Source organism: Streptomyces rhizoryzae (genome assembly GCF_023155275.1).
Taxonomy (GTDB): Bacteria; Actinomycetota; Actinomycetes; order Streptomycetales; family Streptomycetaceae; genus Streptomyces; species Streptomyces rhizoryzae.
This window is the reverse complement of record NZ_JALMUV010000044.1, coordinates 1-57,671: the sequence shown is the minus strand read 5'-3', so window position 1 is coordinate 57,671 and position 57,671 is coordinate 1. Positions and strand designations below refer to the sequence as shown.

The window sequence follows — 57,671 nt, the reverse complement described above, 5'->3', positions numbered from 1 at the left end:
GCGCGCCGCGGTCGACGCCGCCGCGGTCTGCTGCCGGGCGGTCGCCGGGCGGGGCGGTGCGGCGCGGTACCGGGGCGAGGAGTTCGGAGGCCCGCAGGCCGTGCCGGAAGAGCTGCTCGTCGAAGGCGTCGGCCGCCCCGTACACCGCGCCGTCCGCCCCGTAGGCGGCTTCCTCCGCCCCGTACACCGCTTCCGGTTCCGGCCAGGCGGTGTCCGGGGCGCCGACGGGCAGCCGGAACCACACGGTCTTCATGGCGCGCCGGTAGGTCACGCCCCAGGCTTCGGCGACCGCGCTGATCAGCCGCAGCCCGTTGCCGCCGCCTTCGCAGGCGCCGCTGTCCTCACGGGCTCCGGCCTCCTGGCGGGCCCGGACGGGCTGGGTGGGGTGCCGGTCGGAGACCTCGACCACGAGGCCGGGCCGGGGCGGCTCCGCGGGACCGCGCGCCCCGGGGCCGGCGGGGGCGGGCACTCCGGGGCGGTCCGGGCCGCGGCCCCCGAGAGCGTCCGGGCCGGAACCCTTGAATCCCTCCGGGCCGGTGTCCCCGAAACCCTCCGGGATCGCGTCCGGCAGGCCGCCGGCGGAGTGCGGCACCGGCTCCTCGGCGGGGTCGAGCCGGCAGAGCAGCTCGACGCCGGTGCCGGCGTGCACCACCGCGTTGGTCACCAACTCGCTGACCAGCAGCACCGCTTCGTCCGCCAGCCGGTCGGTGAGCCGGTCGGCGCCGGGCAGCCGCCGCGCGGTCCAGTCCGCGAAGGCGGACCGCACGAAGCGCCGCGCGGCGGCCGCGGCCCGCGGGTCGCCGGGCAGCGTGGTCCGCACCGCGCGGGCGGCGGCCCCCGCAAGCTCGTTCCGTCCGGCCGAAGTTGTCGTCCTCATTGAGCAACTCCCGAGCAGTTCCCCAACGGCGCCGGGTGCGCCAACGCCAGAGTGACAGAACGAGCCCGCACATAAGCAGTGAGTCACGGAAGTGCGTGGTCACAGGGGTCAATTCGGCTGACGCGGCACGGAAGTTGGCCGGCCCGCGGCGGCGCGGGCGGGCAGCGCGAAGCCGCCCGGCCACCCGTCGGGCGAAAAATGGGGGCCGGGCGAGGGCGACGGCCCGGGCGGCCGGCGGAGCCTCCGCTTCCGCCCCGGCCGCCGGCGGCGCCCCGCCGCTACGCCTCCCGCGCCCCGGCGTACATCTCGTCGAGCAGGTCCTTGAACGCCCGCTCCACCACCGGCCGCTTGATCTTGAGGCTGGGGGTGACCTCCCCGTGCTCGATGTCCAGATCGCGCGGCAGCAGCCGGAACTTGCGGATCTGCTGCCAGCGCTGGAGCCCGGCGTTGACCCGCTCGACATAGCCGTCGACCAGCTCGCGGACCTGGTCGGTGGCGACCAGTTCGGCGTACGTGCGGCCGCCCAGGCCGTGCTCCTCGGCCCATGTGAGGAGGGTCGGCTCGTCCAGGGCGATCAGCGCGGTGCAGAAGTTCCGGTTGGCGCCGTGCACCAGCACGTTGGAGACGAACGGGCAGACCGCCTTGAACTGGCCCTCCACCTCGGCCGGTGCGATGTACTTGCCGCCGGAGGTCTTGATCAGGTCCTTCTTGCGGTCGGTGATCCGCAGGTAGCCGTCCGGGGACAGCTCGCCGATGTCGCCGGTGTGGAACCAGCCGTCCTCCTCCAGCACCTCGGCGGTCTTCTCCGGCAGGCCGTGGTAGCCCTGCATGATGCCGGGGCCGCGCAGCAGGATCTCGCCGTCCTCGGCGATCCGCACCTCGGTGCCGGGCAGCGGCTTGCCGACCGTGCCGGTGCGGTACGCCTCGCCGGGGTTGACGAAGCTGGCGGCGCTGGACTCCGTCAGGCCGTAGCCCTCCAGGATGTGGATGCCGGCGCCGGAGAAGAAGTAGCCGATCTCGGGGGCGAGCGCGGCGGAGCCGGAGATGGCGGCGCGCAGCCGGCCGCCGAACGCCTCCCGCAGCTTGGTGTACACCAGCGCGTCGGCGATCTTGTGCTTGGCGGCGAGCGCGAACGGCACCGAGGCGTTGCCGGTGCGCCGGAAGTTGTCCTGGGAGGTCTTGGCGTACTCGCGGGCCACGCCGGCCGCCCACTGGAAGATCTTGTACTTGGCGGCGCCGCCCTCCCGGGCCTTGGCAGCGACCCCGTTGTAGACCTTCTCGAAGATCCGCGGGACGGCCGCCATGTAGGTCGGGCGGACGACCGGCAGATTCTCGATGATCTTGTCGACCCGGCCGTCCACCGCGATCACGTGCCCGAGCGAGACCTGTCCGGCGGTCAGCACCTTCCCGAAGACGTGCGCCAGCGGCAGCCACAGGTACTGCACGTCGTCGACGGTGACCAGGCCCGTGGCCTGGATGGCGCGCGCCATGTACGACCAGCAGTCGTGCGGCAGCCGGACGCCCTTGGGGCGGCCGGTGGTGCCGGAGGTGTAGATCAGCGTCGCCAGCTGGTCGGCACGGAGCGCGGCGACCCGCTCCTTGACGCACTCCGGGTGCTGCTCCAGGTAGGCGGTGCCGCGCTTCTCCAGTTCGGCGAGCGAGAGGACCCAGCCCTCGGGGTCGTCCTCGGCGGGTCTGGCGTCGCCCTCCTCGATGACGACCACGTGCGCGAGGTCGGGGAGTTCGGCGCGTTTCTCGCGGGCCTTGGCGAGCTGGGCGGCGTCCTCCGCGATCAGCACCCGGCTGCCGGAGTCGGCCAGGATGTACGCGGTCTCCTCGGTGTTGGTGGACGGGTAGACGGTGGTGGTGGCGGCGCCGGAGCACAGCACGCCGAGGTCGGCGAGGATCCACTCCACCCGGGTGTTCGCGGCCAGCGCCACCCGCTCCTCGGCCCGCACCCCCAGCGAGATCAGGCCGGCGGCCGTGGCGAAGACCCGCTCCGCGGCATCGGCCCAGGTCAGCACCCGCCAGTCGTCCGGTCCGGTGCCGGTGGCGGGCGGGACGGGGTAGCGGTACGCCTCGTTCCCGGGGGTGGCCGCGACCCGCTCCAGGAAGAGGGTCGCCACCGAGGGCGGCCGGCTTTCGATCAGCTGGTGAGTGTCGGTCACGGCGTCCTCCGGGGCCCGCTTCGTTGCTGGTGACTCGCGAGTAACCTTCGAGGTGATCAGGGTAGAGCCCGTGACGCCGCCGCGTAAGGGGCTGCACCCGACTGGTTCATGATGTGACCCGGGCGATAGATGCACATGGCATCCGCTTGACCCGCCACGGTGACGCCCGGCCGGCCGGAGGCACGGACGGGGGAACGGCGCGGGGCGCCGGTTCCCCGCGGAACCGGCGCCCCACCCCGGCCGGCACCGCTCCGGTCCGGCCCCGCCCTGCTTCCCGACTGCCTCGCTACTGCTTCACTTCACTGCACTTCTTCACTGCTTCACTTCTTCACTGCTTCACTTCTTCGGCTTCGCATCGCCGTCGGAGTCCGAGGACAGCACCGCGATGAAGGCTTCCTGCGGCACCTCCACGCTGCCGACCATCTTCATCCGCTTCTTGCCTTCCTTCTGCTTCTCCAGCAGCTTCCGCTTACGCGAGATGTCACCGCCGTAGCACTTGGCGAGGACGTCCTTGCGGATGGCGCGGACCGTCTCACGCGCGATGACCCGGCTGCCGATGGCGGCCTGGATCGGCACCTCGAAGTTCTGCCGCGGGATCAGCTCGCGCAGCTTGGCGACCAGCCGCACGCCGTAGGCGTACGCCTTGTCCTTGTGGGTGATCGCGGAGAACGCGTCGACCTTGTCGCCGTGCAGCAGGATGTCGACCTTGACCAGGTCGGAGGTCTGCTCGCCGGTGGGCTCGTAGTCGAGCGAGGCGTAGCCGCGGGTCTTGGACTTCAGCTGGTCGAAGAAGTCGAAGACGACCTCGGCGAGCGGGAGGGTGTAGCGGATCTCGACCCGGTCCTCGGAGAGGTAGTCCATGCCCAGCAGCGAGCCGCGGCGGGTCTGGCACAGCTCCATGATCGCGCCGATGAACTCGCTGGGCGCCAGGATCGTGGCCCGCACCACCGGCTCGTGCACCTTGTCGATCTTGCCGGTGGGGAACTCGCTCGGGTTGGTGACGGTGTGCTCGCTGCCGTCCTCCATCTCGACGCGGTAGACCACGTTCGGCGCGGTGGCGATCAGGTCCAGCCCGAACTCGCGCTCCAGCCGCTCCCGGATGACCTCCAGGTGCAGCAGCCCCAGGAAGCCGACGCGGAAGCCGAAGCCCAGCGCCGCCGAGGTCTCCGGCTCGTAGACCAGCGCGGCGTCGTTGAGCTGGAGCTTGTCCAGCGCGTCACGCAGCTCGGGGTAGTCCGAGCCGTCGAGCGGGTACAGGCCGGAGAAGACCATCGGCTTGGGGTCCTTGTAGCCGCCCAGCGGCTCCTCGGCACCCTTGCTGAGCTGGGTGATCGTGTCGCCGACCTTCGACTGCCGGACGTCCTTCACACCGGTGATCAGATAGCCCACCTCGCCGACGGACAGGCCGTCGGCCGGCTTCATCTCCGGCGAGTTCGTCCCGATCTCCAGCAGCTCGTGCGCCGCGCCGGTGGACATCATCTTGATCCGCTCGCGCTTGCTGAGCGTGCCGTCCACGACCTTCACGTACGTCACGACACCGCGGTACGCGTCGTAGACCGAGTCGAAGATCATCGCGCGGGCGGGCGCGTCCTTGACGCCGACCGGCGCCGGCACCTCGCGGACGACCTTGTCCAGCAGCTCGGGCACGCCGACGCCGGTCTTGGCGGAGACCTTCAGGACGTCCTCCGGCTCGCAGCCGACGAGGTTCGCCAGCTCGGCGGCGAACTTCTCGGGCTGCGCGGCCGGCAGGTCGATCTTGTTGAGGACGGGGATGATCGTGAGGTCGTTCTCCATCGCCAGGTAGAGGTTGGCGAGGGTCTGCGCCTCGATGCCCTGGGCCGCGTCGACGAGGAGGATGCACCCCTCGCACGCGGCGAGCGAGCGCGAGACCTCGTACGTGAAGTCGACGTGCCCCGGCGTGTCGATCATGTTCAGGATGTGGGTGGTCCCACTTTTCTCTTCGCCCTCGGACGGCGCCCAGGGCAGCCGGACCGCCTGGGACTTGATCGTGATGCCGCGCTCGCGCTCGATGTCCATGCGGTCGAGGTACTGCGCGCGCATCTGCCGCTGGTCGACGACACCGGTCAGCTGGAGCATCCGGTCGGCGAGCGTCGACTTGCCGTGGTCGATGTGCGCGATGATGCAGAAGTTACGGAGGAGCGCCGGGTCGGTACGGCTCGGCTCCGGCACATTCATAGGGGTCGCGGGCACGCAGGGTCCATTCAGTGAACGCGGGTAGGCGGGACTCGGTCTGGTGAAGTCGTCCTGTGATGTCTCCCCCATCGTCCCATGAGCACGGGAGGTGGGAGGGAAGGGGCGCCGGGGGCCGCATCCCGGCGGCCCGCGGGGCGGGGGCCGGTCCGGGACGGCGCCCGGGCGGCCGCCGGGACCGGGGCAGGGCCGCCGCTCCCCCGGGCCCGGGTCCGGTTTGGGCGGCCGCAAACCCTGCTGGTAGCCTGGTCCACTGCGCTTCGTGCCCTCTCTCGTGCGCGGCGCAACTCGAAACTCCAACGAACCTGAAAAGGCTCTTTCGTGGCGAACATCAAGTCCCAGATGAAGCGGATCAAGACCAACGAGAAGGCTCGTCAGCGCAACAAGGCTGTCAAGTCCTCGCTGAAGACCGCGATCCGTCGCACCCGCGAGGCCATCGAGGCCGGTGACCTGGAGAAGGCCACCGCCGCCCAGGCCCTGGCTGCCAAGAAGCTCGACAAGGCCGTCAGCAAGGGTGTGCTGCACAAGAACAACGCCGCCAACAAGAAGTCGGCGCTGGCCAAGAAGGTCGCCGCCCTCAAGGGCTGACCCTCCCGGCCGCGCTCTTCCGCGGTCACCCTGCCGTCAGGGACGCAAGCGGCCCCTCTCACCGCTCCCTGCCGGTGCACCACAGCGCCGCACGCGGCCTGCGTTCGCCACGCGGGTGCGGCGCACCGGCCCCTCCGCGGCACCCAGCCACCGAGCGGCCACCCATGCGATACGAAGACCCCGCCGTCGCCCCGTTTGGGGCGGGCGGGGTTTTTCGTTGGGGTTTCTGGTCGGGGTTCGCCGTTGGAGGCTGGGGGCTGCGGGGGCGCGGGGCCGCGGGGCTGCGGGGCTGCGGGGCTGCGGGGCTGCGGGGAATTGTTCGGGGTTGCCCAGGTTCGGCCCACTTCGCTCCGGTTGGCGTGGTCAACGCTGCCGGTGCCCCTTCCGGGTGGTGGAGGCCCGCTCTCGGGCTCCGCTCGGCGGAGGGCCGACCCGACCCGGTCCGCTCCGGCCCGGTTACGGTGCCGGAGATGTCCGCTACGCTGCCGCCATGTCCAATACGGGGGACCAGAACACTCCCTTCTCCGCGCCGCAGCCTCCCGGCTACGGGCCGGCGCCCGCACCCGGCTCCGGGGCCGCACCCGGCCCGGCGCCCGGGCCCGCCGCCCAGCCTCCGGTGCCACCGCAGCCGCAGCCCTACGCCCAGCCGAACCCCTACGCCCAGCAGGGCCCGCCGGGGTTCCAGGCCCCGTCACCGGCCCCACCGCCCGCGTCACCGCAAGGACCGGGCGGTTACGGCTATCCGGCCCCGTCCACGCCCGGCGCACCGACCGGCTCGCCCGGCATGCCCGGCGCGGCCTACGGGGCGCCACCCGGCGGCGGTCCCGGTGACGGCGCCGGACGGGGCGTCTCCGGCTGGCTGTGGGCCCTCGGCGGTGCGGTGGCCGCCGCCGCGGTCGGCGGCTCGGTCCTGTTCGCCACCGGTGCCTTCTCCTCGGAGCCCGACCCCGTCCTCAAGGGCTACGCCTACCGCGACGACCTGTGCGCCGCCACCTCCCTCAGCCCCTTCGAGAACGCCCACTACGAGGCGAAGCCGAGCTCCGGCAGCACCACCGGGACCGGTACGGGCTCCTCGGCGCCACCCAACCCCCAGCACAGCGGCGCCCAGCTGAACTCCATGGACTCCATGTGGTGCAACATCACGCTCACCCCGCAGAGCACCGGCACCAGCATCTACCCCACCACCTGGCTCTACACGGCCGCCACCCTGCACAAGAAGGCCGACCCCGCCCCGGAGTTCGCCGATATGTACCGCGCGTACGAGAAGCAGGAAACCTCGGTTCGGTACCGGGTCGAGCCGGTGTCCGGCATCGGTGACGAGGCGTTTCTCGTGAGCCGCACCGACGCCGGCAGCAACAGCGCCTACGTCATCCTCGCCGCCCGCGACGGCTGGCTGACGTACCAGTCGACGTGGACCAGCTACACCGCGGGCAGCAACGCGGCGAAGGCGCCGAGCTCCTCCGAGATCGCCACGATGCTGGAAACCAGCGCGAAGGAAACCCTCCAGCGCCTCAAGAACGGCGGCCGGTGAGGGCCCGGTAAGGGGGGACGTGCGCGGGGCGGCCCGGCGAAGCGCGGTGCCCCGTCTGCCGTGGACGGCGAGGGCGCCGGTGAGGGCGGCCGGGCCGCCCGAGGATTCGGCGGCCTGTCCCGCGCGTCTGCCGACCGGGGCTCAACGGCTCAACCTCCGCCTCCGGCCACCTCTCGCGTATCGGGTGTCGCGTATCGGGTGTCGCCTACCGGCGCGACCGGGCCGCTCTGGCGATCGTCACCACGGCCTTCTCCAAGGCGTAACCGGGGTCGTCCCCGCCGCCCTTGACCCCGGCGTCGGCCTCGGCCACCGCGCGCAGCGCCGCGGCCACACCGTCCGCCGACCAGCCGCGCATCTGCTGCCGCACCCGGTCGATCTTCCACGGCGGCATGCCCAGATCACGCGCGAGGTCGCCGGGCCGGGCGCCGCGCGGGGCGGAGGCGAGCTTGCCGATGGCCCGGACGCCCTGCGCCAGCGCGCTGGTGATCATGACGGGGGCGACGCCCGTCGCGAGCGCCCAGCGCAGCGCCTCCAGCGCCTCGGCGGCCCGGCCCTCGACCGCCCGGTCGGCGACGGTGAAGCTCGACGCCTCGGCCCGGCCGGTGTAGTAGCGCGCGACGACCGCGTCGTCGATGGCACCCTCGACGTCGGCGGCCAGCTGCGCGCAGGCCGAGGCCAGTTCCCGCAGATCGCTGCCGATGGCGTCCACCAGCGCCTGGCAGGCTTCCGGCGTGGCCGAACGGCCCGCCGACCGGAACTCCCCCCGGACGAAGCCCAGCCGGTCAGCCGGCTTGGTCATCTTGGGACACGCCACCTCGCGCGCCCCGGCCTTGCGGGCCGCGTCCAGCAGGCCCTTGCCCTTGGCCCCGCCGGCGTGCAGCAGCACCAGGGTGATCTCCTCGGCGGGCGAGCCGAGGTACGCCTTGACGTCCTTGACGGTGTCCGCGGACAGGTCCTGGGAGGCCCGCACCACCACGACCTTGCGCTCGGCGAAGAGCGAGGGGCTGGTCAGCTCGGCGAGGGTGCCGGGCTGGAGCTGATCGGGGGTGAGGTCCCGCACGTCGGTGTCCGCGTCGGCCGCCCGGGCAGCGGCCACCACCTGCTGCACCGCGCGGTCGAGCAGCAGCTCTTCCTGCCCCACGGCAACCGTGACGGGCGCGAGCGGATCGTCGTTAGCTGTCTTCCTGGCCATCGCGTCCAGCATCCCACGCCCTACTGACAACCCGGCCCGCCCCGGCTCCCGTCTCCGCCCCTGTCCGACAATGGTCCGGTGAACGACACCCACCCCACACGCCACGTCCTCGTCCTGCCCGACCGCGACGCCGCCGAGGAGGTCGCCGAGGCACTGGCCGAGCGCTTCGGCGTCACCGAGGAACCCCAGCTCGTACGGGATGCGCTGGCCGGCGAGGACGACGCCGAGGACGCCCAGTGGCTGGTCGTGGTCGAGGACCCGGACGGCACCTACGACGCCGCCCGTCTGGACTTGCTCGCCGCCGAGTACGACGGCTGGCGCGAGGCCGAGTGACCCCTCGGCCACCGGCGGACGCGAGAACGAGGAGCGGCAGCCCCCGGCGGGCGCGAGACTGAGCGGCGGCTGACCCGGCAGCGGACGCAAGCCAAGGGGCGGCCGGCCCGCCGCCGAGGAGCGGCAGCCCCCGGCGGGCGCGAGGCTGAAGTCCGCAGGGCGTCCCCACCGCCATGGGGCGGCAGGCCGCCGGTCGGCATCGGCCCCGGCAGGGCAGGTGCTCCGCGAAGGGCCGGCGGTCGGCGACCGGCCCGGCGCGGTCAGCCGCCGGCCCCGGACTCCTCCCCGTCGCGGGCGAGGGCGGGCTCCCGTTCCAGCGTGATGCCGAAGTGGGTGCGGTAGGCCGGGAGGACCTCGGCGGCCGCCAGCTCCCGTTCCTCGCGGGCCCCTTGGGTGCCGGTGATCACCAGCGTGCGGCCGGAGAGCGTCACCCGGCCGCCGGGCTCCGTGACCCGCGAGCAGACCAGCGACCGTCTGAAGTGCGACGCGGGCGCCGTCCGCTGCCACCAGCACGCGGCCTCGAAGTCCGAGAGCTGCCGGGGCCGTTGCTCCAGGCGGTACTGGGGCTTCCCGTCCCGGTACACGTCCAGGTCGCCGTCCGGCGCCCCGGCTATCCGGAACACCCCGCCCGGCTCGCGCTGCTCGGCGTCGCTGTCCAGCCGCAGTGGATAGTTGCTGTGCCGCCCGAACCCGACGTCCACCAGCCACGGCCCGGTGGGCGTGCGCACCCGCAGCGCGAGGTGGTCGAACGGGATCCCGAGCCCCTCGGGCCCGAACACCCGCGCCGAGAGCAACTCGACCTCGTAGCCCAGCGCCCGGAGCAGCGCCGCGAACGCGCCGTTGAGCTCGTAGCAGAACCCGCCCCGGCGCGCGCCGACGAGCTTCTCCAGCAGCGGCCGCTCGGCGAGCACGATCTCCTCACCGAGGTGGAGGGAGAGGTTCTCGAACGGCACGGCCTGGAGGTGGCGCAGGTGCAGCTCGCGCAGCGCCTCGGCGTCGGGCACGGCCGGCCGTTCGGCGGCTATCCGCCGCAGATAGGCGTCAGCGGTGGCATCGTCCATCAGTTCCGCGTCCTCTCCGTTCCACGCTCTCTCGCGTGTGCGCACCCCGCGCCGTACTCCGCTCCCCGCGCACTCCGGTCGTTGCGCGGCGGGTCCCTCCCTCCAGGGTCCCGTATGCGCCACGTCACCGTACGGGCCCCCTGACCCCGGCGACGCGCCCCGGGCCCCACCGCGCCCGCGCGGCGCCGGCACCGCGCGGAACCACCGCGTCCGCCGCCCTGGCGCCGGCGCCCGCCGCCCTGGGACCGCCGGCCGCCGACCACCGCGGACAGCTCCCCGGGGCCGCCCACGACCGCCACGGCTCCCTCCGTGTCGGTGCGCAGCACCAGCGCACCCCCGGCCCGCAGCGCGGCGATGGTGCGTCCCGCGGGGTGGCCGTACGGGTTTCCGGCGCCGCAGGAGATGACCGCCAGGCGCGGCGACAGGCGCTGCATCAGCTGCGGGTCCTGGTAGGCGGAGCCGTGGTGCGCCACCTTGAGGACGTCGACACGGGCCAGCTCGGGGTGGGACGCCAACAGGGCCTGCTGGGCGGGTGGTTCGAGGTCGCCGAGCAGCAGGAGGCGGAGGCCGCCCGTCCGGACCAGCAAGGCCACGCTGGCATCGTTGGGTCCGGAAAGCCCACTGCCCTCGCCCGACACCCTCACCGGCCCCCGCACTTCCAGCTGCCCCCGCGCCTGTCGGGACACCGCCCGAGGCCGGTCCCCCGCCACCGTCCGCGGCCGGGCCCCCGCCACCGTCCGCGCCCGGTAGCCCGCCGCCCGCGGCGAACCGCTCCACGAAGCCCCCGCCGCCGCGTTCGGCACGGAGGGCGGGTACGCCCCGTGAGGCGAGTAGGCCCCGGAGGGCGGGAGCGGGGGCGCGTACGGTGCGTCCGGCCAGAGGACCTCCCACGAGAGGTCCCCCAGGTGCCGCCGCTCGCCCGGTGCGGCGCGGAGCACCGGCACCCCGGCCCGCGCCGCCACGCCCTGGACGAACTTCGCCTGGCCGAACGGTTCCGGCAGCGTCGTGGTCTCGATCGCTCCGACCGCACGGCCGCGCAGCGCCCCGGGGAGCCCGTCCACGTGGTCGGCGTGGAAGTGGGTGAGGATCAGGAGCGGGATCCGGTGGACCCCCAGCCCGGTCAGGCACCGGTCGATGGCGTGCGGATCGGGCCCGGTGTCCACCACCAGCGCCGTACCGTCCCCGGCTGCCAGCACCAGCCCGTCCCCCTGCCCCACGTCGCAGGCCACCATCCGCCAGCCCGGTGGCGGCCAGCCGGTCAGCACCCGGGTCAGCGGCGCCGGACGGCACACCGCCAGGACCAGTGCCAGCGCACACAGCACGCACAGCCACCGGCGGCGCAGCAGCCTGCGGCCGGCGGCCAGCAGCACCACGGTGGCGGCGGCGAGCGCCAGCCCGCCCACCCAGCCTCCGGGCCAGCCGACCTCCGCACCCGGCAACTCCGCGCCCCTACGCGCCACCTGGGCGATCCACTCGACCGGCCACCCCGCGCACCACGCCAGCGCCTTGGCCACCGGCATGGCGACCGGTGCCGCGGCCAGTGCCGCGAAGCCGAGGACGGTCGCGGGGGCCACGGCGAGTTCGGCGAGCAGGTTGCAGGGCACCCCGACCAGCCCGACCCGGGCCGCGAGCACCGCGACGACGGGTGCGCAGACCGCCTGGGCGGCGGCTGCCGCGGCGATCACCTCGGCGAGCCGCGGCGGCACCCGGCGCCGTTGCAGGGCGGCGCTCCAGCGGGGCGCGAGCAGCAGCAGCGCACCGGTCGCCAGGACGGAGAGCAGGAAGCCGTAGCGTCGGGCGAGCCAGGGGTCGTGGAGGACCAGGAGCAGCACGGCGGCGGCCAGTGCCGGGAGCAGCGAGCGGCGGCGCCCGGTGCCGATGGCGAGCAGGGTGATCAGGCCGCAGGCGGCCGCGCGCAGCACGCTCGGGTCGGGACGGCACACGACGACGAAGCCGAGCGCGAGCACCCCGCCGACCAGGGCGGTACCGCGGAGGGAGAGCCCCAGGCGCCGCGCCAGGCCCCGGCGTTCGGCGCGTGCGGCCAGGTGCGGTGGGCCGATCAGCACGGCGAGCACGATGGTCAGGTTGCTGCCGGAGACGGCGAGCAGATGCGTCAGGTCGGTGGTGCCGAAGGCATCGTCGAGGTCCTGCGGCAGCCGGGAGGTGTCGCCCACGACGAGGCCGGGCAGCAGCGCCCGGGCGTCCGGCCGCAGCCCGTCGGTCGCCTCGCGGAGCCCGGCGCGCAGGCTTCCGGCGAACCGCTGGAGGGCGTTCGGCGGTGCCACTTCCACGGGCGGCCCCTCGGCGGTCACCCGCAGCACGGCCGCCACCCGGTCCGCCGCCGTCAACGGCGGTGCGGCCCGCGCCACCACCCGGATACGCGTCGACGGCAGCAACGCCCGCCACTCCGGCAGCAGCCCACCCCGCCCCTCGGCACGCACCGCCCCCGCGCCCCTGCCCTCGCCCGGCCGGCCACCGGCCTCCCGGCCCGTCCCCGCGCCCCCTGCCGCATCCGTTCCGCCCGGCTTGCCCACCTCACCCGCCTCACCCGCCTCCGCCGTCCCGCCGCCCTCGTCTCCGGTACGGCGCTGCTGGACGACGGCCAGTACCGGGGTGCTGACGTCGGTGACCGTTCCGTCCGGAGCGGTGACCCGGACCGCGTCCGCGGTGAACACCAGCGCGGGCGGCGTGCGCTGGGAGCCCCGAACCGTGGGCCGGCTGATCCGCGGATCGTCGGTCACCGCCAGCTCCACCGTGAGCCGGGCGTACCGCTGCGCCCAGCCGGGCAGCGGTCCGCGCCGCACGTCCGCGGCGTGCAGCCCGGCGGACGCGGCCCCGGCCGCGGCGCACAGCAGCACCGCCGCCAACGCCACGAGCGCCCCGGTGGAGCGGGCCCCCCACCGCCCGTGCCGACCCCCGGCACGGCCCCCGGCAGCGGTACCCGCGAACGCTCTCGCCCGCCACAGCACCAGCCCCGCGAGCGCCACGGCCCCCGCACAGCCCACGGCCACCGCCTCGCCGGGTGCTCCCGGTCCGACCGCGGCCGCCACCCACGCCGCCAGCGCGGGCCCGACCAGCCGCAGATCGGCGGGCCCGTCCTCCCGGCCACCCACCGCACCGGACGAAGGACCGCCCCGGCCGCCGTCCGCACCGTCCGCCACCCCGCCGACTGCCGGGGCCGCGTCCCGGTGAGCGGCGCTCGCCCCTTCTCCCCCGAGCGCTGTCATGGCGTCACCAACGGGCGCAGGTCGGCGAGCCGGCGATCGCCGATCCCGGGCACCTGGCGGAGCTGGTCCACCGAGGTGAACCCGCCGTGCCGGGTGCGGTATTCGATGATGTGGCGGGCCAGGACCGGGCCCACGCCGGGCAGGGCGTCGAGCTGCTGTTCCGTGGCGGTGCTGAGGCTCACCGGTCCGCTCGCGGCACCCGGCGTGCCGTTCCCGGCACCGCCACCGCCCGCCCCGGCCTGCCCCACTCCGCCCGCGCCACCGGCGGCGCCCTCCTCGCCGACCACGAGCTGTTCGCCGTCGGTCAGCAACCGCGCTCGGTTCAGCCCCCGGAGGCCGGCCCCGCGCAGCACCCCGCCGGCGGCCTCCAGCGCGTCGGTCACCCGCGAGCCCGCCGGCAGCCGGTGGATCCCCGGCCGGCGCACCTTCCCCGTGACATCGACGACCACCGTCCTGGCCGGGCCGTTCGGCGCCCCGGCCCTGGCTGGCCCCGGCGGCGCGGGATGCCCCGCCGACCACTCCGAGGACGGCGAACGGCCACCGGGGCCCGGCGCCGCGACCGCGTGCTCGGCACTCGGCGCCCGCACCTGCTCCGGGCTCGCGGCCCAGAAGTGCTGTACGGCGAGCGCCACCCCCACCGCGAGCACCAGGCCCAGCGCGACCAGCGCCCTGGGGTCCGTACCGCACCGCAACTGGAGCCACAGCGGCAGCCGTTCCCGCACCGCGGGCCCCCAGCGACGCTGCCGGCGAGCCCCCAGCGGATCGTGCTCCCGCGGCGCCGGCTCACGGCGCTCGGGCGGCGGCCCGGCATCGGGGTCCGTCGGCGCGCGGCCGCCGCCCGCACCACCCGCGCGCACGCCCGCCCCCGTCGCCACCGCGGGGCCCGGCTCAACCGGACCCGGACCCTCGCCGCGCTCCGCACCGGTCTCGAACATCGCCGCGGCCCGGGCCCGCATCCGCTCGCGTTTCCACTCCCGTAACCGCTCGCGCTCGCGCCGCCTCCCTCGCCCGGGCGGAACGACGGCGGAAGCGCCGGGACGGGAGGGAGCGGAGGAGGGGAGGGAGGGCGCGGCAGCCACGGGCTCCGGCGCGGAGAAGGAGACGGACACGGACGCTGAATCCGGCGTGGGAGCCGTGCGAAAAGTGCTCATGGCCGTTGACGGTAAGCACTTCACGCGCACCTCGCCGAGCCGCGTCAAAAACCGTGGACAACCGCCGAGTTGTGGAGAACTCCGTCACTCACACGGGCCACACGAGCGGGCACCCGTACCGTCCCCCACGGCCGTCACCCGGCTCGCCGGGCAGGTCCCCTCACGACCGGCCAACCGCCCCCGGCCACCCGAGCAACCCGGCCGACCCGGCCAACCCGCCGCCCCACCACGCGACCTCATCCCCCTACCACCGCTCATCGCCCACCACCCACCGCTCACCGCTCACCGCGGCGAGACCACCGCCCCCAGCAACCCCGGCCCGGTGTGGGCGCCGATCACCGCGCCGACCTCGCTGACGTGCAGTTCGTTCAGGCCCGGCACCCGTTCCCGGAGCCGCTGGGCCAGTGCGTCCGCCCGCTCGGCCGCCGCGAGGTGGTGCACCGCGATGTCGACCTGCCCCTCCCCCGCCCGCTCCGCGGCGATCTCCTCCAGCCGTGCGATGGCCTTGGATGCCGTACGGACCTTCTCCAGCAGCTCGATCCGCCCGTCGGCGAGCTGGAGGAGGGGCTTGACGGCGAGCGCCGAGCCGAGCAGCGCCTGCGCCGCACCGATCCGGCCGCCCCGCCGCAGGTAGTCGAGGGTGTCGACGTAGAAGTAGGCGGCGGTGCCCGAGGCGCGTTTCTCCGCGGCGGCCACGGCGTCGTCCGCGTCCCCGCCGGCCGCCACCGTCTCCGCGGCGGCCAGCGCACAGAACCCGAGGGCCATCGCCACCATCCCGGTGTCCACCACGTGGACCGGTACCGGGGCGTCCTTGGCCGCCATCACCGCAGCGTCATAGGTGCCGGAGAACTCCGAGGAGAGGTGCAGCGACACGACGCCGGCGGCCCCGGAGGCCGCGATGGCGCGATAGGTCTCCGCGAACACGGCGGGGCTCGGGCGCGAGGTCGTCACCGGACGGCGCTTCTGGAGCGCCTGGGCAACCGATCTCGCGGAGATCTCGGTGCCCTCTTCCAGCGCTTGGTCCCCCAGGACGACGGTCAGCGGCACAGCGGTGATGTGGTGCCGTTCAACAGCCGCGCGCGGCAGGTAGGCCGTGGAATCGGTGACGATCGCGACATGGCGGGACATGACTGGGAGGTTATCCGGGGAGGCCGACGCCCGACAGTGCGGGCCGCCCCAAGATCCGCCAGGTTTCACCAAAGCTCTGCCAAGTACACCCAGGTCGTGGGGCATCCGTGAGAGAGACGGTCCCCGGGGCCGCCGCCGGCAGGCCGGGCCCGAGCGGAGTCGGCTCCCGCTCCCGGCAAAGGTCAGCCCCGGCGGAACCCGCCCGCTCAGGGCCGCCGCCTACCCCGGTATGCCGCCGCTGCCTTCCGTCCGGCGGGACGGCTCCCGCTCGGGGGCCTTCTCCCACGGGTACGCGGGCCGGGTGCGCGGGTCCCGGGCGGTGATCGCCGGAGGCTCCTCGGCCTCCTCCGCGGCCGCGCCCCAGGAGTACCCCGAGCCATCCGAGCCACCCGAGCCGGAGGACCGGTCCGCGCCCGGCGCCCCGCCCGAACCGGCCCCCGCACCGGTCTCCGCCCCCTGGGGCCGCTCCCGGCCCGTGGGCGCGTCCGTCCAGTGCCGCAGGGCGCCGGCCTCCATGTCGATCTGGTCGCTCAGCGCGGCCAGATCGTCGTCGGCGAACTTGCGGGCGCGGTCGCGGGCGGCCCAGCGCAGCGACTCCGCGGAGTGCGTGATGCGCTCCAGGCGCTCCCGCAGCTCGGGGAGGCGGGTCCCGATGGTGGCGCGGTTCGGCTCCCGTTCCAGCCGCCGGAGGTCGTCGTCCAGCTCGCGGCCGTGCACGCTGAGCCGTTCGAAGAGGCTGACGGCCTCGCCCAGCGACGGGTCGTCGGCCGACGCGGCACCCAGGACCTCCTGGGTGGCCCGCATGCACGTGCGCAGGGAGAGCCGGAGCTGCGCCAGCTCGCCGACCACGCCGGGCTGGGTGAACTGCCGGGCCCGCAGCGTGGTGTCCTCGACCGTCCGCCGGGCCTGGGCGACCTTGCGGTCCACCCCGCGCTTGGCCGCCTGCGCCGCCTTGACCGTGAGGAACACCCCGGCGGCCACGAACAGCAGGAAGAGCAACCCGAACACGGCGACGGCAACTTCCATGGGCACTCCCCTGAGGTGTCGGCGGCGCCGCTGCTCCGCCGGCGCCCGTACCTCCACGGTAAACGCGCCGGGCAGGTCGGGGGTTCCGGACGAACCCCCAACCTGCCCGTAGGGGAAACCACCTATACGCCCGCGGAAGACCGCCCCGGCACGCGCCCCGGCGCCTCCCCCGACCCCGCAAAAACCCAGGTCAGGGCCGCACCACGACGCGCCCCGGCGCCACCGGGCACCGCGGGCGCCGGACCCGTCCCGCCGCCCGGCCCCGGCCCGTAAAGCCCGGTGCCTCGCCCGGAACGCGGCACCCGGCCCCCGGCCCTGCGGCACCCGGCACGCGCCGCGGACTCACGCCGGAACGATGTTCACCAGCTTCGGCGCCCGGACGATGACCTTGCGGATGCCGGCGCCGCCCAGGGCCGCGACCACGGCCGGTTCGGCCAGCGCGGCCGCCTCCAGGTCCGCCTCCGAGATCGACGGGGCGACCTCCAGGCGGGCCTTGACCTTGCCCTTGATCTGGACGACGCAGGTCACCGTCTCGTCCACGACGTAGGCCGGGTCGGCGACCGGGAAGTCCGCGTGCACCACCGAGCCGGTGTGGCCCAGCTTGCGCCACAGCTCCTCGGCGATGTGCGGGGCCAGCGGGGCGATCAGCAGCACCAGCTGCTCCGCGACGGTGCGCGGCACCGGGCCGCCCGCCTTGGTCAGGTGGTTGTTCAGCTCGGTGATCTTGGCGATGGCGGTGTTGAAGCGCAGGTTCGCCATGTCCTGGGTGACACCGTCGATCGCCTTGTGCAGGGCCCGCAGGGTGGCCTCGTCCGGCTCGGTGTCGACGACGGTGGCCTCGCCGGTCGCCTCGTCCACCACGTTGCGCCACAGGCGCTGCAGCAGGCGGTACTGGCCGACGACGGCGCGGGTGTCCCACGGCCGGGAGACGTCCAGCGGGCCCATCGCCATCTCGTACAGGCGCAGGGTGTCCGCGCCGTACTCGGCGCAGATCTCGTCCGGCGTGACGGCGTTCTTCAGGGACTTGCCCATCTTGCCCAGCAGCCGGGAGACCTTGCCGCCCTCGTAGTAGAAGACGCCCCCGTCGTGCTCCTCGACCTCGGCCGCCGGGACCGCGATCCCGCGGGTGTCCCGGTAGACGTACGCCTGGATCATGCCCTGGTTGTAGAGCTTGTGGAACGGCTCGGCGGACGAGACGTGCCCCAGGTCGTACAGCACCTTGGACCAGAAGCGGGCGTACAGCAGGTGCAGCACCGCGTGCTCGGCGCCGCCCACGTACAGGTCGACACCGCCGTGCGGCTGGCCCTCGCGCGGCCCCATCCAGTACTGCTCGACGGCCGGGTCGACCAGCTTCCCGTCGTTCTCCGGGTCCAGGTAGCGCAGCTCGTACCAGCACGAACCGGCCCAGTTGGGCATGGTGTTGGTCTCGCGCCGGAAGCGCCGCACCCCGCGCCCGTCGCCCAGGTCCAGCTCGACGTTGACCCAGTCCTCATTACGGGACAGCGGGGTCTCGGGCTGGGTGTCGGCGTCGTCCGGGTCGAAGGTGCGCGGCGAGTAGTCGTCGACCTCCGGGAGCTCCAGCGGCAGCATCGACTCGGGCAGCGGGTGCGCCACGCCGTCCTCGTCGTAGACGATCGGGAACGGCTCGCCCCAGTAGCGCTGGCGGCTGAACAGCCAGTCGCGCAGCCGGTAGTTGACGGTGCCCTCGCCGATGCCGTTGGCGGTCAGCCACTCGGTGATCCGCGCCTTGGCCCCGGCCACGTCCAGGCCGTCCAGGGAGATGTCCGCGCTCGCGGAGTTGACCAGCTTCGCGTCGTACGCGGCGAAGGCGTCGTCCCAGGCGGCGGGGTCGGTGCCGCGGCCGTCGGTGGGCTCGACGACGCACCGCATGGGCAGCTCGAAGGCGCGCGCGAAGGCGAAGTCGCGGGTGTCGTGGGCCGGGACCGCCATGATCGCGCCGGTGCCGTAGCCCATCAGGACGTAGTCGGCGATGAAGACCGGGATGCGCTCGCCGCTGACCGGGTTGGTGGCGTGGACGCCGGTGAAGACGCCGGTCTTCTCCTTGGCGTCGGCCTGCCGCTCGACGTCCGACTTGGCGGCGGCCTGCTTGCGGTAGGCGGCGACGGCCTCGGCGGGCGTGGCGTGGCCGCCGGTCCACACCTCGTGGGTGCCCTCGGGCCAGGCGTCGGGGACGATCGAGGCGGTGCCGTTGCCGGCGATCAGCGGGTGCTCGGGGGCCAGGACCATGTAGGTCGCGCCGAACAGGGTGTCCTGGCGGGTGGTGAAGACGGTGATCTTCTCCGCGTCACCGACCGGGAAGTCCACCCGGGCGCCCTCGGAGCGGCCGATCCAGTTGCGCTGCTGGAGCTTGATGGCCTCCGGCCAGTCCAGCGCGTCCAGATCGCGCAGCAGCCGGTCGGCGTAGGCGGTGATGCGCATGTTCCACTGGCGCAGCTTGGCCTTGAAGACCGGGTAGTTACCGCGCTCGGAGCGGCCCTCGGCGGTGACCTCCTCGTTGGCCAGCACCGTGCCCAGTCCGGGGCACCAGTTCACCGGGGCGTCCGAGGCGTAGGCCAGGCGGTACTCGCCCAGGAGGTCGGCCCGCTCGGTGGCGGACAGCTCCGCCCAGGGGCGGCCGTCCGGGGCGGTCCGGGTGCCGGCCTCGAACTGGGCGACCAGGGTGTCGATCGGCCGGGCCTTGTCGGCCTCCGGGTCGTACCAGGAGTTGAAGATCTGCAAGAAGATCCACTGGGTCCACTTGTAGTACGCCGGGTCGATGGTCTCGATCGAGCGGCGCGGGTCGTGGCCCAGGCCCAGGCGGCGCAGCTGGCGCCGCATGTTGACGATGTTGGCCTCGGTGGAGACCCGGGGGTGGGTGCCGGTCTGGACGGCGTACTGCTCGGCGGGCAGGCCGAAGGCGTCGAAGCCCAGGGTGTGCAGGACGTTGTGGCCCGTCATGCGGTGGTAGCGGGCGTAGACGTCGGTGGCGATGAAGCCCAGGGGGTGGCCGACGTGCAGCCCCGCACCCGAGGGGTACGGGAACATGTCCATGACGAACTTCTTGGGACGGGCCACCGCCCCCGGATCGCCCGCCAGCTTCCCGCTCGGGTTGGGGGCCTCGTAGGTCCCGTCCGCCTCCCAGAAGTCCTGCCAGCGTGCCTCGATGTCGGCGGCCAGCTCGGCCGTATAGCGGTGCGGCGCTGCCACCTCGGCAGCGGTGGTCGTCTCGCTCATCGTCCTCAAAGCTCCATCGATCGTCTCTGCCTGCGGCTGCTGCGGACACGGTTTCTGCGGATCTGCGGAAACAAAAATGCCCCTCGCTCAGGAGGGGACGCCGCGCCGATGCCGACCCGGGCGGCCACAGCGAAGGGCCCGGTCGGGACTGATCAGCGCGGCCCGCTAAGCAGAAGGCGTACGGCACACATGGCGCCAGGGTACCGCAGGCCATACGGGGCCCGCGCCCGGGATTCCCCCGGGCGCGGGCCCCGCCCCCGTTACCGCCGCCCCGCCGCCACCGGGCCCGAGGAGTTGCGGGCCGGTGGGCGGGCGGGGCGGCGGCCCGCTGTCAGCGGCGGTAGGAGCTGACGTATCCGGCGCCCGGGGTGCCGACCCCGGTGACGTCGTCGTAGCCCACGGTGGCGTGCAGCGAGCTGTCCTTGCCCAGGCTGCGCAGCGAGGTGATGGTGCCCTTGCTCGCGTCGATGCCGTTGGCGAAGTCGACCCGGACGACCGCGAGGTCCCGGCCGGCACCGAGCGGGTGGTCGGTGACGTCGTGGTACGCGGCGGTGCCGTAGCGCTGGTAGATGGCCGGGTTGGCGAAGCCGATCGCGATGCCGTGCCGGGCCTGCTGGGCCAGCGCCTGGACGCCGGCGATCACCGGCGCGGCCAGGGAGGTGCCGCCGATCCGGTACTCGTCGTAGCCGAGCTTGCCGTCCGGCAGGGTCTGGGTCTGGCCGACCAGGAAGCCGGTGTTGGGGTCGGCGACGGCCGCGATGTCCGGGACGGTGCGCTTGGCGGCGCCGCCGTCGGCCTTGGCCAGCGCGTCCGGGACGATGCCCCGCTGGTAGAAGGGCTGCGGCACGGTCTTGCTGGTGCCGCCGCCCGCGCCCCCGTTGAACGTGCCGGGGAAGCCGGTCCAGTCGTTGCCGTCGGCGGACAGGACCGCCTTCTGGGTGCCCCAGCCGGTCTCCCACTGGTAGGCGTTGCCCTTGCCGACGGCCAGGGAGGTACCGCCGACCGCGGTCACCCACGCGGAGTTCGCCGGGGTGTCGACCTGCTTGGTGCCGGTGTTGGCGACCTCGTCGCCGTTGTCACCGGAGGAGAAGTAGAAGCCGATGCCCTGGACCGCGCCCTGCTGGAAGATCTGGTCGTAGGCGGCCGCCGAGTCCGGGGTCTGGTTGGCCTCGATGTCGCCCCAGGAGTTGGAGACGATGTCGGCCAGGTGCCCGTCGACAATCTTGCCGAGCGAGTCCAGCAGGTCGTCGTCCTGGCAGGAGGCCGCGCCGACGTAGACGATGTCGGCCTGGGGGGCCACCGCGTGCAGCGCCTCGACGTCGAGGGTCTCCTCGCCGTACCAGCCGGCCGCGCCGCAGTCCTTGATGTGCGTGTAGTCGGCGGGCAGGACCTGCGACAGCTGGCCCTTGCGGTAGCGGGCGTCGCCGTTGCGGGCGGCGTAGGTCTGCGCGTCCTTGGCGATGGTCGGCGAGGCGTAGGCGTCGGTGATCGCGACGGTGACGCCCTTGCCGGTCCACTTCTGCGCCCCGTAGGCGGCGCGCAGCTCCTTGCCGGTGTAGCCCCGGACCGCGTACGGCGCCTTGCTCCCGTAGGCCGAGGGCAGGCTCTGGTTCGTCCGGGAGCCGTAGTACGTGGAGAACGGCCCGGAGTTGCGGAAGACGGGCGAGGGCGGCGGCAGTTCGGTGGAGTGGTGCCGGGCCAGCCGGGGCGCGTTGTCCAGACCGGTGACCGTCAGCACCGCGTCGGCCACCGAGGCGGGCGCTGAGGCGGTGGCGGACGGCGCGTGGTACGTGTGGCCGGCCTTGCGGTAGTTGTGCAGACCGGTGGCGAACGCCCGCTCGGCGGCCGCCGCGTCGCCGCTGACCGTCACATAGCGGCTGGTGGTGCCGGTGACCGCGAGGCCGGACTTCTTCAGCCAGGCGGTCACCCTGGCTATCTGGTCCGGCGTGGCACCGTAGCGGGCGCGCACCTGGGCGGCGGACAGGTACTTCCCGTACGCCGCGGAGTGCGGGTCGGAGACGGCCCGGGCGTAGTCGGCGAGGCCCTTGGCGTCGCGGCCGGTGAGGTAGACCCGGGCGGAGACCTGCGTGGCGGCCGCGGTGGCGCCCTGGTCGGCCCGCTCGGTGGCCCACTGCGGCTTGGTGCCCGCCAGGGCGTGCCGGCCCCCGTCGTGGCCCGCGGCGCCGGCGGCCGGGGCGCCGAGCGCGAGCGCTCCGGCGACCAGCGGCAGCGCCGCCCCCAGGGCCAGGCCGGCGCGGGCGCGCGGTGATCTGGTGCGGCTTGCTCTCATGTAACCCCCTGCTGTGGCGGTGCGGAACGCTGCGTGGTGACGCCGCGCCGGTGCGCCGGTGCGCGACACCTCATCAGCGGTGAATGCGTCGGATGTGACGCTCACGCGATTCGCCACTCTTTCGGTGAACCGTTCATGTCAGGGTTATGCGATCACCAAGAAGAGCTCAAAGAGCGACAACGAGTGGGCGGAAACGGTCACCGGGCGAACGCCCAACAGGCCGGAGGCGACGGGTCGTTGACCCGGCCTCAAGGGCGGCCCGGGAGCCCGTACCGCCGCTCCCCGCCACCCTGGAACACACGACAGAGCGGGCCGCCCTTGACGGACGACCCGCTCTGCCTTCTGTGGAGCTAAGGAGAATTGAACTCCTGACCTCCTGCATGCCATGCAGGCGCTCTACCAACTGAGCTATAGCCCCAGGTCTTGCTCCGCTGCGGTTTTCCTTCCGGCTCCCCGCTGCGGCAACGCCTACATTACACGGCCCCCCCGGCCTTCTGCCAAATCGTCTCCCCGAAGCCCTCCGGAGGGGCCCGGGGTACTGTCGGCGAGCCCTGTCCGATTCGTCCTGGGGAGCCGTACGCCGTGACCGTGCCGGAGCTGGACCAGCCCACCGACCCCCGCGGCCCGCGCCGCGGCGCGGCCGCCATCCGCCGCCACCCGGTGCTCGCCGCGGCGCTGGCCTGCCTGGTCTCCTTCACCGCCTTCTGGGTCGCCCAGCGGCTGGCGCACGTCACGATGATCGACCTCATGGTCTACCGCGCCGAGGGCCGGACCGCCCGCGACGGCGCGGACCTCTACGACATGGTCGCCACCTCCGCCCGGCTGCCCAACACCTACCCGCCGTTCGCCGCGCTGCTGTTCGTCCCGCTCACCTTCTTCGGCGTCCCGGTGATGCGCACGCTGGCCACCGCCGGGAACCTCGTCCTCCTCGTCGCCGTCGTCCACCTCTCCCTCCGCCTGGCCGGCCGGCCCCGGCGCCTGCCCCCGCTCGCCGCGACGCTCGCCCTCTCCGCCCTGCTCGTGTGGTGCGAGCCGGTGTGGACGACGCTCCGCTACGGGCAGATCAACCTGCTGCTCGCCGCCCTGGTGCTGTGGGACCTGACCCGCCGGGACGGCAACCGCTGGGCCGGCGCCGGCATCGGCATCGCGGCCGGCATCAAGCTGACCCCGGCGCTGTTCGCCGTCTTCCTCGCGCTGGCCGGCGCGATACGCGCCGTCCGGCGGCTCCGGGCCGGCGACGGATGGCGCGCCGCCTGGAACCCCTGGCTGCGGCAGGCCGCCGTCGCCACCGGCACCTTCGGCGCCACCGCCCTCCTCTCCGCGGTCGTCCTGCCCCGCGATTCGCACCGCTTCTGGACCGAGATCGTCTTCGCCGCCGACCGGGTCGGCGAGGTGGAGATCACCGCGAACCAGTCACTGCGCGGCCTCCTGGCCCGGCTGCTGCACACCCACGACCCCGGTGCCGCCTGGCTCGTCCTGGCCGCCCTGGCGGCCGCCGCCGGACTGGCGCTGGCCGCCGCGGCGCTCCTGCGCGGCGAACGCGCCTGGGCGACCCTGACCTGTGCCGCCACCGCCCTGCTGATCAGCCCGATCTCCTGGTCGCACCACTGGGTGTGGGGCGTGCCGATGCTGATCCTGCTGGGCTCCGAGGCGATGCGGCACACCGGCGCCGCGGCCCGCCGGTGGTGGGCGGTGACGGGCGTGATGGGGCTGCTGTTCTGCTCGTTCGCCCTGTGGTGGGTGCCGCACCGCTGGCACCAGCACGAGGAACTCCACCAGAACGCCGGGCAGATGCTGCTCTCGGCGGTCTACCCGCTGGCCGGGATCACCCTGCTGGTCCTGACCGCGGCCCGGCTCCGCGAGCGCCCCGCCGACGCCCACCGGCACCCGGCCGCACCGAAGGCCCTGGAAGCCCCGGAGACACCCGAGACGCCGGAGGCACCCCAGACGCTCACGCCCGGCTCACGACCCGCCCCCTGACCGGTATCAGGCCGCGGGCAGCGGCCCGTTCGGCCGTCGCGATCCCTCGGCACGCCGCGCGCTCTTCCATACCGCCCCCGTCCCCGCGCCGTTGCCCGCCGCGTGGGTGGCGCCCCGCCGGCGGGCCGTTCCCACCGCGGTGACACGGCGTGAACGCCCGGCCGCGCGAGGGGAGTTCCGACTCACCGGAAGTGAACGAAGGTGAATGAAGGTGAACGGAAGCGCTCGTCCGGCGTACGGAACTGATGGGCTACGGAGGGAAAGTGACCGGCCGGCAGCGCCCCGGCTCCCCCCTCCGCCCCGCCCAACTCACGCCGTGGCGAAGGAATAGAACCGTTTCAGCGTGCAGTGCTCGTCCAGCAGCCGGCCGTAGATCGGCTCCCCGTCGAGTTCGCGGTAGGTCTCGATGGGGTCGCCTTTTATGACCAGGGCGCGCGCGCATTCCTCGCACCAGTACTGGTAGTCGGCGTTGACCGGTTCCATGTCGCGGACGATCGGCGTGCCGCTGCCGCACCAGTCGCACTTCCTGCTGTGGGCGCCCATCCATCAGCTCCAACTGTGGCCGCAGGCCGTACAGACGTAGGAAACACCGCCGTTGTCGCCCAACACCTGCGCGACGTGGGAGGAGCCGCACGAAGGGCACTGGAGAGCCGCTCCCTGAGCGGTGCGCACGGCGGCCGGGCCGGGCAGGTCGCCGACCTCCCCAAGGATGCTCGTGGGCATCGCGATCTCTCCTCCCCTGGCGGCGCCGTCCGATTCTGCCACGGACGGCCGGGCAGGTCAGGTCCGCCCGCGGAGCGTTCGGGCCGCGCCGCGGGCGCCGCCGCGCCGGTCGGCGCGCGTCCGCTCCCCACCGCGCCCCCCTGAGGGAAACCAGGGCCTTGGGGCTGAGAGGCGGGCGGGCGGCGGAGTGAGCTACGTCACGGCCCCGCAGAGGGCCTCCGCCCCAGGGGAGCGGAGCGCTGCCGTAACGCGAAGATCCCGCCTCCTGGGGGAGACGGGATCTTCCGGGCTGTGGAGCTAAGGAGAATTGAACTCCTGACCTCCTGCATGCCATGCAGGCGCTCTACCAACTGAGCTATAGCCCCGGGTCTTGTTCCGCTCCTCCGGGTTTCCCCGGCGGCGCCGCGAACAAGAAGAACTTTAGCCTGCGACCTGCCCAGATGTGAAATCCGGGTCCGGCCGGCCCGCTGCGGCGGGCTCAGTCGTCGTCGCCGAGCACCGGTTCCGGCAGGGTGCCGGCGTTGTGCTCCAGCAGCCGCCAGCCGCGCGCGCCCTCGCCCAGCACCGACCAGCAGCAGTTGGACAGGCCGCCCAGGCCCTCCCAGTGGTGCGCCTCCAGGCCGAGCAGCCGCCCGATGGTGGTGCGGATGGTGCCGCCGTGGCTGACCACGACCAGGGTGCCCTCGTCGGGCAGCTTCTCGGCGTGGCGCAGCACGACCGGGGCGGCCCGGTCGGCGACCTCGGTCTCCAGTTCGCCGCCACCGCGGCGCACCGGCTCCCCGCGCTTCCAGGCGGCGTACTCCGCGCCGTGGCGGGCGAGGATCTCGTCGTGCGTCAGGCCCTGCCAGACGCCCGCGTAGGTCTCCCGCAGCGCGGCGTCGTAGGTGACGTCCAGGCGCGTCAGGGCGGCCAGCTCGCCGGCCGTGGCCACCGCCCGGCTCAGATCCGAGGCGATGATGGCGTCCGGCCGCAGGGCGGCCAGCAGCCGGGCGGCGCGGCGGGCCTGGGCCCGGCCGGTCTCGGTCAGCTCGATGTCGGTCGAGCCCTGGAAGCGGCGCTCCAGATTCCAGGCCGTCTGGCCGTGGCGCCACAGGACGACGCGGCGGCCCCGGCCGCCCTTGGTGCCGTTCAGCGCAGATCTCCGTCCTCTTCGCCCGCGGCGGCGTGTGCGGCGGCCTTGCCGCGGGTGGCCTTGGCCTCCTCCGGGAGGTCGATCTCCGGGCAGTCCTTCCACAGGCGCTCCAGCGCGTAGAAGACCCGCTCCTCGCTGTGCTGGACGTGGACGACGATGTCGACGTAGTCGAGCAGCACCCAGCGGGCCTCGCGGTCGCCCTCGCGGCGGACCGGCTTGGCGCCGAGGTCCTTGTTGAGTCGTTCCTCGATCTCGTCGACGATCGCCTTGACCTGGCGGTCGCTGGGCGCGGAGGCCAGCAGGAAGGCGTCGGTGATCGAGAGGACGTCGCTGACGTCGTACGCGATGATGTCGTGCGCGAGCTTGTCGGCCGCGGCCTGGGCGGCGGCGTTGATGAGCTCGAGGGAGCGGTCCGTGGCGGTCACAAGCGGCTTTCCGGGTCGGGGGTGCCGCTCCGGACGGGTCGCGGGACGCGCGGCGGAGCCAGTGGCGCACCGCGGTCCCGGGCTGCCGGATCGGCGGTCAGGTACCCCTCAAGGGTCTCACGGACCACCGACAGCCCCGGCGGGGTTTTCCGGCCCGCCGGGACGCCGTGGCGTCCGCCCTGGTCAGGTGGGCGGTCAGCCCTTGTAGTCCTGGCCGAGGACCACGGCGATGTCGGCGTTGGCCTCGACCTTCCCCTGCCGGACGGCGCCGGCCGGCAGGCCCAGCGTCTTGGCGACCTCGGCGGCCTTGGCCCGCTGGGGCGCGTCCCCGTAGGTGACCTGGGAGGCCGGCGCGGTGCCGGCGCTGCCGTCGTCGACGAAGGTGTAGCCGCCGTTGAGGAGGGCGACCTGGGCCTTGCCGGTGGCGGCCTTGTCGCCGGTGGCGTTGCGGACCGCGACCCGCGGCGTGACACCGGGGGAGGTCTTCTTGACCGTGCCGCCCAGGATGTCCTTGACGACACCGGCCGCGGTGCCCTGGCCGAGCGTCCCGTCGGCCTGGACGGGCAGCACCTCGGTGGCGTACTTGCCGGTCTTGGCCAGCTCCGCCCGCTGCGCCAGCGAACTGCCCAACTGGGCCTCGGTGAGCGGCGGGTCGAGGATCTGGAGCAGCGACTTCACGGTGGCGGTGGCGCCGTCCGCGTCGCTGGAGACCTTCTTCAGGGTGGCCTGCATCACCTGTCCGAAGCGGGCCAGCTGCTTGGTCTGGGTCTCCCCCGGGCCCTGGTAGGTGGCGTAGGCGACGGCCGCCTGCCCGTTGAGGAGCTGGCCGGCGCCCTGCTTGACCACCGGGTCGTCGTCCTTCTTGGCGCCGGGGACGGCGGTGTCGGTGTCGACGGTGATGCCGCCGACGGTCTCGACGAGGTTCTCCAGGTAGGGCGTGTCCAGCCGCCAGCTGGCGTTGAGGTCGGCGCCCAGGAGGGTGTTCAGGGACTCCCGGGTCGCGTCGGTGCCGTCGTCCTTGACGGATTTGCCCAGGGTCGTGGTGGTGCCGTCGTCCTTGGGGACGATCAGGCTGTTGGGCAGCAGCAGGGTGGTGCCCTTGTGGGTGGTCTCGTTGTCCACCAGGAGGGCGGTGGAGGTGGTGCCGGTCTTGGTGTCGCGGAGGTTGACGACCAGCACGTCGCGCTTCTGCCCGCCGGCCTCGGCCGCGGCGCCGCCGCTCCCGCCGGACAGCCCGGGGAGCTTGCCCGCCCACCAGAGGTAGCCGACCCCGCCGGCCACCAGGAGGGCCAGCACGACGGACAGCGCGATGAGGCGGCTGCGGCCGCGCCGCTTGGCCTCCTCGCGCCGCTCGGTGCGGCTCTCGGTGAACTTCAGCCAGTCGATGACGTCCTCGGAGTCCTCGTCCGGCTCCTCGACGAACGAGAACTGCTCGGTGTGGTACTCCTCCCCGTCCGGGCCCGTGCCGGGGCCCGGTGCGCCGTGCGGCGCCGGCGCCGCGGCGGGGGCGGGCGGCTCCTCGGGGGCGGCGGCCGGCGCCTGCTCCTGCGGCTGCGCGTGGTGCGGCTGCCCGTAGGGGGCCTGCTCGGGGACCTGCTCGTAGGCCGGCTGCTGGGCCTGGTGCGGGATCCAGTCGGCGTGCTGGGGCTGCTGCTGCGGCTGGGCGTACGGGTCGTACTGCTGGGGGTAGCCGGGCTGCTGCGGGGCCTGCGGGGCGCCGTAGGGGTCGTAGCCGTACTCCTGCGGCCGGTACGGCCGACCGTCCGGCGGTGTCTGGTGGCCGGCCCCGGCGTAGGGGTCGTACGGGTCGTAGGGGGGCGCGGCGGCGGGGGCGGCCGGCTGCCCGTAGGGGTCGTAGTGCTGCTGCCCGTACGACTGCTGCTGCCCGTACGTCTGCTGCGCCCCGTAGGGCTGCGGTGCCTCCTGGGGCACCGGCCGGCCGTAGGCGTCGTAGGCGTGGCCCTGGTGGCCCGGCTGCTCCGGCCGGCCCTGGTGCCCGTGCTGCTGGGCATAGGGGTCCTGGGCATACGGGTCCTGCGGCCCGTACGGATCCTGTCGGTCGCTCACCGGCGCCCCTTTCCGTCTGCCCCGTCAGCGGTCGTCGCGGTACAGCTGCTTTTTGTCGATGTAGCGCACCACACCGTCCGGTACGAGGTACCAGACCGGATCCCCCTGGGCGACGCGCGCCCGGCAGTCCGTCGAGGAGATGGCCAGCGCGGGCACCTCGACCAGGGACACCGCGCCCTCGGGCAGCCCGGGGTCCGCGAGGACGTGCCCGGGCCGGGTCACCCCGATGAAGTGGGCCAGCGAGACCAGCTCCGCCGCGTCGTGCCAGGTCAGGATCTGGCTGAGGGCGTCGGCGCCGGTGATGAAGAACAGGTCCGCGTCGCGGTGCTCGGTCCGCAGGTCACGCAGCGTGTCTATGGTGTACGTCTTGCCGCCGCGGTCGATGTCGATGCGGCTGACCGAGAACTGCGGGTTCGAGGCGGTCGCGATGACCGTCATCAGATACCGGTCCTCGGCCGGGGACACCTTCTTGTGGCTCTTCTGCCACGGGTGCCCCGTGGGCACAAAGATGACCTCGTCGAGGTGGAACTGGCTGGCCACCTCGCTGGCGGCGACCAAGTGGCCGTGATGGATCGGGTCGAAGGTGCCGCCCATCACGCCGAGCCGCCGCTTCACGGGCCCTGTGTGCTCTCCCATGCGTGCAGACCCTACTTGGCGGGACGCGGTGCCGGGGGCCGGGTCGTCGGGCTCAGCGGTCGCGGTTGAAGCGCGTGGTGATCCAGAGCAGGAGAAGCAGGATGAAAAGGGCGCTGCCACCGGTCAGGTAGGGGCTCAGGCTCTCGTGCTGGCCGCCTCCGTGCCCGGCTTCGGCCAGGGAGACCAGGGACTGTGCGGCGGAGTTCAGGCTCATCGTGGGAGGACCAATCCGGGCGGGTGTCGGACAGAGGCTTCCGCCACATCGTAAGCGTCACGTCACCGGGGGCTCACGCCGACTCCGCCCGAAGGCGTCCGGCCGGGTCCGGCGGCGGGGCCGCCGACGGGGCCGCGGCGGGCCCGGCGGCCTTCCGGACGGGCCGCTTCCGGCGCGTGGAGCGTCCCGGCCACGGGGGCGGGCGGCGGAGGTCAGTCCTGGTTGCCGTAGCCGCGCAGCAGGAACCACGCGAGCAGCACGGCGCCCACCACGCCGACGATGATCACGGTGCGCAGGATCCAGCCGGGTCCGCTGTCCCGGGAGGTCGCCTCGGCGGCGGCGAGCAGGAGGCTCGGGTGCGGCATGGTGATGGCTCCCTTTGTGTACGGCCCGGGTGGGCATGGTGCGTTTGCCAGCGTACGCCCGGGCATCCATTCGGCTGTCAGTGGCGTCCTCTAGGCTGAATCCACGCAGTCGAACAGGGGGAGGCCCCAATGACGGAGAGCCCAGACGGCGGCGCGACCGTACCGAGCCGGAACCGCAAGCGGTTCCCCGGTATCTCGTCGCGGTCCTACGAGCACCCGGCGGATCGCTCGGCGCTGGTGGCGCTGCGCAAGCTGAGCGGGTTCGACACGGTCTTCAAGACGCTCAGCGGCCTGCTGCCGGAGCGCAGCCTGCGGCTGCTCTTCCTGTCGGACTCGGTGCGCGTCAGCGACCAGCAGTTCGCGCACCTGAACGCCATGCTGCGCGACGCCTGCTACATCCTGGACCTGGAGAAGGTCCCGCCGATGTACGTCAACCAGGACCCGCAGCCCAACGCCATGTGCATCGGCCTGGACGAGCCGATCATCGTGGTCTCGACCGGCCTGGTCGAGCTGCTGGACGAGGAGGAGATGCGGGCCGTCATCGGCCACGAGGTCGGCCACGCCCTGTCCGGCCACGCGGTGTACCGCACCATCCTGCTGTTCCTGACCAACCTCGCGACCAAGGTCGCCTGGATCCCGCTGGGCAATGTCGCGGTGCTGGCGATCGTGACGGCGCTGCGCGAGTGGTTCCGCAAGTCGGAGCTGTCCGCCGACCGCGCGGGCCTGCTGGTCGGGCAGGACCTCCAGGCGTCGATGCGGGGCCTGATGAAGCTGGCCGGCGGCAACCACCTCCACGAGATGAACGTGGACGCCTTCCTCAAGCAGGCCGAGGAGTACGAGGCCGGCGGCGATCTGCGGGACTCCGTACTGAAGATCCTCAACCTCCTCCCGCGCAGCCACCCGTTCACCACCGTCCGCGCCGCCGAGCTGAAGAAGTGGTCCGCGAGCCGCGACTACCAGCGCATCATGGACGGCCACTACACGCGCCGCGAGGAGGACAAGGACGCCTCGGTCTCCGACTCGTTCCGGGATTCCGCGGCGCACTACGCCGAGTCGGTGCGCACCAGCAAGGACCCGCTGATGGGCCTGGTGCGCGATCTGGCGGGCGGCGCCGGGGACCTGGGCGGCAAGCTGCGCGACACCGTCTTCGGCACCCGCGGTGCCAACGGCACGGGCCGCGCTAGTGGAGAGGATGGTCCGGAGTCGGCAGGGAAGTAGCCGCCAGCTCGCCGCAGAGCGAGGCGTTGGCCCGGCCCCGGGCGTAGGGGTCGGTGCCGGCGGGCCGGCCGGAGCCGGCGTGCTGGCCGGCGAGCAGCGGGTGCAGCGTGCCGGCCGGCTGCGAGGAGCAGGCCAGCGGCCCGGCCTGGAGGCTGCTCTGCACGACCGACAGCCGGTGGTCGGCGAGGTCGTCCCGGCCGATCCGGAAGTGCAGTTCGCGCCGGACGGTGACGAGCGAGGCGGCGCCCGGCGTCGGGGTGCCGGTGTCCCGGCCCGCGGCGTCCGGCGGTGCGCCGGGGGCCGGCCGGACGGCGTAGACGAAGGTGTAGTCGGCGGCGACGTCGAGGGTGTCGGCGCTCAACTCCGTCGCGCTCATGGTGCCGTTGACGCGGACGTCGCGGTCGGCGAGGCGGAGCTGGTGCGGGTCGAAGCGGACGAGCCAACCGGTCGCGGCGTCTTGGCCGTTGTCGTCCGGGTGCGCCATGCTCCGGTCGAACTGGTCGAGTTGGCCGGTGTCCAGCAGCAGCCTGACGGGCCGTACGGCGCCGCCGGTGAGGGTCGCCGGGTCCACCGACGAGCGGACGAGGTAGTCCTTGGCGATGGTCAGCGCGTCGACGATCTGGCCGTCGGAGAAGTGCGCGGTCCGCTGGAGGCCGGGGGGAAGGTTGATACCGGCCGCACCGGTCCGGTAGCCGGCCGCCGGGCTGTGCGCGAAGAGGTCGTCGGGGGTGGCGCCCGGGACGGTGCCGGGCGGCGCGAGCGGCACCACCGAGGAGCGCAGCGGCTGCGCCCGGGCCGCTTCGGGGGCCTTGTAGGGGTGCCGGATGCCCATGTAGACGGCGGTGCCGAAGGCCAGCACGATCAGCAGGACCAGCAGGACCGCCTGCCGGGAGCCGCCCGGCCGCAGCCAGGCGTGGCGGGTTTTGACGGCCGGGGCGTGGTGCTCGCCCAGCCGCTCGTCGGCGGAGAATTCCTGAAGCCGCGCAGCGCGCACGAACCGCTCGTCGAAGACCACGGATCGGTATTCGTCGTCACCGCCTCCCGGGGCGCCGTCGGGCGTCCCTTCGGGAGGGTCACCAGGCCCGGTCATACAACAAGGGTAGGTCTGACGGGGCCGCGGTAAACGCCGGGAAGCAGCACAACTTCGCGTCAGTGCGGGGCCGGGCCGGCCGAGAACGAGGGGCGCGGCGGCTCCGCGGACGCGGACGGCGGCAGGCCGGGGCGGGGGGTGCGGAGGGTGCCCGGGCCGCCCTCGGGGGGCGCGCCGGAGGACGGGGCGTCGACGCCGGAGGAGCTGGTCGGCGGGGCGGGATTCTGGCCGCGGCCGGCGGCGCCCCGGTAGACGGCGCTGAAGGCCAGGGCCACCAGGCCGACGCCCATCACGACGGCCAGCACCCAGGCCATGGGGCGGTGCCAGCGGGCGGTGCCGCGGTAGGGGCGCAGGGCGCCGCCGTAGGGGCCGTAGGGGTCCTCGGTGGCGTAGGCGCCAAGGTCTCCGGGGCGGCCGCCGGGCTCGTGGCCGTAGTCGTCGTCGGGGCCGAAGCCGGCTCCGGGGCGGGCGGCGGCCTCGGCCTCGGCGCGCGCCTCGGCGGCCGCCAGCATCCGCTCGACCGCCGAGGGCTCATGGATCGTCGCGGCCCGTACGAAGTCCTCGTCGAAGACCACGGAAGCGAACTCCCCGTCCGCCTCTCCGTGGCTCCCGTGGTGGTGCTCGTCGGGCTGTTCGCCGTCCGGGAACGGCGTGCCCCCCACGTCGTCCGGCACCCGTCCAGGGTAGCCCCGACCGGACGTCTTGGGCAGGGAGGGAGCCGGCCGGAAGCGGCCGGAGCACCGGCGGAACGGGGCCGTCCGCCGGTCCCGGTCAGCGGGTGTGGCCGTCGCCGGTGACGATGTACTTGGTGGACGTCAGCTCCGGCAGGCCCATGGGGCCGCGGGCGTGCAGCTTCTGGGTGGAGATGCCGATCTCGGCGCCGAAGCCGAACTGGCCGCCGTCGGTGAACCGCGTCGAGGCATTGACCGCGACCGTGGTGGAGTCCACCAACCGGGTGAAGCGGCGGGCGGCGGCCTGCGAGCCGGTGACGATGGCCTCGGTGTGGCCGGAGGACCAGCGGCGGATGTGGGCCACCGCGGCGTCCAGGTCGGGCACCACGGCGGCCGCGATGTCGTACGAGAGGTACTCGGTGGCCCAGTCCTCGTCGGTGGCCGGGGCGACCAGGCCGGGGCCGGCCTGCTGCCAGACGGCGTCGCCGTGCACCACGACACCGGCCTGGGTCAGCGCCTCCAGGGCGCGCGGCAGGAACTTCTCGGCGATCCCGGCGTGCACCAGGACCGTCTCGGCGGCGTTGCAGACGCTGGGGCGCTGGGCCTTGGAGTTGACCAGGATGTCGATCGCCATGTCGATATCGGCGGCCTCGTCGACGTAGACGTGGCAGTTGCCGGTGCCGGTCTCGATGACCGGGACGGTGGACTCCTCGACGACGGTGCGGATCAGGGCGGCGCCGCCGCGCGGGATGAGCACGTCGACCAGGCCGCGGGCGCGCATCAGCGCGCGCACCGAGTCCCGGCTCTCGCCGGGCACCAGCTGCACCGCGTCGGCCGGCAGCCCGGCGCTCTCCACGGCGGAGCGCACCACGTCCACCAGGGCGCTGTTGGAGGCGTAGGCGGAGGAGGAGCCGCGCAGCAGGACGGCGTTGCCGGACTTCAGGCAGAGTGCGGCGGCGTCGACGGTGACGTTGGGGCGGGCCTCGTAGATGATGCCGACCACGCCGAGCGGGACGCGGACCTGGCGCAGGTCGAGGCCGTTGGGCAGGGTCGAGCCGCGGACCACCTCGCCGACCGGGTCGGGCAGGGCGACGACCTTGCGGACGTCGTCGGCGATGGCGGCGATCCGCTCGGGGGTGAGGGTGAGCCGGTCCACGATCGCCTCGGAGGTGCCGGCGGCCCGGGCCTTCTCGATGTCCTGGGCGTTGGCCGCGATCAGGGTGGCGGTCTGGGCCACCAGGGCGTCGGCGATGGCGAGCAGCGCCCCGTCGCGGGCCGTGCGCGGCAGCGGGGCCAGGACGGCGGCCGCTTCCCGGGCGCGGCGGGCGGTGTCGAGGACGGGCGAGGACTGGGATGCGCTGCTGGTCATGGCCGCAGCCTAACGCCGCGCCGGGCGGCCCTCGCGCCGGATTCCACAGAGCGGGACGCCGGTCGCACCGGCGGCGGGCCCTGTGGACGGCGCGGCGGCCGCCCGGCGCCTGCGGGGTACCGTCGCGGCACCGCCCGCCCGGCGCCCGGCCCCGCCGGTGCGGCGCCCGCCGTACGGCCGCGGCGCGTACGGCTTCCGACCGCGGCCCGTGCGGACGTGCGGCCGCGGTCCGCCCCGCGGGGACGCGCGCCGGCTAGCTAGTAGGGGTGCACCCCGACCGGTGAGGCCGGCGGCGGCCCGTAGCCCTCGGCGACGCGCTGGTGGTAGGTCTCCCGATCGATGACCTCCAGCCCGACGATCTCCCAGGGCGGGAGCTTGGCCGTCGAGCGGTGCTCGCCCCACAGCCGGAGCGCGACCGCCGCCGCGTCGTGCAGGTCCCGGGCCTCTTCCCAGTAGCGGATCTCGGCGTGGTCGTTGGCGTAGCGGCTGGTCAGCAGGAAGGGGTGGTCGTGGGCGAGCTGTTCCAGCGCCCGCCGGACCTCCTTCAGCGGGGCCTCGGCGCCCGAGACGCTGAGCGTGACGTGCCACAGCCGGGACGTCTCGCGGCGCTCGTCCTCCCCGGCCCGCGGGGCCGTCCGGTCCCGCTCCGCCCGCCGGGCCTCCTCCGGCCGGGCGGCTCTCCCGGTGGACCCGACGCTGGTCAGTGTGCGCTCCGCCGTCCCTCGGGCCGGAGCCCCTGGGCGCCCTCGTGTCACCGGCGGCCTCCTGTGATGCGAATCGCTCCGCCCCCGCGGGGTGCGGAGCCGACTGGTGCGGTCGTCCTTCGGCGTGAAGCGCTCGCGCGCTGCGGGCGCCGCTCCCCCACGGCGCCCCCGCAACAAAGTTGACCAGTCCGCGGCCGCCCGCGGGGCCGTTTTGCCGAAGGTGCCCGGTGAAAGGCTGAGGAAGGCCGGTCCCGGACGGGCCGCGGCGCGGTCCCGCGCCGGGCGGGTCAGTGGTCGAGCAGCACCAGGTCGTCCCGGTGCACGACCTCCCGCTCATACGCCGGTCCGAGCTCACGGGCCAGATCCCGGGTGGAACGACCAATCAATCGGGGGATTTCCCGGGCGTCGAAGTTGACGAGCCCGCGGGCGACCGCGCGGCCGTCCTCGTCCCGCAGCTCGACCGGGTCCCCGGCGGAGAACTCGCCCTCGACGGCGGAGATGCCGGCCGGCAGCAGCGAGGAGTTCCGCTCCACGACGGCCCGTACGGCGCCGTCGTCCAGGACCAGGGCACCGCGCGGCGCGGAGGCGTGGGCCAGCCACAGCAGCCGGTCGGCGGAGCGGCGGCCGGTGCGCAGGAAGTGGGTGCCGGTGGGGGCGCCGGCCAGCGCATCGGCGGCGTGCACGGCGGAGGTCAGCACGACCGGGATACCGGCCGCGGCGGCGATCCGGGCCGCCTCGACCTTGGTGACCATGCCGCCGGTGCCCACCCCGGCCTTCCCCGCACTCCCGATGGAGACGCCCTCCAGGTCCCGGGGGCCGGCGACCACCGCTATCCGGGACGTGCCGGGGGTGGCCGGGTCGCCGTCGTAGAGGCCGTCCACGTCGGAGAGCAGGATCAGCAGGTCGGCGCGGACCAGGTGGGCGACCAGGGCGGCCAGCCGGTCGTTGTCGCCGAAGCGGATCTCGTCGGTGGCGACCGTGTCGTTCTCGTTGACCACCGGCACCACCCCCATGGCCAGCAGCTGGTCCAGGGTGCGGCAGGCGTTGCGGTAGTGGCCCCGGCGGCTGGTGTCGTCGGCGGTGAGCAGCACCTGGCCGACCCGGCGGCCGTAGCGGGCGAACGAGGCGGTGTAGCGGGCGACCAGCAGGCCCTGGCCGACGCTGGCGGCGGCCTGCTGGCGGGCCAGGTCCCGGGGGCGGCGGTCCAGGCCCAGCGGGGCCAGACCTGCGGCGATGGAGCCGGAGGAGACCAGCACGATCTCCTTGTCCTGGTGCTTGGCCAGGACGTCCACCAGGGCGTCGACGCGGTCCGCGTCCAGCCCGCCGGCGGCGGTGGTCAGCGAGGACGAGCCGACCTTCACCACGATCCGGCGGGCGCTCGCCACGCCCTCCCGGTGCGCGCCGCCGTCCCCGGCGAAGGCCCCGTGGTCCGCCGCTCCGCCTTGCCTTGCCCCTGCCACCTGCACAACCCCTGTTACTCGTGTCCGCGCGGTCCCGCCGCCCGGCGGGTCCGCCGGTGCGTCCCGTACAGCCGCAATCTACGGCAGCGGCCCCCCGGGGCGCCCGGCCATATCGCCTGGCGGACGCCGCGGCGGACACCCGGGGCCGGCACCCGGCGCCCGCGGTCCGGCTCCCATGACCCCCCATCGAGGGATTCCTGCCGAAAAGAACTAAGACGGTGAACGACACCCGAAGGTTGCGTTCGATTGGTCCGTTTCGCGGCGAAGAGAGCCACAGCAGATTGTCACCAGGGCCAACAAGGTCATACGGTCGGGTGTCCATCGGTCCCGTTTCGCCGCTCCGGCGGCGTCGCAGCGCGGGACCAGCGGCCGCCGTCCCCGGCCTCCCCCCATGCCCTTTCTGCTGCCAGGAGCCCTCCCCCGTGCCTTCCGCCGGAATCGCCCCCAGACGAGCCGTGCAGCTCGCGGCGCTGCTCGCGATGATGGTCGCGTTCACCGCCCAGCTGCTCGGCGCGCTGCTGCCCGTCATCCCGCTGTTCATCGCAGCGTCAGTGGTCAACCTGGGACTCGACCTGGTCCTCCAGCACCAGCAGCCCGGCCTGCTCGCCCTGCTCGGCCGGATCCGCTTCGACGTGACGGTGCGTCAACTCCTGCGGGACATGCTGATACTGGTCGGCCTCCTGCACATCGACGGCATCAACCCCCTGGAGGAGCAGGCCCCCCTCACGATCACCCTGCTCGCCTTCTACGGCACCCATTTCGTGTGCCAGGCCGTCGCCGTCCTGGTGCGCCGGTCCCGCAGCCTGCCGTTCGTCACCCGCAACATCGACGCCGGCGCGCTGGGCCTGACCGACGCCCCGCCGCGGCTGCTGTACCGCCAGACCGGGCGGCGGCTGCTGCGCTTCTCGGTGCCCACCACCGCCGGCATGATGATCACCGCCCTGACCGGCAACGCCTTCTGGGGCGGCATCGGCATCGGCGTCGCCCTGGTGCTCTCCGCCGCCGGCACCCTCTACCTGAGCACCTGGCTGCTGCCCGGCAAGCAGGTCGTCGGCGAACAGCGCGCCCTGGAGTGGCTGGACGCCTGGCTGGCCACCTACCGACCGACGGTCGGCATGTACTTCTCCGGCGGCTCCGCCTCGGCCTACCAGGCCAACATGTGGCTCGGCACCCTGGCCGGACTGGACGGCCGGCCGATCATCGTGCTGCGCGAGCGGTTCATGGTGCAGAAGATCGAGGCCACCGACATCCCGATCGTGTGCATCCCCAAGGTCTCCCACCTGATGCGCCTGGAGCACTCCACCCTCAAGGTGCTGCTGCACCCGGCGAACTCCGGCAAGACCTCGCAGATCCTGCGGATCCCCTCCATCAAGCACGCCTTCATCAACCACGGCGAGAGCGACAAGCTCTCCTCCTGCAACCCGTACGCCAAGGCGTACGACGAGGTGTGGGTGGCCGGCCCGGCGGCCCGGGACCGCTACCAGCTCGCCGACATCGGCGTCGAGGACAAGGACGTCGTCGAGGTCGGCCGCCCCCAGCTGGCCCCGATCCGCCCCTACGAGGGCGCCCCCCTCGGCCCGTACACCACCGTGCTCTACGCCCCCACCTGGGAGGGCTGGGACGGCAACCCGGGCAACACCTCGGTGATCCTGGCCGGCGAGAACATCGTCCGCGCCCTGCTCGCCGACCCCAACGTCCGGCTGCTCTACAAGCCGCACCCGATGACCGGCTCGGTGGACCCGCGGGCCGGCGCCGCCAACGCCCGCATCCAGGCGATGATCGCCGAGGCCAACGCGCGGCGCGGCGGCCCGCTGCCCGGCCCGGAGGCCACCGCCGCACTCGCCCGCCGCACCGCCGAACTGGACCGGCTGACCACCTCCGGCTTCCGCAAGAGCGCCGACGAACTGGAGCGGATGCGGCTCCAGGGCGTCCCCGAGGCGGGCCGCGCGGCCGCCGTCGAGGCCGCCGTCGCCGCCTGGGAGCAGGCGTACTGGGACTCCTTCCCCGCGTGGGAGCACCAGGTCATCACCACCGCCCGCCCCGGCATCTTCGCCTGCTTCAACGAGGCCGACCTGCTGATCAGCGACGTCTCCAGCGTCGTCTCCGACTACCTCAGCAGCGAGAAGCCGTACGCGGTCGCCAACACCACCGGGCTGGCCGAGGACGACTTCCGGGCGCAGTTCCCCACGGTGCGGGCGGCCACCGTCCTCGGACCGGACGCGGCCGGGGTGCCCGCGCTCCTCGACGCCGTCCGCGACCCGGCCCGCGACAAGCTGGCCGCCGCCCGCGCCGAACTCAAGGAGCACCTGCTCGGCCCGTCGGACCCGCCGTCGGCGGTCCGCTTCAACCAGGCCGCGGTGGAGCTGTGCGGCAAGGCCGACGAGCGGCGCCGCCGGATGGAGAGCCGGCTGTCCGGCATCCCCGTGCAGCGCTCGCAGCAGGACGTCAGCGCCGCCGGGACGGCCCCGCCGGCCGCCGGCGGCACCCCGGACGCCCCCGCCGCCGTCTAGCCCGCAGCGGGCCGTCCACGGCCCCGTACGGCACACGCCCGAGGCCCGGGAGGAATGCTCCTCCCGGGCCTCGGGCGTGTGCGGGGGCGGGCTAGAACGGCGAGAAGCCGTCGAACTCGCTCTGTGCCTCGTCGCGCTCCGCCTCGCGGTCGCGGCGCCGCTGCGCCGCCGGGCGCGGGGCCTCGAAGCGGTGGTCCTCACCGCGCCGGCCCAGCATCTCCGCACCGGCCGACATCGACGGCTCCCAGTCGAAGACCACCGCGTCGTCCTCCGAGCCGATCGCCACCCCGTCCATCGCGCGGGCACCGGCCTTGAGCAGCGCGTCCTCGACACCGAGGCGGTTGAGCCGGTCGGCGAGATAGCCCACCGCCTCGTCGTTGTTGAAATCGGTCTGGCGCACCCAGCGTTCGGGCTTCTCGCCGCGGACGCGGAAGAGGCCGTCGGCCTCCTTGGTGACCGTGAAGCCCGCGTCGTCCACCGCCTTGGGGCGGATCACGATCCGGGTGGCCTCCTGGACGGGCTTGGCCGCCCGTGCCGTGGCGACGATGTCGGCCAGCGCGTACGACAGCTCCTTCAGGCCCTGGCGGGCGACCGCGGAGACCTCGAAGACGCGGTAGCCGCGCGCCTCCAGGTCGGGGCGGATCATGTCGGCGAGGTCCTTGCCGTCCGGGATGTCGACCTTGTTCAGGACGACCACCCGCGGCCGGTCGTCCAGCCCGCCGTACTGGGCCAGCTCCTCCTCGATGACGTCGAGGTCGGAGACCGGGTCGCGGTGCGACTCCAGGGTGGCGGTGTCCAGGACGTGGACCAGCACCTCGCAGCGCTCGACGTGCCGCAGGAACTCCAGGCCCAGGCCCTTGCCCTGGCTGGCGCCGGGGATCAGACCGGGCACGTCGGCGATGGTGTAGACGGTCGCGCCGGCGGTCACCACGCCGAGGTTGGGCACCAGGGTGGTGAACGGGTAGTCGGCGATCTTCGGCTTGGCGGCCGAGAGCACCGAGATCAGCGAGGACTTGCCGGCGCTCGGGTAGCCGACCAGCGCGACGTCCGCGACGGTCTTCAGCTCCAGCACGATGTCCCGGGCCTCGCCGGGCTCGCCGAGCAGCGCGAAGCCGGGGGCCTTGCGGCGGGCCGACGCCAGCGCGGCGTTGCCCAGACCGCCGCGGCCGCCCTGGCCCGCGATGAAGCGGGTGCCCTGGCCGACCATGTCGGCGAGCACCTCGCCGTTGCCGTCCATCACGACGGTGCCGTCGGGCACCGGCAGGATCAGGTCCTTGCCGTTCTTGCCCTCGCGGTTGTCGCCCGCGCCCGGCTGGCCGTTGGTGGCCTTGCGGTGCGGGTGGTGGTGGTAGTCGAGGAGCGTGGTGACGTCCTGGTCGACGACGAGGATCACGTCACCGCCGCGGCCGCCGTTGCCCCCGTCGGGGCCGCCGAGCGGCTTGAACTTCTCCCGGTGGACGGAGGCGCAGCCGTGGCCTCCGTTACCCGCGGCGATGTGCAGCTCGACGCGGTCCACGAAGGTGGTCATGGTGGGATGCCTCCAGATCAGCGGGGTTGTCTGCGTACTGAGCGGAATGGTCCGCTCACGGCGGGGATGCCGGGTGCGGGCGGAATGTCGTGGTCATAACGCGCCAAGGGCGGACCGGTCTTCCCGCTCGCGCGGAAAGAGGCGGTCCGCCCCTGGCGTGCTGCGACGTACGTCCGGGCCCTGGTTACTGGGCGGCCGGGACGATGTTCACGACCTTGCGGCCACGGAAGGTGCCGAACTGCACCGCGCCGGGCTGCAGGGCGAACAGGGTGTCGTCGCCACCGCGGCCGACGCCCTTGCCCGGGTGGAAGTGGGTGCCACGCTGGCGGACCAGGATCTCACCGGCGAGCACGGTCTGACCGCCGAAGCGCTTCACACCGAGCCGCTGCGCGTTGGAGTCGCGACCGTTCCGAGTGGACGATGCGCCCTTCTTGTGTGCCATGTCTCCTCAGTCCCTTACTTCGCCGGAGCGTCGATGCCGGTGATCTTCAGCGCCGTGTGGAGCTGGCGGTGGCCGATCCGCTTCTTGTAACCGGTCTTGTTCTTGTACTTCTGGATCCGGATCTTGTCGCCCTTGTGGTGGTCGACGACCTCGGCCTGGACCTTCACGCCCGCCAGGACCCAGGGGTCGCTGGTGACCGCGTCGCCGTCGACGACCAGCAGCGTGGAGAGCTCGACGGTGTCGCCGACCTTGCTGGTGGAAATGCGGTCAACCTCGATGACGTCGCCAACAGCAACCTTCTGCTGGCGCCCGCCGGTGCGCACGATCGCGTACACGCGGAACTCTCTCTCGCTAGGTATCGGATCCTCTGATGCCAGCCGCTCTCACGGGCTCATGACGTCCCGTGGAATCCGGCCCGCACAAGCGGCGGGCGGGACGAGCGGCCTCCCTCGGCGGAGCCGAGAGGTGTGTGCTCAGAAGGGGTGGTGCCACACAGACACCGACGGTCAAGGTTACGGGGCCTCGACCGGAGGGTCAAACCGGCCCCGGGCCGCCGTGACGGCGGCCCGGGGGCGGGTCCTGCTCAGTCCTCCGCGGACGCCGGCGCCGCGGCCGCGGTCTTCTTGGCCGCCGCCTTCTTCGCCGTCGTCTTCTTCGCGGTGGTCTTCTTCGCCGCGGCCTTCTTGGCGGTGGTCTTCTTCGCCGCCGCCTTCTTGGCCGTGGTCTTCTTCGCCGCCGCCTTCTTCGCGGTCTTCTTGGCCGCGGGCGCCGGCTCGGCGGCCTCCGCGCCCTCGTCCGCCGCGGCGGGCTGCTCGGCGGCCTCGGTGGCGACCGGCTCCGGTGCCGCGGCGGGCGCCTCGGCGGCCGGCCCGCTGATCACGATCGTCCCGGCGGACTCGGCGGCCTCCGGCGAACCGGCCGGCGCGGACACCCGGCGGGTGGCCCGGCGGCGCGTCCGCGGCGGGGCGGCCTCGGCGACCGGAGCGGCCTCCTCGGCGGGCGCGGCGGCCGGCGCGGGCTCCGCGGCCGGCTCCGGAGCCTGCTCGGCCTCCCCGGCCGGCGCGGCGGCCGGCAGCACGATCGCGGCGGCCTCCTCGGCGGCGGCCTTGGGCGCGCCCGCCGGAGCGGACACCTTCCGGCTCACCCGGCGGCGGCCCCGGCCGCGCCCGGCAGCGGCGGCCTCGGCCTCCGCGGGGCTGCCGTACCACTCGTCCGCACCGTCCACCGACGGCTGGAGCTGCGCCTCGGTGACCGCGACCGGCTCCAGCTCCGGCGCCGCCTCCTCGGCCGCCGGTGCCTCGACGGCCTCGGCGGGCTGCTCCGGCTGGGCACCGTTCGCCCCGGCCTTGCCCTTCTTCTTGCGCTTGCCGCCAGCCGACGGCTGGTCCATGTGGACGATCACGCCGCGGCCGTTGCAGTGCACGCACTGCTCGGAGAACGACTCCAGCAGGCCCTGGCCGACCCGCTTGCGGGTCATCTGGACCAGGCCCAGCGAGGTGACCTCGGCCACCTGGTGCTTGGTGCGGTCCCGGCCCAGGCACTCCAGCAGCCGCCGCAGCACCAGGTCGCGGTTGGACTCCAGGACCATGTCGATGAAGTCGATGACCACGATGCCGCCGAGGTCGCGCAGCCGCAGCTGGCGGACGATCTCCTCGGCCGCCTCCAGGTTGTTCCGGGTGACGGTCTCTTCCAGATTGCCGCCCTGGCCGGTGAACTTCCCGGTGTTGACGTCGATCACGACCATGGCTTCGGTCTTGTCGATCACCAGCGAACCGCCGCTGGGGAGCCAGACCTTGCGGTCCAGCGCCTTCATCAGCTGCTCGTCGATCCGGTACGTGGCGAAGACGTCGACCTCGGAGGTCCACCGCTGGAGGCGGTCCGCCAGGTCCGGCGCGACGTGCGCGACATAGCCGTGGATGGTCTCCCAGGCGTCGTCACCGCTGACGATGACCTTGGAGAAGTCCTCGTTGAAGATGTCCCGGACGACCCGGACGGTCATGTCCGGCTCGCCGTAGAGCAGGCTCGGCGAGCTGGTCGAGGCCGCCTTCGCCTTCTTCTGGATCTCCTCCCACTGCGCCTGGAGCCGCTCCACGTCGCGGCGCAGCTCGTCCTCGCTGGCGCCCTCCGCGGCGGTGCGCACGATGACGCCCGCGTCCTCGGGGACGATCTTCTTGAGGATCTGCTTCAGCCGGGCCCGCTCGGTGTCCGGGAGCTTGCGGCTGATGCCGGTCATCGAGCCCTCGGGCACGTAGACCAGGTAGCGGCCGGGCAGCGAGACCTGGCTGGTCAGCCGGGCGCCCTTGTGGCCGATCGGGTCCTTGGTGACCTGGACCAGGACGGACTGGCCGGACTTCAGCGCGGTCTCGATGCGGCGCGGCCCGTTGGCCATGCCCAGCGCCTCGAAGTTGACCTCGCCCGCGTAGAGCACGGCGTTGCGGCCCTTGCCGATGTCGACGAAGGCGGCCTCCATCGACGGCAGGACGTTCTGCACCTTGCCCAGGTAGACGTTGCCGACGTAGCTGGTGGCCTGCTCCTTGTTGACGAAGTGCTCGACGAGGACGTTGTCCTCCAGCACGCCGATCTGGGTGCGCTCGCCGCTCTGGCGGACCACCATCACCCGCTCGACGGCCTCACGGCGGGCCAGGAACTCCGCCTCGGTGATGATCGGCACCCGGCGGCGGCCCTGCTCGCGGCCCTCGCGGCGGCGCTGCTTCTTGGCCTCCAGGCGCGTCGAGCCCTTGATGGACTGGACCTCGTCGGCGCCGGTGCCCTCGTCCTTCTTGCGGGGCTCGCGGACCTTGACGACGGTGCGCTCGGGGTCGTCGGCGTGGGTGGCCTCGGCCTCCGCGGTCTCGCCGCTGCGCCGGCGACGGCGCCGGCGACGGCGGCTGCTGCTGGAGCTGACGCCGGCCTCGGCGGCCTCCGCCTCCTCCTGCTCGGCCTCGGCGCCCTCGGCCTCCTCCTCGGCGGCCGGCTCCTCGGCGGCGTGCTCGTCGGCGTGCTCGTCGAGGCCGTCGGCGGCCTCCCCGCGGCGACGGCGGCGGCCGCCCCGGCGGCGGCGGCGCGAGGGACGCTCGCCCTCCTCGCCGGCCGCGGTGCCGTCGTGCTCCTCCTCGGGCTCCTCGGCGGCCTCCTCGACCGCCGGCTCCTCGGTCACGGCGGACGGCGCGGCGGTCACCGGCTCGGCCTCGGGGGCCTCGGCGCGGCGCCGGCGACGGCGGCGGGCGGCGCCGGTGGCCGCCTCCTCCGGCTCGGTCTCGGCCGCTTCCGCCTCCAGGCGGGCGGCGGCGTGCGCGGCGGCGGCGCTCTCCGGGGTCTGGAACATCGGCTCGGTGAAGACCGGAGCCTGGAACACGGCCGTCGGGGGCCGCTGCGCCCGGCGGCGGCCACGCACCGGCTCCTGCGCGGCGGGCTCCTCCGCGGTGCGGGCGGCGGGGGCCTCGACCGGGGCGGCCTCGGCGCGGCGGCGGGTGCGGCGGCGCGGGGCCTCGGCCTCGGCGGGCTCGGCGGCGGGGGCCTCGGCGGGCGCCTCCGGGGCACCGGCCGGAGCCGTCGCCTTACGGGTCGCCCGGCGACGCGCACGGGCCGGACGCGCCTCCTCCTCGGCGGGCGCGGCGGCCTCGGCGGGAGCGGCGGCCTCGGTCTCCGCCGCCTCCTCTTCCTCGGCGGGCTCCTCGGCGGCGGGCTCCGGGGCCGGGGCGGCGGTCTTACGGGTGGCGCGGCGGCGCGTACGGGCCGGACGGGCCTCCTCCTCGGCCGGAGCAGCGGGCGCCTCCTCGGCGGCGGGCTCGGCGGCAGGGGCCTGGGCGGGCGCCTCCTCGGCGGCGGCCGGGGCACCGGCCGGAGCCGTCGCCTTACGGGTCGCCCGGCGGCGCGTACGGGCCGGACGGGCCTCCTCCTCGGCCGGAGCGGCGGCCTCGGCGGGCGCGGCGGCCTCGGTGGCGGGCGCCTCGGCGGGCTCGGCCGCGGCGGTCTCCTCGGCGGGGCGCGGGGCCCCGGCGGGCGCGGTCGCCTTGCGGGTCGCCCGGCGGCGCGGGCGGGCCGGACGGGCCTCTTCCGCGGCGGCCTCGGCCGCGGGCGCGGGGGCCTCCTCGGCCGCCGGCTGCGGGGCCGCCGGGGCGTCGCTGCTCACGACCGTGGTCGCGGCGGCCGCGGCGGACGGCGGGCCGGCCGGGCGGGACGCCGCGCGGCGCCGGCGGCGCGGCGGCAGGGTGTCGCCGGGGGTGCTGTTCTCACCCTCGCGGTCCGCGGACCGCGAGGAATCGGTGGGCTCAATAGCTTCGAGCATGCGGGCGGTTCTCCCGTCACGCTCCCGGGCGCCGCGCCTGGGTCCGGCCGCGGTCCGCGCGCGGGGCGCGGTTCCGCAGTCCGGGGCGCGGGCGCCGCACGGGAGCTGTCGTCTCGCTCGCCGGGCCCGTGGTCCGGGCCGGCGAAAGTCTCCTGGTCAGTGCGTCCGCCGGACCGGGGTCGGGCCCTGGTTGATCGGCGGCGCCACGACGCGTCCTACGCGGTCCCTTCCCCGGAAATCGCCGGGGAGGCCCCGCTCGCAGCCTGCGCGGTACCCACCCCGGCGGCCGTGGTTGGAGCGGCCGTGGCAGCGTCGCGGTCGGGCGCCAGCGGGTCGGTCACCGCGCCGGTCTCCTCATCGAGCAGCCCCTGCGCCAGCCTGGTCACCGCTGCGGGGACCGGCGGCGCCAGGTCGGCCGTAACCCGGAGGCCGGACAGGACGTCGTCGGGTCGAACGGCAGGTGTCAGATGCCGAACAACCAGCCGCAGTATCGCACAGGCACCGCCGCCGGGCCTATCGCCCGCACTCCCGTCGGCCGGGACGGCCTCCAGGCGCGCCACCGCGCCGCGGGCGTCGAAGGTGCGCAGGCCGTTCTTGGTGCGCCGCTCGACCGGCACCTCGCCGGCGGCCAGGAACGCCTCCACGGCGCGCCCGGCCTCCTCGGTACCGACCCCGTCGAGGCGGAGTTCCCACACCGACGCCTGGAGCCGGTCGGCGAGGCCGCTGGTGCGGGCCTCCACGGCTTCGGTGACGTCGAGGCCGGCCGGCAGCGACGCGTCGAGCAGCGCGCGGACGGCCTCCGGGTCGCGGTGCTCGGTGAGCTGGATCTCCAGGTACTCGGCCTCGCTGCCGGTGCCGGTCGGTGCGGCGTTGGCGTACGACACCTTGGGGTGCGGGGTGAAGCCGGCCGAATAGGCCATGGGGACCTCGGCGCGGCGCAGCGCCCGCTCGAAAGCGCGCTGGAAGTCGCGGTGGCTGGTGAACCGGAGGCGGCCGCGCTTGGTGTAGCGCAGTCGGATGCGCTGCACCGCGGGTGCGGGCGGCGGGCCTTCGGGCTGTCGCTTGCCCAGTGTTACTTCTCCTTGGTGTCAGGGCGCGGCGGGTGCCGCCCCGTCCGGACCGCCCCCGCGTGGGCGGGGACACATCGCGCCCGGACGTCTTTACCTAGAGTACGTGCCGCGCCGCCGGCCGGTTCCCGCCGGGGCGCCCGGGCCGCCCGCCGCGGCCCCGGACGCGCGGCGGAAACCACGCGGACGGGTGGGCCGCCGGCGCCCCGGCCGCCCGGCGCGGCGCGGGCTCCGTACGCCGGCGGCCCGGCTCCGCCGGGACGGGGCCGGGCCGGGCGTGCGGCGGGGCTACTTGACGACCGTGAGCGGCAGCAGCTTCTTGCCGGTGGGGCCGATCTGGATCTCGGTGCCCATCTGCGGGCAGACGCCGCAGTCGAAGCACGGGGTCCAGCGGCAGTCCTCGACCTCGGTCTCGTCGAGGGCGTCCTGCCAGTCCTCCCAGAGCCAGTCCTTGTCGAGGCCGGAGTCGAGGTGGTCCCAGGGCAGGACCTCCTCGTAGCCGCGCTCGCGGGTGGTGTACCAGGCGACGTCCACGCCGAACTCCGGCAGCGCCTTCTCCGCGGCCGCCATCCAGCGGTCGTAGGAGAAGTGCTCGCGCCAGCCGTCGAAGCGGCCGCCGTCGTCGTAGACCGCCCGGATGACCGCGCCGATCCGGCGGTCGCCGCGGGAGAGCAGGCCCTCGACGATGCCGGGCTTGCCGTCGTGGTAGCGGAAGCCGATGGAGCGGCCGTACTTCTTGTCGCCGCGGATCTTGTCGCGGAGCTTGGCCAGGCGGGCGTCGGTCTCCTCGGCGGAGAGCTGCGGGGCCCACTGGAAGGGGGTGTGCGGCTTGGGGACGAAACCGCCGATGGAGACCGTGCAGCGGATGTCGTTGGAGTTCGACACCTCGCGGCCCTTGGCGATGACCTTGGTGGCCATGTCGGCGATCTGGAGGACGTCGTCGTCGGTCTCGGTGGGCAGGCCGCACATGAAGTAGAGCTTCACCTGGCGCCAGCCGTTGCCGTAGGCGGTGGCGACGGTCCGGATCAGGTCCTCTTCGGAGACCATCTTGTTGATGACCTTGCGGATCCGCTCGCTGCCGCCCTCGGGGGCGAAGGTCAGGCCGGAGCGGCGGCCGTTGCGGGTCAGCTCGTTGGCGAGATCGATGTTGAAGGCGTCGACGCGGGTCGACGGCAGCGACAGGCCGATCTTGTCTTCCTCGTACCGGTCGGCGAGGCCCTTGGCGATGTCGCCGATCTCGGTGTGGTCCGCGGAGGACAGCGACAGCAGGCCGACCTCCTCGAATCCCGTGGCGGCCAGACCCTTGTCCACCATCTCGCCGATGCCGGTGATGCTTCGCTCCCGGACGGGACGCGTGATCATGCCGGCCTGGCAGAAGCGGCAGCCGCGGGTGCAGCCACGGAAGATCTCGACCGACATCCGCTCGTGGACGGTCTCGGCCAGGGGGACGAGCGGCTGCTTGGGGTAGGGCCACTCGTCGAGGTCCATGACGGTGTGCTTGGAGACCCGCCACGGGACGCCGGAGCGGTTCGGCACGACGCGCGAGATGCGGCCGTCGGCGAGGTACTCCACGTCGTAGAACTTGGGGACGTAGACGTTGCCCGTCCGCGCCAGGCGGAAGAGGACCTCGTCGCGGCCGCCGGGGCGGCCCTCGGCCTTCCACTCGCGGATGATCGCGGTGATGTCCAGGACCGCCTGCTCGCCGTCGCCGATGACCGCGCAGTCGAGGAAGTCGGCGATCGGCTCGGGGTTGAAGGCGGCGTGGCCGCCGGCCAGGACCAGCGGGTGGTCCTCGGTGCGGTCCTTGGCCTCCAGCGGGATGCCGGCCAGGTCGAGCGCGGTGAGCATGTTGGTGTAGCCCAGCTCGGTGGAGAAGCTCAGCCCGAACACGTCGAAGGCGCCGACCGGCCGGTGGCTGTCGACGGTGAACTGCGGCACCCGGTGCTCGCGCATCAGCGCTTCCAGGTCCGGCCAGACGCTGTAGGTGCGCTCGGCGAGCACGCCCTCCTGCTCGTTGAGGACCTCGTAGAGGATCATGACGCCCTGGTTGGGCAGCCCGACCTCGTAGGCGTCGGGGTACATGAGCGCCCAGCGGACGTCACAGGAATCCCAGTCCTTGACGGTGGAATTCAGCTCTCCGCCGACGTACTGGATCGGCTTCTGCACGTGGGGGAGCAGGGCCTCAAGCTGTGGGAAGACCGATTCGGCAGGCATCTCGACGAACTTTCGTGAGCTGGCAAGGGCGACTCACAAGCGTAACCCGCCCGGCGGCGCCTCCGGGCACGCCGGCGGTACGACAGGTTCCGGGGGCCCGGGCGGCTCCCCGGGGCCGGCGAGCCGGGAGAACTCCGCCCAGCGGCCCGGCAGCGCGCGCTCCAGGTCAGCCGCGCGGGCCTCCTCGCGGCCGTAGAGCAGGCCGAAGGTGAATCCGCTCTCGCCGGCCCGGCGGGCCTCCTCGGCCAGGTCGCGCAGCGCGGCGCGGGCCACCACGCCGTCCTGGTGGTCGCCGAGCAGCTGCTGGAGCTCCTTGGCACCGGCGGTGATCTCGCGGGCCGGGCGGCCGAGCGCCGGGGTGGCCGCCTCCGCGGCGTAGCGGGCGCGTTTGGCGGCCTTGCGGGCGCGGTGCAGCGCCACGTCGCGGGCGGGGCCGGCGGGGGTGCCGAGGGCGGCCTCGATCCGGCGGGCCAGCCGCCGGCAGTCGTCGCGGACGGCGCGGGCGGCGGCGGGCGGTGCGGGGCCGGCGGCCGGTCCGCGCAGCGGCGGGGCGCCGAGGAGGGTGTGCAGGTCCTGGAGGAGGGCGAGGTAGCGCGGGCCGTCCAGGGCGCCCAGCACCCGGTCGCGGGCACCCGCCCGGCTCCGGGCCGACCAGGCGCGCAGCCGCCCCGCCACCGGGCCCATCCGCAGGGGGCGGTCCACCCCGGCCAGTGCGGAGGTGAGCCGCCCGGCCAGTACCTCCTGGTCCCGTCCGGCCCCCAACTCCGCGGCCAGCCACCGGAGTTCACCACCCAGCGGATCGGTGGCGGCCCGGTCCAGGACCGCGCCGTAGGAGCGGAACGCGCTGCGCAGGCGGCGGGTGGCGACCCGCATCCGGTGCACCGCGTCGGGCAGGTCGCGCCGGACCGCCGGATCCAGCTCGACGAGCGCCCGCACCTGGGTGCGCACGTAGCCGAGGACGAGGTCGCCGGCGGTGCTTCCGGCGTCGCCGGGGGGCGGCTGGGCGGGGGGCGCGGGGGCGGTGCCGGCGGGGGCGGTCGCGGCCAGCACGCGGGCCAGTTTGGACGGCGCCGGCGAGGGGCGCGCGCCGGCCTCGGCCAGCAGCCGCTCGACCTCGTCCAGCAGGCCCCCGTCCGCGGCACCGCCGGCCAGTTCCACCTCGATCTCCCGCCAGCGGACCCGGCCGCCGGCCCCCTCCGGGTGCAGCCGGCGGGCCTCGACCTCGTCCACCGCGACCTCGGCGAGCGGGCGGCCCGCGGCGTCCCGCAGCTCGCGCACGGTGCGCCGGGTCCGCAGCCGGACGAGGGGGACCAGGGCCGCGCCGCGGGTGCGGGAGCGGACCAGGGCGGTCAGTTCGGGGGGCGGGGAGCCGGAGAGCGGGGCGCGGAGCTCGTCGCGCACCGGGGCGGGCGCGCCGGGGACGGCGGCCGGGAGCTTGAGGTGCCAGCCCGCGTCCGGGCCGCCGGTACGCCGCCGCAGGGTGACGCCCTCCGCGGCCAGGCGCTGGTCGGCGGTGTCGTAGTAGACCGCGTCGAGGAGGTCCGGGTCCCGTGCGGTGACGGTGGCGACCCGGGCGGCGCGGGTCAGGTCGGGCAGGGCGGCGGGGCCGGGGAGGGCGTCCGCCTCGTATTTCCGCTCGATCTCCCGCACGGTGTCCGCCATGCCTCGAATCTAGCCAGCCGCCGGGAGCCCGACCAGCGGCCGGACCGGGACCGGCGGCGGTTCCCGCCCCGGGCGGGTGGCATCGCCGACACACGGTGTCTTACGGTGTGTGACAAGCCGTCCACACAGCGTGGCAACCGGCGTTCGACCGACACCGGGAGAAACCGTGCACCCCGACACCGCAGCCGTCGCCCGGCCCCCGCTCCGCGTCGCGGCGGGCGCCCGCCCCTATCTGCTGACGGCACCGAGCCGGCCCACCGCCCCGAAGACCTCCCGGGACTTCGTGGCGGCGGTGCTGCGCCGCGGCCCGCTCGCCCCGCTGCGGGAGACCGCCGTGCTGCTCACCTCCGAGGCGGTGACCCGGGCCCATCTGCGCACGCCGCCGTCCGCGGACCTCCTGCTGCGGGTCCTGACCGGCCCCGGCGGCCTGCGGATCAGCGTCCACCACGAGGGCCCGGCGGTCCCCGGGGCGCGCACGCCCGCGGCGGCCTGGGCCGGGCCGGCCCTGCTGGAGCGGGATCCGGCGCACGGGCTGCTGCTGATCAGCCGGCTCGCCGGCGACTGGGGCACGACCCCGTTCGAGGGTCCGCCGCACACCACGTCGCTGTGGTTCGAGCTGTACCCCGGCCGCTGACCGGCGCGCGGGGCGGCGGGCCCGGCCTCAGCGGGACGCGGAGACCGGGCGCTGGACGCGGATCGACTGGAGCAGCCCGATGGCGATCCAGACCGCGAACATCGACGTGCCGCCGTAGGAGACGAACGGCAGCGGCAGACCGGTGACGGGCATGATGCCCAGGGTCATCCCGATGTTCTCGAAGGACTGGAAGGCGAACCACGCGATGATCCCGGCGGACACGATCGTGCCGTAGAGCTCGCCGGTCTCCCGGGCGATCCGGCAGGCGCGCCAGAGCACCACGCCGAGCAGCACGATGATCAGGCCCGCGCCGAGGAAGCCCAGCTCCTCGCCGGCGACCGTGAAGATGAAGTCGGTCTGCTGCTCGGGGACGAACTGGCCGGTGGTCTGGCTGCCGTGGAAGAGGCCGGAGCCGGTCAGTCCGCCGCCGCCGATGGCGATCCGGGCCTGGTTGGTGTTGTAGCCGACACCGGCCGGGTCCAGGCTCGGGTTGGCGAACGCGGCGAACCGGGCGATCTGGTAGGCGTCCAGCAGCCCCAGCTGCCAGATGGCGACGCAGCCGACGACACCGGTGCCCAGCAGGCCCAGGATCCAGCGGTTGGAACAGCCGCTGGCGAGCAGCACGCCGAGGATGATGGCGCCGAGCACCATCACCGAGCCGAGGTCCGGCATCAGCATGATCACCCCGACCGGCACCGCGGCCAGGCCCAGGGCCTGCACGACGGTGCGGTGGTCGGGGTACGGGCGGTCGCCGGCGTCCACCCGGGCGGCCAGGATCATCGCCATGCCCAGGGTGATGGTGATCTTGGTGAACTCGGCGGGCTGGAGCGAGAAGCCGCCGGGGATCGCCAGCCAGGAGCGGGAGCCGTTGATGGTGGCGCCCAGCGGCGTCAGCACCAGCGCCGCCAGCAGCACCGAGAGGCCGAAGAGCACCGGGACGGCACCGCGCAGGGTGCGGTGGCCGAGCCAGATGGTGCCGGCCGCCAGGGCCACGCCGATCGCGGTGTTCAGCAGGTGGTGGACGAAGAAGAAGTACTCGTCGCCCTTGTTGAGTTCGGTGCGGTTGCGGGTGGCGGAGAAGACCAGCAGCGAGCCCAGCAGGGAGAGCACCAGACAGGACAGCAGCAGTATCCAGTCCAGCTTGCGCACCACGGAGTCGCGTGCCGTCAGCCGGCTCCACAGCCCCTGGTCGGGGCCGTAGCGGCGGACGGAGAAGGCCCGGGAGAAGAGCGGCGTGGTCACTGCTGGGGGCTCCCGGAGGGCGACGGCGACGGGTCGGCGGGCGGCGGCTTGATGGGCGGGGAGACGATGGTGCCGTCACTCTCGATCTTGGGCAGCTTGGCCTCGGGCTTCGGCAGCAGCGCCGCCCCGGGGTCGATCTCGCCCTTGTCGTTGACGCCGTAGAGCGCGTTGTAGATCTTGCGGACGGCCGGGCCGGAGGCGCCCGAGCCGGTACCACCCTGGGAGATGGTCATCACGATCGTGTAGTCCTTGGTGTACGTCGCGAACCACGAGGTGGTCTGCTTGCCGTAGACCTCGGCGGTACCGGTCTTGGCGTGCATCGGGATCTTGTCCTGCGGCCAGCCCTGGAAGCGCCAGGCGGCGGTGCCCCGTTCGGTGACGCCCTGGAGCGCGGCGTCGATCTGCTGGAGCGTCTTGGGGCTGTCCGGCAGCCGGCCGTGCGAGCGGGGCTCGATCATCTGCACCTTCTTGCCGTCGGGGCTGACGATGGCCTTGCCGACGGTGGGGTTGTAGAGGGTGCCGCCGTTGGCCAGGGCCCCGTAGATCGTCGCCATCTGGATCGGGGTGACGAGGGTGTCGCCCTGGCCGATCGCGTAGTTGATCGAGTCGTAGGCGTGCAGCTTCATGCCTTCGAGGCAGTTCTCCCGGGCGAGCTTGGAGACGTAGTCATTGGCGTCCTTGGGGTGCGCGCACCAGCTGTCCTTGTTGGCCTGCCAGAAGGCGTTCTTCCACTGGCGGTCGGGGACCCGGCCCTTGACCTCGTTGGGCAGGTCGATGCCGGTCTCCTTGCCGAGGCCGAACTGGTGGGCGGTCTTGTAGAACCAGTCGCGCGGGTTCTTGACCGGCTTGTCCCCGCCGTCCTTCTTCCACTCGTCGTGCCCCAGGCGGTAGAAGACGGTGTCGCAGGAGACCTCCAGCGCGCGCCCCAGGCTGATGTCGCCCTGCGATTCGCCCTCGAAGTTCTTGAAGACCTGGCCGCCGATGCTGTACGAGCTGGTGCACGGGTAGTGGCCGTCGAAGGGGTAGCCGGCGTTCACCGCGGCCGAGGTCGAGATGACCTTGAAGATCGAGCCGGGGGCGGCCTGGCCCTGGATGGCGCGGTTGAGCAGCGGGTAGTCGGAGTCCTTGCCGGTGAGCTTGGCGTAGTCCTTGCCGGAGATGCCGCCGACCCAGGCGTTGGGGTCGTAGCTGGGGTTGGAGGCCATCGCCACCACCCGGCCGGTCTTCGCCTCCATCACGACCACGGCGCCCGAGTCCGCCTTGTAGTTGGTGCCGGTGTTCCGGTCGACCTGGGTGCGGGCGTCCTTCATGGCCTGTTCCAGCTCTTTTTCCGCTATGGCCTGGACGCGGGCGTCGATGCTGGTGATCAGGGTCGAACCGGCCTGGCCCTTGTCGCTCTTGGCCTGCCCGATGACCCGGCCGAGGTTGTCGACCTCGTAGCGGGTGACGGCGGCCTTGCCGCGCAGGTACGTGTCGTACTGCCGCTCCAGGCCGGACCGGCCGACCTGGTCGGAGCGCAGCAGCGGCGACGGCCCGTCCTTGGCCTTCTTGATCTCCTCGTCGGTGACCGGCGAGAGGTAGCCGAGGACCTGCGCGGTGTTGGCCTTGCCGGGGGCCGGGTAGCGGCGCACGGCGGTGGGCTGGGCGCTGATGCCGGGGAAGTCCTCGGAGCGCTCGCGGATCTGGAGGGCCTGCTGGGTGGTGGCCTTGTCGGTGATCGGGATGGGCTGGTACGGCGAGCCGTTCCAGCAGGGCTGCGGCGTCTTGGCGTCGCAGAGCCGGACCTTGTTGCGGATCTCCTGGGCCGGCATGTTCAGCACCTTGGCCAGCCGGGCCAGCACGGCCTTGCCGCCGTCCTTCATCTTCAGCAGGTCGGTGCGGCTGGCGGAGACCACGAGCCGGGTCTGGTTGTCGGCCAGCGGCACCCCGCGGGCGTCCAGGATGGAGCCGCGGGTGGCCGGGTCGATGACCTGCTGGACGTGGTTCGAACGGGCCTTGGCGGCGTACTCCTGGCCGTTGCGGATCTGGAGGTACCACAGCCGGCCGCCGAGCGTCGCCAGCAGCGAGAAGACCAGGATCTGGATCGCGACGAGCCGGATGGTGACCCGCGAGGTCTTCCCGGTCTCGGGAATGTTACTCATGGCGCGCAGCGCCTCCTTCGGGGGCGGCGGGCGTCGGGCGGGCGGTGCTCACAGGCGCTTGACCCCCTTGAGGCCCTTGACCCCCTTGGTGCGTCCGCCCCGGGCCGGTTTCGGCACCCGGCCGGTGCGCAGCGCCTTCATCGCGTTGCGGCTGGACTTCAGGCCGGTACCCGTCGTCAGCCAGGAGCCGGCGTCGCCGCTCCCCCAGCCGTGCCGCCCGGCCACCGCCCCGCCGCCGCTGTCGGTGGCCAGCGGGTCGTGCTCCGTCCGGCGGGCCACCGCCATCACCAGCGGCACGGTGAAGGGCGCCAGCAGCAGGTCGTAGAGGGTGGCGCTGAGCAGCAGGCCGACCAGGCCCACGTGGCGCGCGGCGGTGTCCCCGACCAGCGAGCCGACCCCGGCGTACAGCAGCGTGGAGCCGATCGCGGCGCCGATGACGACGACCAGCGGCAGCGTCGCCGAACGGTGCTGGCCGCCGTCCGGCCTGGTCAGGCCCGCGGCGTAGCCGATGACGCACAGGACCAGGGCGTAGCGGCCGATGGCGTGGTCGGCGGGCGGCGCGAGGTCGGCGAGCAGTCCGGCGCCGAAGCCGATGAGCGAGCCGCCGACATGGCCGTAGACCAGCGCCAGCCCGACCACCACCAGCATCAGCAGGTCGGGGACGGCACCCGGCAGGTGGAGTCTGGCGAGGATGCTGACCTGGATGATCAGGGCGACCACCACCAGCGGGGTGGCGAGCAGGATCCGGTTGATGCGCATCGGTCAGCTCCTCGGTGAAGCGCTCGCGGAGGGGGTGGCCGTGACGGTGACCGTCGGCGTCGGCCTGGGCTTGACCGGGGGCGGCAGGACGGTGTCCCGCGGGTCCTGGCGGGGCGGCTGGACGACCACGCCGACGACGTCGAGCGCCGAGAAGGAGACGAACGGCCGGACCTGGACGGTGCGGGTCAGATCGCCGTTGAGCGGCTCGACGCGGCTGACCGTGCCGACCGGTACGCCGGGCACGAACGGCTTGTCCTTGCTGGAGCCGAAGGTGACCAGGCGGTCGCCCTTCTTGACGTCGGCCCGGCCGTTGAGCAGCTGCACGCGGAGCGAGCGCACGCCCTGGCCGTTGGCGAAGCCGATCTCGTTGGTCTTCTCCATCCGGGTGCCGACGGTGAACTCCGGGTCGGCGGCGAGCAGCACCGTGGAGGTGTGCGCGGTGACGGTGGTGATCCGGCCGACCAGCCCGTCCCCGTTGAGGACCGTCATGTCGCGGGCGATGCCGTCCCGGCTGCCGGCGTCGATGGTGACGGTCCAGGAGAAGCCCTGCGCGGAGCCGATGGCGATGACCTCGGCGCCCTTGATGGCGTACTGGCCGGTGGCCGCGGTCTTGAGGATCTTGTCGAGCTCCGCGGCGCGGTTGCGGTTGCGGTCGGGCGAGCCGAGCTTGAGGCGCAGCGCGGCGTTCTCGTGCTCCAGGCGGCTGATCCGGCTGTGCCGCTCGCCGGAGTCCCGTACCGCGCTGACGGCGTTGCCGACCGGGTTGACGACGCGGGCCACGCCGCGCTCGACCGGGCCGAAGGCGGAGGCGGCGGCTTGCCGGGCACCGTCGAGCGGGGACTGTTCGCCGCCGCGGATATCGACCGTGATCAGCGCGAACGCGATCGCTACCAGCAGCACCAGCAGCAGCCGGCTCTCTCGTGTGTCCCTCACGTGCGGCGGCCGTGTCCTTCCTCGTAGGACCGGCCGGCTGCGGGCCCCGCCGGTCTCGTTCGGGGGTTGAGCGTTGTGCCTTGCGGTGACGGCGCGGTGGTGGAACGTCAGTGCACCGTGTCTGTGGGGGCGTTGCGGTATGGATCAGCGGCCCGGCGGGCGGACCGGCTGCTTGTGTTCCATGGTGCCCGGCCGCCGCGAACGCCGTGTGACGGCCTCGCGACGGACCGGGGACCGGAGCGTCAGCGGCGCGGCTGGGAGTCCAGGACCTGCTGGAGCGCCTCGAACTCCTCGACGCACTTGCCGGAACCCAGCGCGACCGAGTCGAGCGGGTCCTCGGCGATGTGGATCGGCATACCGGTCTCGCGGCGCAGCCGCTCGTCCAGGCCGCGCAGCAGCGCACCGCCACCCGTGAGAACGATGCCGCGGTCCATCACGTCACCGGACAGCTCCGGCGGGCACTTGTCGAGCGTCGTCTTGACCGCGTCGACGATGGAGTTGACCGGCTCCTCGATGGCCTTGCGGACCTCGGCCGCCGAGATGACCACGGTCTTGGGCAGGCCGGAGACCAGGTCGCGGCCGCGGATCTCGGTGTGCTCGTCCTGCTCCAGGTCGTACGCCGAACCGATGGTGATCTTGATGGACTCGGCGGTGCGCTCGCCCAGCAGGAGGCTGTACTCCTTCTTGATGTGCTGGATGATCGCGTTGTCCAGCTCGTCGCCGGCGACCCGGATGGACTGGGCGGTGACGATGCCGCCGAGCGAGATGACCGCGACCTCGGTGGTGCCGCCGCCGATGTCCACGACCATGTTGCCGGTGGCCTCGTGGACCGGCAGGCCGGAACCGATCGCGGCGGCCATCGGCTCCTCGATGATGTGCACCTGGCGGGCACCGGCCTGGGTCGACGCCTCGATGACCGCGCGGCGCTCAACTCCCGTGATTCCGGAGGGAACGCAGACCACCACCCGCGGACGGGCGAGGTAGCGCCGCTTGTGGATCTTGAGGATGAAGTAGCGGAGCATCCGCTCGGTGATCTCGAAGTCGGCGATCACCCCGTCCTTCAGGGGGCGTACGGCGACGATGTTGCCGGGCGTCCGCCCGATCATCTTCTTCGCCTCGGCGCCCACCGCGAGGATGCCACCGGTGTTGGTGTTGATGGCCACGACCGACGGTTCGTTGAGGACGATGCCGCGGCCCCTGACGTACACCAGCGTGTTGGCGGTCCCGAGGTCGACAGCCATGTCACGGCCGATGAACGACATGTTGTTCCCCATGAGGATACGTCTGGCCTTCCCAACTGGAGCGAATGCTTACTTTGAGGTCGGCAGGAGGTGATGCGCTGTGCCGCGCGGAAGCCTCCATCGTAGTTCGTAGTGTCCCCACACGAACACGGCGGGAGGCCGTTCCGCCATTGTCAGCCGTACACGCACCCGCCCCCCTTAATGGTGACGTCGTGTCGCGGGAACGCGTTCCCCCGCGCACGGCGAATACACCGAGGGGCGACCGATGATTTCATCGGTCGCCCCTGGTCACAAGGGGGTTGGCCGCTGACTTCGGGTCAGGAATTGCCGGGGAAGAAAATCTTGATCTCGCGCTCGGCGGACTCTTCGGAATCCGAGGCGTGGATGAGATTTTCCCGGGTGATCGTTCCGAAGTCCCCACGAATGGACCCACTCGGCGCGGCAATCGGGTCAGTGGGGCCGGCCAGCGCGCGGACGCCCTCGATGACCCGCTCGCCCTCGACGACCATCGAGACGACCGGCCCGGACGCCATGAACTCCACCAGCGGCTCGTAGAACGGCTTGCCGACGTGCTCGGCGTAGTGCTGCTCCAGCACCTCGCGGCCGAGGGTCCGCAGCTCCAGCGCGGTGATCGTCCAGTTGGCCTTGCGCTCGATACGGCGGATGATCTCGCCGACCAGGCCGCGCTTGACGGCGTCGGGCTTGAGCAGGACGAGGGTGCGCTGGCTCACGGAGGTACTCCCTGGTATCTGAACGACGATCAGCGCCCGCCAGGCTATCGCCTGGGCGGCGGGCCGTTTGTGACCGGGTTGGCTTGGCTTGCTTCCCACGGTGCCTGTGCCTGCGGCGGGCCTGCGTACGTTGTCGGGTTTCCCGCCGTGCGAGTGCCTGTGCGTTGCGCCTCCGGCGCTCTGGGGCCCCTCGCTGCGCGGGGCGGGT

Annotated in this window: 44 protein-coding genes and 2 tRNA genes (1 of these 46 running past the window's edge); 7 read left to right on the top strand and 39 right to left on the bottom strand. The window is 73.7% G+C overall.

The features are described from left to right. From MUU72_RS28195 to lepA, 3 genes are all read right to left on the bottom strand, one after another. On the bottom strand, window positions 1–877 hold the 5' portion of the coding sequence (locus tag MUU72_RS28195; RefSeq protein WP_248016229.1) for an ATP-binding SpoIIE family protein phosphatase. Its footprint begins 1,331 nt before the window's first position; only the first 877 of its 2,208 coding nucleotides appear in the window; the start codon lies at window positions 875–877; its stop codon lies beyond the left edge, outside the window. Window positions 878–1,155: 278 nt separating this feature from the next. Beyond that, window positions 1,156–3,045, bottom strand: a complete 1,890-nt coding sequence (locus MUU72_RS28190) for an AMP-dependent synthetase/ligase (protein WP_248016228.1) — start codon at window positions 3,043–3,045, stop codon at window positions 1,156–1,158. A 336-nt stretch (window positions 3,046–3,381) separates the two neighbouring features. Further along, window positions 3,382–5,256: a translation elongation factor 4 gene (gene lepA, locus MUU72_RS28185; protein WP_308403882.1), complete on the bottom strand. Its 1,875-nt coding sequence runs from the start codon at window positions 5,254–5,256 to the stop codon at window positions 3,382–3,384. Between the two features lie 321 nt (window positions 5,257–5,577). On the opposite strand from lepA, the gene rpsT reads away from it, so the two are divergent. Beyond that, window positions 5,578–5,844, top strand: a complete 267-nt coding sequence (gene rpsT / locus MUU72_RS28180) for a 30S ribosomal protein S20 (RefSeq protein WP_066974028.1) — start codon at window positions 5,578–5,580, stop codon at window positions 5,842–5,844. Between the two features lie 490 nt (window positions 5,845–6,334). Beyond that, window positions 6,335–7,375, top strand: a complete 1,041-nt coding sequence (locus MUU72_RS28175) for a hypothetical protein (RefSeq protein WP_248016245.1) — start codon at window positions 6,335–6,337, stop codon at window positions 7,373–7,375. A gap of 205 nt (window positions 7,376–7,580) precedes the next feature. Here the strand turns inward: MUU72_RS28175 and holA are convergent, their stop codons facing one another. Next, on the bottom strand, window positions 7,581–8,567 hold the full coding sequence (gene holA, locus MUU72_RS28170; protein ID WP_248016227.1) for a DNA polymerase III subunit delta: 987 nt from the start codon (window positions 8,565–8,567) through the stop codon (window positions 7,581–7,583). 78 nt (window positions 8,568–8,645) lie between these two features. On the opposite strand from holA, the gene MUU72_RS28165 reads away from it, so the two are divergent. Next, the gene (locus tag MUU72_RS28165) at window positions 8,646–8,900 is read left to right on the top strand and encodes a hypothetical protein (protein WP_248016226.1); all 255 of its coding nucleotides are present in this window, start codon (window positions 8,646–8,648) and stop codon (window positions 8,898–8,900) included. 260 nt (window positions 8,901–9,160) lie between these two features. Here MUU72_RS28165 and MUU72_RS28160 read toward each other — a convergent pair whose 3' ends face one another. The 8 genes from MUU72_RS28160 to MUU72_RS28125 all read right to left on the bottom strand — a co-directional run bounded on the left by MUU72_RS28160 (window position 9,161) and on the right by MUU72_RS28125 (window position 22,435). Further along, a complete protein-coding gene (locus MUU72_RS28160) occupies window positions 9,161–9,961 on the bottom strand; it encodes an arylamine N-acetyltransferase family protein (protein WP_248016225.1) in 801 nt (266 codons plus the stop codon). After that, window positions 9,961–13,188 (bottom strand): ComEC/Rec2 family competence protein, encoded by a 3,228-nt coding sequence (locus tag MUU72_RS28155; protein WP_248016224.1) that lies wholly within the window; start codon window positions 13,186–13,188, stop codon window positions 9,961–9,963. Before MUU72_RS28155 ends, MUU72_RS28160 begins: the two co-directional genes overlap by 1 nt. Then, window positions 13,185–13,910, bottom strand: coding sequence for a ComEA family DNA-binding protein (locus MUU72_RS28150; RefSeq protein ID WP_248016223.1), 726 nt, complete (start codon window positions 13,908–13,910; stop codon window positions 13,185–13,187). The genes MUU72_RS28155 and MUU72_RS28150 overlap by 4 nt, the downstream gene beginning before the upstream one ends. 711 nt (window positions 13,911–14,621) lie before the next feature. Next, window positions 14,622–15,467 carry a DegV family protein gene (locus tag MUU72_RS28145; protein ID WP_248016222.1) on the bottom strand — a complete coding sequence of 282 codons (846 nt, stop codon included), beginning with the start codon at window positions 15,465–15,467 and terminating at the stop codon, window positions 14,622–14,624. A 219-nt stretch (window positions 15,468–15,686) separates the two neighbouring features. Then, window positions 15,687–16,493, bottom strand: coding sequence for a hypothetical protein (locus MUU72_RS28140; RefSeq protein ID WP_248016221.1), 807 nt, complete (start codon window positions 16,491–16,493; stop codon window positions 15,687–15,689). A 342-nt stretch (window positions 16,494–16,835) separates the two neighbouring features. Continuing rightward, window positions 16,836–19,727, bottom strand: a complete 2,892-nt coding sequence (leuS, locus tag MUU72_RS28135; RefSeq protein WP_248016220.1) for a leucine--tRNA ligase — start codon at window positions 19,725–19,727, stop codon at window positions 16,836–16,838. A 331-nt stretch (window positions 19,728–20,058) separates the two neighbouring features. Beyond that, window positions 20,059–22,017, bottom strand: coding sequence for a S53 family peptidase (locus tag MUU72_RS28130; protein ID WP_248016219.1), 1,959 nt, complete (start codon window positions 22,015–22,017; stop codon window positions 20,059–20,061). 345 nt (window positions 22,018–22,362) lie between these two features. Beyond that, window positions 22,363–22,435, bottom strand: a tRNA-Ala gene (locus MUU72_RS28125). A gap of 164 nt (window positions 22,436–22,599) precedes the next feature. Between MUU72_RS28125 and MUU72_RS28120 the strand changes: the two genes are divergently transcribed. Continuing rightward, window positions 22,600–23,997 carry a glycosyltransferase 87 family protein gene (locus MUU72_RS28120; RefSeq protein WP_248016218.1) on the top strand — a complete coding sequence of 466 codons (1,398 nt, stop codon included), beginning with the start codon at window positions 22,600–22,602 and terminating at the stop codon, window positions 23,995–23,997. A gap of 309 nt (window positions 23,998–24,306) precedes the next feature. On the opposite strand, the gene MUU72_RS28115 is transcribed toward MUU72_RS28120, so the two are convergent. The 9 genes from MUU72_RS28115 to MUU72_RS28075 form a co-directional block, all read right to left on the bottom strand. Continuing rightward, window positions 24,307–24,540, bottom strand: a complete 234-nt coding sequence (locus MUU72_RS28115) for a hypothetical protein (RefSeq protein ID WP_004571982.1) — start codon at window positions 24,538–24,540, stop codon at window positions 24,307–24,309. A 3-nt stretch (window positions 24,541–24,543) separates the two neighbouring features. Beyond that, window positions 24,544–24,720 (bottom strand): hypothetical protein, encoded by a 177-nt coding sequence (locus MUU72_RS28110; RefSeq protein ID WP_248016217.1) that lies wholly within the window; start codon window positions 24,718–24,720, stop codon window positions 24,544–24,546. Window positions 24,721–25,012: 292 nt separating this feature from the next. Next, window positions 25,013–25,085 (bottom strand) — tRNA-Ala (locus MUU72_RS28105). Window positions 25,086–25,198: 113 nt separating this feature from the next. Next, window positions 25,199–25,852, bottom strand: a complete 654-nt coding sequence (locus MUU72_RS28100; RefSeq protein ID WP_248016243.1) for a histidine phosphatase family protein — start codon at window positions 25,850–25,852, stop codon at window positions 25,199–25,201. Next, window positions 25,849–26,277, bottom strand: a complete 429-nt coding sequence (gene rsfS, locus MUU72_RS28095) for a ribosome silencing factor (protein WP_066974935.1) — start codon at window positions 26,275–26,277, stop codon at window positions 25,849–25,851. Before rsfS ends, MUU72_RS28100 begins: the two co-directional genes overlap by 4 nt. 195 nt (window positions 26,278–26,472) lie before the next feature. Continuing rightward, window positions 26,473–28,344, bottom strand: a complete 1,872-nt coding sequence (locus tag MUU72_RS28090; protein ID WP_248016216.1) for an LCP family protein — start codon at window positions 28,342–28,344, stop codon at window positions 26,473–26,475. Between the two features lie 24 nt (window positions 28,345–28,368). Next, window positions 28,369–28,980, bottom strand: coding sequence for a nicotinate-nucleotide adenylyltransferase (gene nadD, locus MUU72_RS28085; protein ID WP_248016215.1), 612 nt, complete (start codon window positions 28,978–28,980; stop codon window positions 28,369–28,371). A gap of 52 nt (window positions 28,981–29,032) precedes the next feature. Beyond that, a complete protein-coding gene (locus MUU72_RS28080) occupies window positions 29,033–29,194 on the bottom strand; it encodes a hypothetical protein (RefSeq protein ID WP_248016214.1) in 162 nt (53 codons plus the stop codon). A gap of 212 nt (window positions 29,195–29,406) precedes the next feature. Further along, complete coding sequence (locus MUU72_RS28075; RefSeq protein ID WP_248016213.1) at window positions 29,407–29,559, bottom strand: hypothetical protein; 153 nt, start codon at window positions 29,557–29,559, stop codon at window positions 29,407–29,409. Between the two features lie 129 nt (window positions 29,560–29,688). Here MUU72_RS28075 and MUU72_RS28070 point away from each other — a divergent pair, with 129 nt between their 5' ends. After that, the gene (locus tag MUU72_RS28070) at window positions 29,689–30,777 is read left to right on the top strand and encodes a M48 family metallopeptidase (RefSeq protein ID WP_248016212.1); all 1,089 of its coding nucleotides are present in this window, start codon (window positions 29,689–29,691) and stop codon (window positions 30,775–30,777) included. Here MUU72_RS28070 and MUU72_RS28065 read toward each other — a convergent pair. From MUU72_RS28065 to proB, 5 genes are all read right to left on the bottom strand, one after another. Further along, window positions 30,740–31,867, bottom strand: coding sequence for an SCO2583 family membrane protein (locus MUU72_RS28065; RefSeq protein ID WP_248016211.1), 1,128 nt, complete (start codon window positions 31,865–31,867; stop codon window positions 30,740–30,742). The two genes, MUU72_RS28070 and MUU72_RS28065, sit on opposite strands and share 38 nt — an antisense overlap. A 59-nt stretch (window positions 31,868–31,926) precedes the next feature. Then, complete coding sequence (locus MUU72_RS28060; protein WP_248016210.1) at window positions 31,927–32,541, bottom strand: SCO2584 family spore wall biosynthesis protein; 615 nt, start codon at window positions 32,539–32,541, stop codon at window positions 31,927–31,929. A gap of 97 nt (window positions 32,542–32,638) precedes the next feature. After that, a complete protein-coding gene (locus MUU72_RS28055) occupies window positions 32,639–33,907 on the bottom strand; it encodes a glutamate-5-semialdehyde dehydrogenase (RefSeq protein ID WP_248016209.1) in 1,269 nt (422 codons plus the stop codon). 257 nt (window positions 33,908–34,164) lie between these two features. After that, a complete protein-coding gene (locus tag MUU72_RS28050) occupies window positions 34,165–34,662 on the bottom strand; it encodes a DUF8830 family protein (RefSeq protein WP_248016208.1) in 498 nt (165 codons plus the stop codon). Window positions 34,663–34,898: 236 nt separating this feature from the next. Next, window positions 34,899–35,996 (bottom strand): glutamate 5-kinase, encoded by a 1,098-nt coding sequence (gene proB / locus MUU72_RS28045; RefSeq protein ID WP_248016242.1) that lies wholly within the window; start codon window positions 35,994–35,996, stop codon window positions 34,899–34,901. Between the two features lie 497 nt (window positions 35,997–36,493). Here proB and MUU72_RS28040 point away from each other — a divergent pair, with 497 nt between their 5' ends. Continuing rightward, window positions 36,494–38,581 (top strand): HupE/UreJ family protein, encoded by a 2,088-nt coding sequence (locus MUU72_RS28040; protein WP_248016207.1) that lies wholly within the window; start codon window positions 36,494–36,496, stop codon window positions 38,579–38,581. Window positions 38,582–38,672: 91 nt separating this feature from the next. Here the strand turns inward: MUU72_RS28040 and obgE are convergent, their stop codons facing one another. The 7 genes from obgE to MUU72_RS28005 all read right to left on the bottom strand — a co-directional run bounded on the left by obgE (window position 38,673) and on the right by MUU72_RS28005 (window position 49,782). Beyond that, on the bottom strand, window positions 38,673–40,109 hold the full coding sequence (gene obgE / locus MUU72_RS28035) for a GTPase ObgE (RefSeq protein WP_248016206.1): 1,437 nt from the start codon (window positions 40,107–40,109) through the stop codon (window positions 38,673–38,675). Between the two features lie 184 nt (window positions 40,110–40,293). Continuing rightward, window positions 40,294–40,551 carry a 50S ribosomal protein L27 gene (gene rpmA, locus MUU72_RS28030; protein ID WP_066974913.1) on the bottom strand — a complete coding sequence of 86 codons (258 nt, stop codon included), beginning with the start codon at window positions 40,549–40,551 and terminating at the stop codon, window positions 40,294–40,296. Window positions 40,552–40,565: 14 nt separating this feature from the next. Further along, complete coding sequence (gene rplU / locus MUU72_RS28025) at window positions 40,566–40,886, bottom strand: 50S ribosomal protein L21 (protein ID WP_018538042.1); 321 nt, start codon at window positions 40,884–40,886, stop codon at window positions 40,566–40,568. A gap of 248 nt (window positions 40,887–41,134) precedes the next feature. Continuing rightward, window positions 41,135–44,839 carry an Rne/Rng family ribonuclease gene (locus MUU72_RS28020; protein WP_248016205.1) on the bottom strand — a complete coding sequence of 1,235 codons (3,705 nt, stop codon included), beginning with the start codon at window positions 44,837–44,839 and terminating at the stop codon, window positions 41,135–41,137. A 215-nt stretch (window positions 44,840–45,054) separates the two neighbouring features. Beyond that, window positions 45,055–45,867 (bottom strand): TIGR03936 family radical SAM-associated protein, encoded by an 813-nt coding sequence (locus MUU72_RS28015; RefSeq protein WP_248016204.1) that lies wholly within the window; start codon window positions 45,865–45,867, stop codon window positions 45,055–45,057. 327 nt (window positions 45,868–46,194) lie between these two features. Then, the gene (locus tag MUU72_RS28010) at window positions 46,195–48,120 is read right to left on the bottom strand and encodes a TIGR03960 family B12-binding radical SAM protein (protein ID WP_248016203.1); all 1,926 of its coding nucleotides are present in this window, start codon (window positions 48,118–48,120) and stop codon (window positions 46,195–46,197) included. 33 nt (window positions 48,121–48,153) lie between these two features. Beyond that, window positions 48,154–49,782 carry a CYTH and CHAD domain-containing protein gene (locus tag MUU72_RS28005; RefSeq protein WP_248016202.1) on the bottom strand — a complete coding sequence of 543 codons (1,629 nt, stop codon included), beginning with the start codon at window positions 49,780–49,782 and terminating at the stop codon, window positions 48,154–48,156. A gap of 166 nt (window positions 49,783–49,948) precedes the next feature. On the opposite strand from MUU72_RS28005, the gene MUU72_RS28000 reads away from it, so the two are divergent. Continuing rightward, window positions 49,949–50,416 (top strand): ATP-binding protein, encoded by a 468-nt coding sequence (locus MUU72_RS28000; protein ID WP_248016201.1) that lies wholly within the window; start codon window positions 49,949–49,951, stop codon window positions 50,414–50,416. Window positions 50,417–50,443: 27 nt separating this feature from the next. On the opposite strand, the gene MUU72_RS27995 is transcribed toward MUU72_RS28000, so the two are convergent. The 6 genes from MUU72_RS27995 to ndk all read right to left on the bottom strand — a co-directional run bounded on the left by MUU72_RS27995 (window position 50,444) and on the right by ndk (window position 57,463). Continuing rightward, window positions 50,444–51,658: an FtsW/RodA/SpoVE family cell cycle protein gene (locus MUU72_RS27995; protein ID WP_248016200.1), complete on the bottom strand. Its 1,215-nt coding sequence runs from the start codon at window positions 51,656–51,658 to the stop codon at window positions 50,444–50,446. Beyond that, window positions 51,655–53,799: a penicillin-binding protein 2 gene (gene mrdA, locus MUU72_RS27990; RefSeq protein ID WP_248016199.1), complete on the bottom strand. Its 2,145-nt coding sequence runs from the start codon at window positions 53,797–53,799 to the stop codon at window positions 51,655–51,657. Before mrdA ends, MUU72_RS27995 begins: the two co-directional genes overlap by 4 nt. Window positions 53,800–53,847: 48 nt before the next feature. Beyond that, the gene (gene mreD, locus MUU72_RS27985) at window positions 53,848–54,558 is read right to left on the bottom strand and encodes a rod shape-determining protein MreD (RefSeq protein ID WP_248016198.1); all 711 of its coding nucleotides are present in this window, start codon (window positions 54,556–54,558) and stop codon (window positions 53,848–53,850) included. Between the two features lie 3 nt (window positions 54,559–54,561). Continuing rightward, a complete protein-coding gene (mreC, locus tag MUU72_RS27980; RefSeq protein ID WP_248016197.1) occupies window positions 54,562–55,491 on the bottom strand; it encodes a rod shape-determining protein MreC in 930 nt (309 codons plus the stop codon). A gap of 242 nt (window positions 55,492–55,733) precedes the next feature. Next, on the bottom strand, window positions 55,734–56,753 hold the full coding sequence (locus MUU72_RS27975) for a rod shape-determining protein (protein ID WP_003985182.1): 1,020 nt from the start codon (window positions 56,751–56,753) through the stop codon (window positions 55,734–55,736). A gap of 296 nt (window positions 56,754–57,049) precedes the next feature. Next, window positions 57,050–57,463 carry a nucleoside-diphosphate kinase gene (gene ndk, locus MUU72_RS27970; protein WP_248016196.1) on the bottom strand — a complete coding sequence of 138 codons (414 nt, stop codon included), beginning with the start codon at window positions 57,461–57,463 and terminating at the stop codon, window positions 57,050–57,052. Window positions 57,464–57,671: the final 208 nt, after the last annotated feature.

Coding starts and splice junctions, on each gene's coding strand:
- MUU72_RS28175 (WP_248016245.1), top strand. CDS start 6,335: ATGTCCAATACGGGGGACCAGAACACTCCCTTCTCCGCGCCGCAGCCT.
- holA (WP_248016227.1), bottom strand. CDS start 8,567: ATGGCCAGGAAGACAGCTAACGACGATCCGCTCGCGCCCGTCACGGTT.
- MUU72_RS28160 (WP_248016225.1), bottom strand. CDS start 9,961: ATGGACGATGCCACCGCTGACGCCTATCTGCGGCGGATAGCCGCCGAA.
- MUU72_RS28155 (WP_248016224.1), bottom strand. CDS start 13,188: ATGACAGCGCTCGGGGGAGAAGGGGCGAGCGCCGCTCACCGGGACGCG.
- MUU72_RS28145 (WP_248016222.1), bottom strand. CDS start 15,467: ATGTCCCGCCATGTCGCGATCGTCACCGATTCCACGGCCTACCTGCCG.
- MUU72_RS28140 (WP_248016221.1), bottom strand. CDS start 16,493: ATGGAAGTTGCCGTCGCCGTGTTCGGGTTGCTCTTCCTGCTGTTCGTG.
- leuS (WP_248016220.1), bottom strand. CDS start 19,727: ATGAGCGAGACGACCACCGCTGCCGAGGTGGCAGCGCCGCACCGCTAT.
- MUU72_RS28130 (WP_248016219.1), bottom strand. CDS start 22,017: ATGAGAGCAAGCCGCACCAGATCACCGCGCGCCCGCGCCGGCCTGGCC.
- MUU72_RS28115 (WP_004571982.1), bottom strand. CDS start 24,540: ATGGGCGCCCACAGCAGGAAGTGCGACTGGTGCGGCAGCGGCACGCCG.
- MUU72_RS28110 (WP_248016217.1), bottom strand. CDS start 24,720: ATGCCCACGAGCATCCTTGGGGAGGTCGGCGACCTGCCCGGCCCGGCC.
- nadD (WP_248016215.1), bottom strand. CDS start 28,980: ATGGGAGAGCACACAGGGCCCGTGAAGCGGCGGCTCGGCGTGATGGGC.
- MUU72_RS28080 (WP_248016214.1), bottom strand. CDS start 29,194: ATGAGCCTGAACTCCGCCGCACAGTCCCTGGTCTCCCTGGCCGAAGCC.
- MUU72_RS28075 (WP_248016213.1), bottom strand. CDS start 29,559: ATGCCGCACCCGAGCCTCCTGCTCGCCGCCGCCGAGGCGACCTCCCGG.
- MUU72_RS28070 (WP_248016212.1), top strand. CDS start 29,689: ATGACGGAGAGCCCAGACGGCGGCGCGACCGTACCGAGCCGGAACCGC.
- MUU72_RS28065 (WP_248016211.1), bottom strand. CDS start 31,867: ATGACCGGGCCTGGTGACCCTCCCGAAGGGACGCCCGACGGCGCCCCG.
- MUU72_RS28055 (WP_248016209.1), bottom strand. CDS start 33,907: ATGACCAGCAGCGCATCCCAGTCCTCGCCCGTCCTCGACACCGCCCGC.
- obgE (WP_248016206.1), bottom strand. CDS start 40,109: ATGACCACCTTCGTGGACCGCGTCGAGCTGCACATCGCCGCGGGTAAC.
- rpmA (WP_066974913.1), bottom strand. CDS start 40,551: ATGGCACACAAGAAGGGCGCATCGTCCACTCGGAACGGTCGCGACTCC.
- MUU72_RS28020 (WP_248016205.1), bottom strand. CDS start 44,839: ATGCTCGAAGCTATTGAGCCCACCGATTCCTCGCGGTCCGCGGACCGC.
- MUU72_RS28010 (WP_248016203.1), bottom strand. CDS start 48,120: ATGCCTGCCGAATCGGTCTTCCCACAGCTTGAGGCCCTGCTCCCCCAC.
- MUU72_RS28005 (WP_248016202.1), bottom strand. CDS start 49,782: ATGGCGGACACCGTGCGGGAGATCGAGCGGAAATACGAGGCGGACGCC.
- mrdA (WP_248016199.1), bottom strand. CDS start 53,799: ATGAGTAACATTCCCGAGACCGGGAAGACCTCGCGGGTCACCATCCGG.
- mreD (WP_248016198.1), bottom strand. CDS start 54,558: ATGCGCATCAACCGGATCCTGCTCGCCACCCCGCTGGTGGTGGTCGCC.
- MUU72_RS27975 (WP_003985182.1), bottom strand. CDS start 56,753: ATGTCGTTCATCGGCCGTGACATGGCTGTCGACCTCGGGACCGCCAAC.